General features: G+C 73.7%; 51 protein-coding genes, 1 tRNA gene and 3 pseudogenes (1 of these 55 running past the window's edge). 29 read left to right on the top strand and 26 right to left on the bottom strand.

Going from position 1 to position 55,438, the window contains the following annotated elements; translation table 11 throughout:
• Positions 1-111: 111 nt before the first annotated feature.
• The 3 genes from LIX60_RS30110 to LIX60_RS30120 form a co-directional block, all read right to left on the bottom strand.
• Positions 112-1,041, bottom strand: a complete 930-nt coding sequence (locus tag LIX60_RS30110) for a carbohydrate ABC transporter permease (RefSeq protein WP_227962473.1) — start codon at positions 1,039-1,041, stop codon at positions 112-114.
• Positions 1,042-1,060: 19 nt separating this feature from the next.
• The gene (locus tag LIX60_RS30115; RefSeq protein ID WP_227962474.1) at positions 1,061-2,149 is read right to left on the bottom strand and encodes a carbohydrate ABC transporter permease; all 1,089 of its coding nucleotides are present in this window, start codon (positions 2,147-2,149) and stop codon (positions 1,061-1,063) included.
• A 95-nt stretch (positions 2,150-2,244) separates the two neighbouring features.
• Positions 2,245-3,549, bottom strand: a complete 1,305-nt coding sequence (locus LIX60_RS30120; RefSeq protein ID WP_227962475.1) for an ABC transporter substrate-binding protein — start codon at positions 3,547-3,549, stop codon at positions 2,245-2,247.
• A 288-nt stretch (positions 3,550-3,837) separates the two neighbouring features.
• Between LIX60_RS30120 and LIX60_RS30125 the strand changes: the two genes are divergently transcribed.
• From LIX60_RS30125 to LIX60_RS30155, 7 genes are all read left to right on the top strand, one after another.
• The gene (locus LIX60_RS30125; RefSeq protein ID WP_227962476.1) at positions 3,838-4,854 is read left to right on the top strand and encodes a LacI family DNA-binding transcriptional regulator; all 1,017 of its coding nucleotides are present in this window, start codon (positions 3,838-3,840) and stop codon (positions 4,852-4,854) included.
• 164 nt (positions 4,855-5,018) lie between these two features.
• A complete protein-coding gene (locus tag LIX60_RS30130; protein WP_227962477.1) occupies positions 5,019-5,441 on the top strand; it encodes an SSI family serine proteinase inhibitor in 423 nt (140 codons plus the stop codon).
• Between the two features lie 156 nt (positions 5,442-5,597).
• Positions 5,598-5,819 (top strand): hypothetical protein, encoded by a 222-nt coding sequence (locus LIX60_RS30135; RefSeq protein ID WP_227962478.1) that lies wholly within the window; start codon positions 5,598-5,600, stop codon positions 5,817-5,819.
• A 506-nt stretch (positions 5,820-6,325) separates the two neighbouring features.
• Positions 6,326-7,129: a VOC family protein gene (locus LIX60_RS30140; RefSeq protein WP_227962479.1), complete on the top strand. Its 804-nt coding sequence runs from the start codon at positions 6,326-6,328 to the stop codon at positions 7,127-7,129.
• A 139-nt stretch (positions 7,130-7,268) separates the two neighbouring features.
• Positions 7,269-8,696, top strand: coding sequence for a nodulation protein NfeD (locus LIX60_RS30145; RefSeq protein ID WP_227962480.1), 1,428 nt, complete (start codon positions 7,269-7,271; stop codon positions 8,694-8,696).
• Between the two features lie 2 nt (positions 8,697-8,698).
• Positions 8,699-9,490, top strand: coding sequence for a slipin family protein (locus LIX60_RS30150; RefSeq protein ID WP_227962481.1), 792 nt, complete (start codon positions 8,699-8,701; stop codon positions 9,488-9,490).
• A gap of 285 nt (positions 9,491-9,775) precedes the next feature.
• The gene (locus LIX60_RS30155) at positions 9,776-11,125 is read left to right on the top strand and encodes a serine/threonine-protein kinase (RefSeq protein WP_308101960.1); all 1,350 of its coding nucleotides are present in this window, start codon (positions 9,776-9,778) and stop codon (positions 11,123-11,125) included.
• Between the two features lie 54 nt (positions 11,126-11,179).
• On the opposite strand, the gene LIX60_RS30160 is transcribed toward LIX60_RS30155, so the two are convergent.
• The 5 genes from LIX60_RS30160 to LIX60_RS30180 all read right to left on the bottom strand — a co-directional run bounded on the left by LIX60_RS30160 (position 11,180) and on the right by LIX60_RS30180 (position 15,186).
• Positions 11,180-11,818: a hypothetical protein gene (locus LIX60_RS30160; protein ID WP_227962483.1), complete on the bottom strand. Its 639-nt coding sequence runs from the start codon at positions 11,816-11,818 to the stop codon at positions 11,180-11,182.
• The gene (locus tag LIX60_RS30165; RefSeq protein WP_227962977.1) at positions 11,815-13,017 is read right to left on the bottom strand and encodes an MAB_1171c family putative transporter; all 1,203 of its coding nucleotides are present in this window, start codon (positions 13,015-13,017) and stop codon (positions 11,815-11,817) included. Before LIX60_RS30165 ends, LIX60_RS30160 begins: the two co-directional genes overlap by 4 nt.
• 61 nt (positions 13,018-13,078) lie before the next feature.
• Positions 13,079-13,615 (bottom strand): toxin, encoded by a 537-nt coding sequence (locus tag LIX60_RS30170; protein WP_227962484.1) that lies wholly within the window; start codon positions 13,613-13,615, stop codon positions 13,079-13,081.
• A 69-nt stretch (positions 13,616-13,684) separates the two neighbouring features.
• On the bottom strand, positions 13,685-14,242 hold the full coding sequence (locus tag LIX60_RS30175) for a hypothetical protein (protein ID WP_227962486.1): 558 nt from the start codon (positions 14,240-14,242) through the stop codon (positions 13,685-13,687).
• Between the two features lie 317 nt (positions 14,243-14,559).
• The gene (locus tag LIX60_RS30180; RefSeq protein ID WP_227962487.1) at positions 14,560-15,186 is read right to left on the bottom strand and encodes an acetoacetate decarboxylase family protein; all 627 of its coding nucleotides are present in this window, start codon (positions 15,184-15,186) and stop codon (positions 14,560-14,562) included.
• A 262-nt stretch (positions 15,187-15,448) separates the two neighbouring features.
• Here LIX60_RS30180 and LIX60_RS30185 point away from each other — a divergent pair, with 262 nt between their 5' ends.
• A complete protein-coding gene (locus LIX60_RS30185; RefSeq protein ID WP_265584962.1) occupies positions 15,449-15,703 on the top strand; it encodes a DUF5133 domain-containing protein in 255 nt (84 codons plus the stop codon).
• A 93-nt stretch (positions 15,704-15,796) separates the two neighbouring features.
• On the top strand, positions 15,797-16,363 hold the full coding sequence (locus LIX60_RS30190; RefSeq protein ID WP_227962489.1) for a DUF1360 domain-containing protein: 567 nt from the start codon (positions 15,797-15,799) through the stop codon (positions 16,361-16,363).
• Between the two features lie 261 nt (positions 16,364-16,624).
• Here LIX60_RS30190 and LIX60_RS32000 read toward each other — a convergent pair.
• Positions 16,625-18,214 (bottom strand): annotated as a pseudogene (locus LIX60_RS32000) (PP2C family protein-serine/threonine phosphatase); the annotation flags it as partial.
• Complete coding sequence (locus LIX60_RS30200) at positions 18,211-18,780, bottom strand: methanogen output domain 1-containing protein (RefSeq protein ID WP_227962490.1); 570 nt, start codon at positions 18,778-18,780, stop codon at positions 18,211-18,213. The pseudogene LIX60_RS32000 and the gene LIX60_RS30200, both read right to left, overlap by 4 nt.
• Before the next feature lie 474 nt (positions 18,781-19,254).
• Between LIX60_RS30200 and LIX60_RS30205 the strand changes: the two genes are divergently transcribed.
• The 3 genes from LIX60_RS30205 to LIX60_RS30215 all read left to right on the top strand — a co-directional run bounded on the left by LIX60_RS30205 (position 19,255) and on the right by LIX60_RS30215 (position 21,025).
• Complete coding sequence (locus LIX60_RS30205; RefSeq protein ID WP_227962491.1) at positions 19,255-20,145, top strand: putative protein N(5)-glutamine methyltransferase; 891 nt, start codon at positions 19,255-19,257, stop codon at positions 20,143-20,145.
• Between the two features lie 124 nt (positions 20,146-20,269).
• Positions 20,270-20,713, top strand: coding sequence for an SRPBCC family protein (locus tag LIX60_RS30210; protein ID WP_227962492.1), 444 nt, complete (start codon positions 20,270-20,272; stop codon positions 20,711-20,713).
• A gap of 114 nt (positions 20,714-20,827) precedes the next feature.
• On the top strand, positions 20,828-21,025 hold the full coding sequence (locus LIX60_RS30215) for a DUF4236 domain-containing protein (RefSeq protein ID WP_227962493.1): 198 nt from the start codon (positions 20,828-20,830) through the stop codon (positions 21,023-21,025).
• Positions 21,026-21,181: 156 nt separating this feature from the next.
• On the opposite strand, the gene LIX60_RS30220 is transcribed toward LIX60_RS30215, so the two are convergent.
• Positions 21,182-21,877 (bottom strand): DUF4230 domain-containing protein, encoded by a 696-nt coding sequence (locus LIX60_RS30220; protein WP_374117948.1) that lies wholly within the window; start codon positions 21,875-21,877, stop codon positions 21,182-21,184.
• A 237-nt stretch (positions 21,878-22,114) separates the two neighbouring features.
• Here LIX60_RS30220 and LIX60_RS30225 point away from each other — a divergent pair, with 237 nt between their 5' ends.
• From LIX60_RS30225 to ppk2, 3 genes are all read left to right on the top strand, one after another.
• Complete coding sequence (locus LIX60_RS30225) at positions 22,115-22,366, top strand: hypothetical protein (protein ID WP_227962494.1); 252 nt, start codon at positions 22,115-22,117, stop codon at positions 22,364-22,366.
• Positions 22,363-23,070, top strand: coding sequence for a hypothetical protein (locus LIX60_RS30230; protein WP_227962495.1), 708 nt, complete (start codon positions 22,363-22,365; stop codon positions 23,068-23,070). Before LIX60_RS30225 ends, LIX60_RS30230 begins: the two co-directional genes overlap by 4 nt.
• Positions 23,071-23,408: 338 nt before the next feature.
• Positions 23,409-24,293: a polyphosphate kinase 2 gene (ppk2, locus tag LIX60_RS30235; RefSeq protein ID WP_227962496.1), complete on the top strand. Its 885-nt coding sequence runs from the start codon at positions 23,409-23,411 to the stop codon at positions 24,291-24,293.
• Positions 24,294-24,296: 3 nt separating this feature from the next.
• Here ppk2 and LIX60_RS30240 read toward each other — a convergent pair whose 3' ends face one another.
• From LIX60_RS30240 to LIX60_RS30250, 3 genes are all read right to left on the bottom strand, one after another.
• Positions 24,297-24,512 (bottom strand): DUF397 domain-containing protein, encoded by a 216-nt coding sequence (locus tag LIX60_RS30240; RefSeq protein WP_227962497.1) that lies wholly within the window; start codon positions 24,510-24,512, stop codon positions 24,297-24,299.
• A gap of 493 nt (positions 24,513-25,005) precedes the next feature.
• Positions 25,006-25,380, bottom strand: coding sequence for a hypothetical protein (locus LIX60_RS30245; protein WP_227962498.1), 375 nt, complete (start codon positions 25,378-25,380; stop codon positions 25,006-25,008).
• A gap of 249 nt (positions 25,381-25,629) precedes the next feature.
• Complete coding sequence (locus tag LIX60_RS30250) at positions 25,630-26,541, bottom strand: helix-turn-helix transcriptional regulator (protein WP_227962499.1); 912 nt, start codon at positions 26,539-26,541, stop codon at positions 25,630-25,632.
• A 555-nt stretch (positions 26,542-27,096) separates the two neighbouring features.
• Here LIX60_RS30250 and LIX60_RS30255 point away from each other — a divergent pair.
• From LIX60_RS30255 to LIX60_RS30270, 4 genes are all read left to right on the top strand, one after another.
• Positions 27,097-27,879, top strand: coding sequence for a hypothetical protein (locus LIX60_RS30255; protein WP_227962500.1), 783 nt, complete (start codon positions 27,097-27,099; stop codon positions 27,877-27,879).
• Positions 27,880-28,098: 219 nt separating this feature from the next.
• A complete protein-coding gene (locus tag LIX60_RS30260) occupies positions 28,099-29,196 on the top strand; it encodes a type III polyketide synthase (RefSeq protein ID WP_227962501.1) in 1,098 nt (365 codons plus the stop codon).
• Positions 29,193-30,434: a cytochrome P450 gene (locus tag LIX60_RS30265; protein WP_227962502.1), complete on the top strand. Its 1,242-nt coding sequence runs from the start codon at positions 29,193-29,195 to the stop codon at positions 30,432-30,434. Before LIX60_RS30260 ends, LIX60_RS30265 begins: the two co-directional genes overlap by 4 nt.
• Positions 30,435-30,848: 414 nt before the next feature.
• Positions 30,849-31,322: a VanZ family protein gene (locus LIX60_RS30270; RefSeq protein ID WP_374118002.1), complete on the top strand. Its 474-nt coding sequence runs from the start codon at positions 30,849-30,851 to the stop codon at positions 31,320-31,322.
• A 21-nt stretch (positions 31,323-31,343) separates the two neighbouring features.
• Here the strand turns inward: LIX60_RS30270 and LIX60_RS30275 are convergent, their stop codons facing one another.
• From LIX60_RS30275 to LIX60_RS30290, 4 genes are all read right to left on the bottom strand, one after another.
• Entirely contained in the window at positions 31,344-32,540 is a 1,197-nt protein-coding gene (locus LIX60_RS30275; protein ID WP_227962504.1) for an ROK family transcriptional regulator, read from the bottom strand.
• A gap of 13 nt (positions 32,541-32,553) precedes the next feature.
• On the bottom strand, positions 32,554-33,828 hold the full coding sequence (locus tag LIX60_RS30280; protein WP_227962505.1) for a sugar ABC transporter permease: 1,275 nt from the start codon (positions 33,826-33,828) through the stop codon (positions 32,554-32,556).
• Positions 33,825-34,601: an ATP-binding cassette domain-containing protein gene (locus LIX60_RS30285; RefSeq protein WP_019707916.1), complete on the bottom strand. Its 777-nt coding sequence runs from the start codon at positions 34,599-34,601 to the stop codon at positions 33,825-33,827. The genes LIX60_RS30280 and LIX60_RS30285 overlap by 4 nt, the downstream gene beginning before the upstream one ends.
• A gap of 94 nt (positions 34,602-34,695) precedes the next feature.
• Complete coding sequence (locus LIX60_RS30290) at positions 34,696-35,793, bottom strand: sugar ABC transporter substrate-binding protein (RefSeq protein ID WP_227962506.1); 1,098 nt, start codon at positions 35,791-35,793, stop codon at positions 34,696-34,698.
• Positions 35,794-36,105: 312 nt separating this feature from the next.
• On the opposite strand from LIX60_RS30290, the gene LIX60_RS30295 reads away from it, so the two are divergent.
• Entirely contained in the window at positions 36,106-36,900 is a 795-nt protein-coding gene (locus tag LIX60_RS30295; protein ID WP_227962507.1) for a class I SAM-dependent methyltransferase, read from the top strand.
• A 106-nt stretch (positions 36,901-37,006) separates the two neighbouring features.
• Positions 37,007-38,152: a glutathione-independent formaldehyde dehydrogenase gene (locus LIX60_RS30300; RefSeq protein WP_227962508.1), complete on the top strand. Its 1,146-nt coding sequence runs from the start codon at positions 37,007-37,009 to the stop codon at positions 38,150-38,152.
• 152 nt (positions 38,153-38,304) lie between these two features.
• Here LIX60_RS30300 and LIX60_RS30305 read toward each other — a convergent pair whose 3' ends face one another.
• Both LIX60_RS30305 and LIX60_RS30310 read right to left on the bottom strand, forming a co-directional pair.
• The gene (locus LIX60_RS30305) at positions 38,305-40,464 is read right to left on the bottom strand and encodes an MMPL family transporter (protein WP_227962509.1); all 2,160 of its coding nucleotides are present in this window, start codon (positions 40,462-40,464) and stop codon (positions 38,305-38,307) included.
• A 237-nt stretch (positions 40,465-40,701) separates the two neighbouring features.
• Positions 40,702-41,115 (bottom strand): OsmC family protein, encoded by a 414-nt coding sequence (locus tag LIX60_RS30310; protein WP_227962510.1) that lies wholly within the window; start codon positions 41,113-41,115, stop codon positions 40,702-40,704.
• Positions 41,116-41,540: 425 nt separating this feature from the next.
• Here LIX60_RS30310 and LIX60_RS30315 point away from each other — a divergent pair, with 425 nt between their 5' ends.
• The 4 genes from LIX60_RS30315 to LIX60_RS30330 all read left to right on the top strand — a co-directional run bounded on the left by LIX60_RS30315 (position 41,541) and on the right by LIX60_RS30330 (position 46,712).
• Complete coding sequence (locus tag LIX60_RS30315) at positions 41,541-42,398, top strand: universal stress protein (protein ID WP_227962511.1); 858 nt, start codon at positions 41,541-41,543, stop codon at positions 42,396-42,398.
• 632 nt (positions 42,399-43,030) lie between these two features.
• Positions 43,031-44,143, top strand: a complete 1,113-nt coding sequence (locus LIX60_RS30320; RefSeq protein ID WP_227962512.1) for a CapA family protein — start codon at positions 43,031-43,033, stop codon at positions 44,141-44,143.
• 193 nt (positions 44,144-44,336) lie between these two features.
• Positions 44,337-44,408 (top strand) — tRNA-Arg (locus LIX60_RS30325).
• Between the two features lie 3 nt (positions 44,409-44,411).
• Positions 44,412-46,712, top strand: coding sequence for a hypothetical protein (locus tag LIX60_RS30330; RefSeq protein WP_227962513.1), 2,301 nt, complete (start codon positions 44,412-44,414; stop codon positions 46,710-46,712).
• Between the two features lie 114 nt (positions 46,713-46,826).
• Here LIX60_RS30330 and LIX60_RS30335 read toward each other — a convergent pair whose 3' ends face one another.
• Complete coding sequence (locus tag LIX60_RS30335; protein ID WP_227962979.1) at positions 46,827-48,161, bottom strand: BTAD domain-containing putative transcriptional regulator; 1,335 nt, start codon at positions 48,159-48,161, stop codon at positions 46,827-46,829.
• 205 nt (positions 48,162-48,366) lie between these two features.
• Between LIX60_RS30335 and LIX60_RS30340 the strand changes: the two genes are divergently transcribed.
• A complete protein-coding gene (locus LIX60_RS30340) occupies positions 48,367-48,924 on the top strand; it encodes a hypothetical protein (protein ID WP_227962514.1) in 558 nt (185 codons plus the stop codon).
• A 215-nt stretch (positions 48,925-49,139) separates the two neighbouring features.
• Here the strand turns inward: LIX60_RS30340 and LIX60_RS30345 are convergent, their stop codons facing one another.
• The 3 genes from LIX60_RS30345 to LIX60_RS30355 all read right to left on the bottom strand — a co-directional run bounded on the left by LIX60_RS30345 (position 49,140) and on the right by LIX60_RS30355 (position 51,889).
• On the bottom strand, positions 49,140-49,808 hold the full coding sequence (locus LIX60_RS30345; protein WP_227962515.1) for a potassium channel family protein: 669 nt from the start codon (positions 49,806-49,808) through the stop codon (positions 49,140-49,142).
• A gap of 209 nt (positions 49,809-50,017) precedes the next feature.
• On the bottom strand, positions 50,018-50,290 hold the full coding sequence (locus tag LIX60_RS30350) for a hypothetical protein (protein WP_227962516.1): 273 nt from the start codon (positions 50,288-50,290) through the stop codon (positions 50,018-50,020).
• 57 nt (positions 50,291-50,347) lie between these two features.
• Positions 50,348-51,889, bottom strand: coding sequence for an alpha/beta hydrolase (locus LIX60_RS30355; protein WP_227962517.1), 1,542 nt, complete (start codon positions 51,887-51,889; stop codon positions 50,348-50,350).
• 324 nt (positions 51,890-52,213) lie between these two features.
• On the opposite strand from LIX60_RS30355, the gene LIX60_RS30360 reads away from it, so the two are divergent.
• Both LIX60_RS30360 and LIX60_RS30365 read left to right on the top strand, forming a co-directional pair.
• On the top strand, positions 52,214-53,407 hold the full coding sequence (locus LIX60_RS30360) for a sensor histidine kinase (protein WP_227962518.1): 1,194 nt from the start codon (positions 52,214-52,216) through the stop codon (positions 53,405-53,407).
• Positions 53,404-54,094: pseudogene (locus LIX60_RS30365) on the top strand (response regulator). The gene LIX60_RS30360 and the pseudogene LIX60_RS30365 overlap by 4 nt, the downstream one beginning before the upstream one ends.
• A 1-nt stretch (position 54,095) precedes the next feature.
• Here the strand turns inward: LIX60_RS30365 and LIX60_RS32005 are convergent.
• Positions 54,096-54,559, bottom strand: a pseudogene (locus LIX60_RS32005) (Tn3 family transposase); the annotation flags it as partial.
• 306 nt (positions 54,560-54,865) lie between these two features.
• Here LIX60_RS32005 and LIX60_RS30375 point away from each other — a divergent pair.
• Positions 54,866-55,042, top strand: a complete 177-nt coding sequence (locus LIX60_RS30375) for a hypothetical protein (protein ID WP_185831325.1) — start codon at positions 54,866-54,868, stop codon at positions 55,040-55,042.
• 191 nt (positions 55,043-55,233) lie between these two features.
• On the opposite strand, the gene LIX60_RS30380 is transcribed toward LIX60_RS30375, so the two are convergent.
• Positions 55,234-55,438, bottom strand: partial view of a hypothetical protein gene (locus tag LIX60_RS30380; protein WP_227962993.1) — the 3' portion only. It continues 26 nt past the right edge of the window; only the last 205 of its 231 coding nucleotides appear in the window; its start codon lies off the right edge, out of view; its stop codon occupies positions 55,234-55,236.

Consider the following 55,438-nt stretch of genomic DNA (forward strand, 5'->3'; position numbering starts at 1 on the left):
CGGTGCGGTGGTACGGAGGGGGAGGGGAGGAGAGGGCAGCCGGGGGAGACCGGACGGCTGCCCGGTGGGGAGGAGGGGAAGGGAGGCGAAGCGAGGGGAGGGGACGGGCCGTCAGCCCTTGACCGCGCCCTGCATGATCCCGCCGACGATCTGGCGGCCGAAGACGACGAACATCAGCAGCAGCGGCAGCGTGCCGAGCAGGGCGCCGGCCATGATGACCGACTGGTCCCGCACATAACCCGCGCTGAGCTGGGTCAGGGCGACCGGGATCGTGGGGTTGCTCATGTCCAGCGCGATGAACGGCCAGAAGAAGTCGTTCCAGGCGTGCACGAACGTGATCATGAAGATGACGGCCATCGCCGGGCGCGCGACGGGCAGCACGATGCTCCAGAAGATCCGCAGCGAGTGCGCGCCGTCGACCCGGCCGGCCTCGATGAGCTCGTCCGGCAGCGCCTCGCTGAGGTACTGCCGCATGAAGAACACACCGACCGCGCTGACCAGGGTCGGGAAGATGACGGCGGGCAGCTTCTGCCCCCAGCCCAGCTCGCTCATCATCATGAACAGCGGCACGACGCCGAGCTGGGGCGGCACCATCATCGTGCCGATGACCAGCGTCATCAGGACGTTGCGGCCCTTGAAGCGCAGCTTGGCGAAGGCGAAGCCGGCCAGGGTGGCGAAGAGCACCGTGGACAGGGCGATCGTCCCGGCCACGATGGTGCTGTTGATCAGGGCCTGCCCCATCGCGGCGTCCTGCCAGGCCGCCGCCAGGTTCTTGAAGAGGTTCGGGCCCGGCAGGAAGGGCGGAGGGGTCTGGCTGACCCGGGTGTTGTCGGTCGAGGCCGCCACCATCGTCCAGTACAGCGGGAAGACCGAGAGGAGGGCGGCCAGGATCAGCAGGGCGTAGGAGAGCGGGCCGGCGTGGTGCTGGCGGCCGGCCCGGGGGCGCAGCCGCAGCCGCAGCCGGTTGCGGGCCGGGAACGGCGCGGGACTCGGGGGGGACTTGCGGGGGTTGGCCCGGCCGGGGACGGTTTCGGTGGTCATGGTGGTTACCGCTCCCTGGTCAGGACGAGGACGAGGACAAGGACGACGAGGAGGGGGAGGCGGGTGGCGGCGCGGCCGGCGCGGGCCGGGCCGCGGCCTGCCGGGACGCCATCAGGCGCTTGATGAGGCGCTGCGCCACGAAGACCAGGATGAGCAGCAGGAACATCGTCCACGCGACCGTGGCCGCCCGCCCCATCTGGTAGTTCTTCCAGCCCTCCTCGTACAGCAGCAGCCCGAGGGTCTGGTACTGGTTGTTCACGCCGCCCGTGATGCCGTTCGGGCCCTGGCCGAAGATCAGGGGTTCGCCGAAGAGCTGGGTGGAACCGATGGTGGAGAGCACGATGGTGAAGACGATCGTGGGCCGGATGCCGGGGATGGTCACCGTGCGGAACTGCTGCCAGCGCGTGGCGCCGTCGATGGCCGCGGCCTCGTACCGGTCCTTGGGGATGGCCTGCATCGCCGCCAGGTACAGCAGGGCGTTGTAGCCGGTCCACCGCCAGATCACGATGGAGGAGATGGCGAACTGGGCGGGCCACTTCTGGCTCTCCCAGTCGACGTTGTCGAAACCGAAGAGGCTCAGAAACCAGTTGATCATGCCGAAGTCGCGCTCGAACAGCATGGTGAAGACGAGCGCGGCGGCGCCTACGGAGGTCGCGTACGGGGTGAGGGCCGCGACCCGGAAGAAGGCCGAGCCCCGCATCCGGTAGTTCAGCAGATGGGCCAGGCCCAGGGCCATCAGCAGCTGGGGGACGGCGGAGATCACGCCGATGGTGACGGTGTTGGCGACTGCGTTCCAGAACCGCTCGTCCTGCAGGAGTTCGGTGTAGTTCTGCAGCCCCTGCCACACCATCACGTCCATGGTGGCGAGTTCCACGTCGTGGAGGGAGATCCAGGACGTGTAGAGCAGCGGATAGAAGCTGAACGCCGCGAAGATCACGAAGAACGGGGCGATGAACGTGTAGGGCGCGGCTCCCACGTCCAGCCGGTGGAAGAGGTTGCGCCGGCGCTGCCGGGTGTCCTTGGAGCCGCCGGAGCCGGGCCCTCCGGGGGCGTCGGCCGGGGCGTCCTGTGGCCCGTCGGCCGGGGGTACCGAGGTGGAGGTGGCCACGGAGGGCTTCCTTCCGTCAAGTCGTGGGCGGGGCGGGCGGAGCCCGGTGGCCGCCGCCGCGGGCGGGCGGCGGCCACCGGGCGTCACGGGGTGGGTCAGCCGACGGCCTTCTCGATGCGCTCGTTGGTGGTCTTCCGCGCCTCGGAGGGGCTCTTGCCCTGCTCGATCAGCTGGAGGCCCTGGGAGAAGATGTCCTTGATGGTGCCGTCCTTGCGGCCCAGCACCTGCTCCTCGGGGATGTCCTTGGCGGCGGCGCCGAAGATCTCACCGATCGGCGCGTCGTTGAAGTACTCCGACTTCGCCCCGGAGACCGCCGGGTCCTTCAGCGCCTCCTCGGAGGACGGGAAGTTGCCCAGCTCCTGGAAGAGGTACGCCTGCTGCTCCGGCGCGGTCAGCCAGGCGACCAGCTTCTTGGCCTCCTCCTTCACCGGGCTGCTGTCCATGACACCGAGGAAGGAGCCGCCCCAGTTGGCGCCCTTCGGAGCCTCGGCCACGTCCCACTTGCCCTTGTTCTCCGGGCCGGCCTTCTCGCTGATGTGGGCGAGCATCCAGGCCGGGCAGACGGTGGTGGCGAAGGTGCTGTTCGCCAGTCCCGGGTCCCAGCCGGGCTGGAACTGCCGCAGCTTGGCGGTCAGTCCGGCGGTCGCGGTCTCCGAGGCCAGGTCCCAGGCCTCCTGGACGGCGGGGTTCGTCTTGTGGATCAGTTCGCCGTTCTTGTCATAGAACTGCTCGGAGTTGCCGTAGATCATCGCGTTGAAAAGACCCGAGGCGCTGTCCAGATAGGCGGCCTTGTCGTCCTTGAGGCCCTTCTTGAACTTCTTGCCGGTCTCGACGTACTCGGACCAGTCGTTCTCCCAGAGCTTGGCCACCTCCTCGCGGTCGCCGGGCAGGCCGGCCTTCTCGAAGAGGTCCTTGCGGTAGCAGACGGCCATCGGGCCGATGTCCGTGCCCAGGCCGATGATCTTGTCCTTGGGCGTGGTCACCTGGCTCAGCTTCCAGGGCAGGAAGTGGTCGATGCCGTCCACGTCCGACAGGTCGGCGAACTTGTCGGCCTGGGTGTCGACGAGCTCCTTGGCCCGGCCGATCTCGATGCCCTGGATGTCCTTCAGCCCGCTCCCGGCCGCCAGCCGCGTCTGCAGGGCCGTGTAGTACGTCTGCTCGTCGCCGGCCACGTCGGCCTCGACGACGACGTCCGGGTTCTCCTTCATGTAGCGCTTCAGGAGTTCGGTCTCCTTGAAGCCCATCACTCCGAAGAGCCCCATGGTGATCTTGGTCTTGCCGTCGTCCGTCTTCCCGCTCTCGCCGTCCCCGCCCCCGCAGCCCGCGACGAGCGCGAGGGAGAGAGCGGCCGAGACGGCGGCTACGACTCTTGTACCAACTGCCTTGCGGACACTGCCCATGACGTCCTCCTAGTGGCGGCGCCGGAGCGCCGGAGCCTTGGCTCTTCGAGGCTGTCCCCCCGAGCTGGGCTAGGGTGGGACCGTTCCCATCGCCGGGTGGGAACGATCCCACCGGGGTTGCTGATGACTGTGTGACCGAAAACGGATGGCGTCAAGAAGAGAAGTCGTCTCCGTTACGAGAACGTGTCCCAGTCCCCGACGGCCGGGAGGCGGGCGGGCCGCCGTCTGGCACAATGCGCTGCTAGGCGCCGTCCGCGGCGCCGTGCAGGAGAGGAGAGACGGCAGCCCATGGGCGCCAGTCAACGGCCAACTATTAAAACCGTGGCCGCGCGAGCCGGGGTCGGCCGCACCACGGTCTCCCGCGTCCTCAACGGTTCCCCCCTGGTCAGCGACGCGGCCAAGGCCGCCGTCGAGGCGGCCATCAGCGAGCTCAACTACGTCCCCAACTCGGTGGCCCGCAGCCTCGTCACGAGCCGGGCCGACTCCATCGCGCTGGTGATCCCCGAGTCCGAGAGCCGGCTCGGCTCCGAACCGTACTTCTCCGCCGTGATCCGCGGAGTGAGCACCGGACTCGCCGAGAGCCAGATCCAGTTGCTCCTCGTCCTCGTCCGGGACCAGCGGGAACTGGACCAGTTCACCCGGTTCCTCGCCGCCCGCCGCGTCGACGGCGTGCTGCTGGTCTCCGTCCACCGGGACGACCCGCTGCCCGGACTGCTGGAGGAGATGGGCCTGCCGACCGTCCTCGCCGGCCGCCGGTCGCCGGACGAGGTCCTGCCCCACGTCCACTCCGACAACCTGGGCGGCGCCGCCGAGGCGGTGCGCCACCTGCTGGAGCGCGGACGCACCAGGATCGCGACCATCAGCGGCCCCCTCGACATGGACGTCGGCCACAGCCGGCTCCAGGGCTGGCGCGACGAACTGCGGCGCGGCGGCCTGGAGCCCGACGAGAGCATGGCCGAGCCGGCCGACTTCACCGAGGAGGGCGGCCGCGCCGCGATCCGCGCCCTGCTGGAGCGGCACCCCGGCCTGGACGCCGTGTTCGCCGCCTCGGACGTGATGGCGGCGGGCGCCGTGGCCGAACTGCGCAAGCTCGGGCGGCGGATCCCGGAGGACGTGGCGGTGGTCGGCTTCGACGACTCGATCATCGCCCGCCACACCGATCCGCCGCTGACCACGGTCCGCCAGCCCGTCGAGGAACTGGGCCGCACCATAACGGAGTTGCTGCTGAAGGAGATCGACGAGCCGGGGAGCGCGGAGCACTCCCTGGTGCTGCCCACCTCGCTCGTCGTCCGCGACTCCAGCTGATCCTCCGCGCCACCCGGCCACCCGGCCACCTCCGGACCCGGGCCCGCCGTCCCGCCGTCCGTGGCGTCCGCGGCGTCCGCCCCGCCGGAGCCATGTCCTCCTCCCGTCCGCGTTGTTAGCCTCGCCGCGTCACCTCCCGAGCACCTCTCGTGAAGGAGAAACACATGCGGAGAAAGCGTGTTCCCGGCTTAGCCGCGGCCCTCACCACGGGCCTCGCCCTCGCCCTGCCGGCCCTCCCGGCCGCACCGGCTGCGGCCGCCTCCCCGGCCACCGCGCCCGGATCCTCGCTGACCCTCACCATCACCCCGGACCAGCCGTCCGGATCCGGCCCGCGCACCACCGTCACCCTGGAGTGCGACCCGCCGGGCGGCACCCATCCCCGTCCCAAGGAGGCCTGTGCGACGCTGGCCGCGGCGGACGGGTACTTCGAGCGGATCGCCCCCGGCTCCGCGGGCTGCACGGGGCTCTGGGCGCCGGTGACCGTCACCGCCGACGGCAACTGGGGCGCCCGCGAGGTCTCCTTCACGGAGCGGTACTCCAACCGCGGCTGCGCGGCCGCCGCGACCGGGGGTGTCTTCCGCTTCTGAGCCGCTGACCGGCCCCGCCGGGCATCCCGGCCCGCGGCGGCGCGGCCCCCGGAACGGGCGGTGCCGGGGCCGCCCCGGGCCCCGGCCGAACCGTGATCGCACGGTAATGGGCCCCACACCTCCCACCCGGGGGCTGGCTGGCGCATACTGGACCCAATGACAAAGTCAGCCGGATACCGGCGCCACCTGCCTTCCAGCCCCTTCAACGTCCCGGTCGTGCCGCCGCCCGAGCAGTTCGCGGTGGGAAACCGGGTCACTCACGACGAGCACGGCCTCGGCCGGGTCATCGGTGTGGAGGACGAGACCGCGGTCCTGGTGGACTTCGGCGGCCTTCGCGCGCGCGTCAAGAGTCCCTACAGCAAGATGACCAAGCTCTGAGGCGCCGGCCGCCCGCTGCCCGGTCCGCAGAGGGCCGGCTCCGGGGGCGCGCCGGCCACCTCGCGAGGCTTCCGGTACGGCCCGGCCACCCCGTGGTCCCCGTGCCGGCGGCCCCGGACGGCGGCGCCCGAGACCGGGCGGCCGCCCCCACCGGCGCCCGAGACGGCGCCGTCCGGCCGTACCGGCCGTCCTTCCCCTGAACCGGAGACCTCCCATCCACCAGACGACCTCGCTCTTCTCCGCCGTCGAAGCGGAGCGGACCACCACGGCGGCGGCCTCCGGGCCCCCCGCCACGAACCCCTTCCTGACTCCCGTCTTCGACGAGACGATCAGCGGAGCGGAGGACGACTTCGGGGACGCCCCGGAGCGGTAGGCGCGCGGTGCCCCGCCCGGACGCGCCCGTCCCCCCGCCGGAGCCGGCCGGGGGACGGCCGCCGGGCGGCTGTCGGTGGCCGGTGGCAGGCTGATCCCACGGCAACGACGGACGGCCCGCGAAAGGAACCCCCGTGATCACCACTGACTTCGTCACCGGCTCCCCCTGCTGGATCGATCTCGGCGTGCCCGACGTCGGCGCCGCGACCGGTTTCTACGGCGCCGTCTTCGACTGGGAGTTCCGGTCCGCCGGCCCGGAGGCCGGGGGATACGGCGTGTTCCGCCGGGACGGCCGGGTGGTCGCCGCGGCCGGTCCGCTCACCGAGGAGGGCGCCCGCCCCGCCTGGACGGTCTACTTCCTCACCCCCGACGCGGACGCCGCGGCCCAGGCCGTGGAGCGGGACGGCGGCGCGGTGCGGGTGCCCCCGTCCGACATGGGCGGTGAGGGCCGGATGGCCCAGCTCACCGACCCCCTCGGGGGAGAGTTCGCCCTCTGGCAGCCCGGGGCGCGGGAGCCGGGCCTGGAGTCCGTGGACGCGCCGGGAGCCCTGTGCTGGGTCGAGCTGTACACCACCGACGGCGCCGCCGCGCGGGAGTTCTACCGCGGCCTCCTCGGCTGGGAGACGCAGGACATGGAGATGCCCGGCGGAGGCGGCACCTACATCCTCATCGGCCCCGCCGGCAAGGGCGAGGAGCGGATGCACGGCGGCATCATGGAACTCCCGGCGGAGCATCTGCAGCAGACCGGCGGGCGCCCCTACTGGCACCCGGTCTTCGCGGTCGAGGACTGCGACGCCACGGTCGCGAAGGTCACGGAGAACGGCGGCACGGTGCAGATGGGGCCGGAGACCGCCGAGGGCGTCGGCCGGATGGCCGTCTGCGCCGACCCCTTCGGGGCGGACTTCGTCGTGCTCACCCCCTCTCCTTCCGGCAACTGACGGCCGAACCGGGCACGTTGGCGGATTGGCATCCGGAGAACGGGGAACCCGGCCCCGGCGTCCGCGCCCGGCCCGGTCCCTGAGGGGTGGAGTCCCGGGTGCGGACACCGCGGTGCGAGGCCCCTCTCAGGAGACATCCATGGCGCGGGCAGCAGAAGCAGAGCCCCCCGGCCGGACCGGTCCGGCCCGCCGGCGGCGGCGCCGGGACCGTCCGCCCGGTCCCGGCGGCGCGCCGTCGTTCCCCGTCCGGCTGTGCGCCTCGGTCTTCCTCGCCGTCCTGGCCGGGCTCCTGGCCCTGCCGGCGGCGGGTGCCGCGCCGGCGGAGGAGCGGACGGTGCTGGCGACCCGGGTCGACGGCACCATCACCCCGGTCGTGGAGGGCCACCTCGAAGACGGGCTGCGCCGGGCGGAGGCCGGGGACCACGCCGCGCTGCTGGTCGAACTGGACACCCCGGGCGGGCTGCTGGAGTCCACCCGGGGCATCGTGCGGGCCTTCCTCAACGCCCGGGTCCCCGTCATCGTCCACGTCTCGCCCTCCGGGGCGCGTGCCGCCTCGGCGGGCGCCTACATCACCATGGCCGCCCATGTCGCGGCCATGGCCCCGGGCACCCACATCGGCGCGGGCACCCCGGTCGGCGGCCAGGGGGAGGAGGCGAGCGAGAAGGTCGTCAACGACTCCGCCGCGTTCGCCGTCTCGATCGCCGAGCAGCGCGGGCGCAACACCGGCTTCGCCGAGGACATGGTCCGCGAGGGGACCTCCATCTCGGACCGCGCGGCGCTGCGGCAGAACGTGGTCGACCTGGTGGAGCCCTCCCGCCGGGCCGTGCTCGACGCGGCCGACGGCCGGCGGGTCGAGGTGGGCTCGGAGGACCGGAGACGTGAGGTGGTGCTGCGGACGGCCGGCGCCCGCGTCGTGGAGTACGACCTCGGCTTCTTCGGCGAGCTGCGGCAGATGCTGGCCAGCCCCGAACTGGCGTACCTCTTCCTGTCCATCGGCACCCTGGCCGTCATCTACGAACTCGCCAGCCCCGGCATGGGCTTCGGCGGGGTCATCGGCGCCATCGCCCTGCTCCTCGGCTTCACCGCGCTGAGCGTCCTGCCCTTCCACGTGGCCGGGCTGTTCCTGATCCTCCTCGCCGCCGCGCTCTTCGCGGGCGAGGTGCTCACCCCCGGTATCGGGGCGTTCGCCGGAGGCGGCACCGTCGCCCTGGTGTTCGCCGGGATCTTCCTCTTCCGCGGGGAGACCGAGGTCGATCCGGCCGTGCTGTGGCCCACCGCCCTCGTGGTGGGAGCCGGCTCGCTGATCGCCGGCCGCCTGGCCTGGCGGGCCCGGCGCGGTCCGCCGGCCACCGGGGAGGAAGCCCTCCTCGGACGCGAGGTGGTCGTGCGCCGGGCCGAGGGCGACCGCGGCCAGGTGCTGCTCGACGGCGCGTGGTGGGACGTCCTCGGCCGGGACACCCCCCTGGCGGAGGGGCAGCTCGTCCGGATCGTGGACCGGCAGGACCTCGTACTCGTCGTCGAACACGCCGGCCCCGGTGGGGACCGGCCGCCTTCCGAGAAGGAGTGACCATGAACGGAGCACTGGTCGGCATCCTCGCCGCCGTGGGAGTCCTGCTCCTGCTGGCGATGGCCGCCATCAAGATCGTCCCGGAGTACGAGCGCGGAGTGGTCTTCCGGCTCGGGCGCATCATCGGGGCCAAGGGCCCCGGGCTGTTCGTCATCATCCCCGTGGTGGACCGGATGATCCGGGTCTCCCTGCGCACGGTGACCATGGACATCCCGCCGCAGGACATCATCACCAAGGACAACGTCACCGTCCGGGTCAACGCCGTGACGTACTTCAACGTCGTCGACCCCAACCGGTCCGTGGTGGCCATCGAGGACCACATCAAGGGCACCTCGCAGATCGCCCAGACCACCCTGCGGAGCATCCTCGGCCAGGTGGACCTGGACGAGCTGCTGATCAACCGGGACGAGATCAACCAGCGGCTCCAGCGCATCATCGACGACGTGACCAACCCCTGGGGCGTCAAGGTCACCCTCGTCGAGGTCAAGGACGTCGAACTGCCCCAGCCCATGCGGCGCGCCATGGCGCGGCAGGCGGAGGCCGAACGGGACCGGCGCGCCAAGGTCATCCACGCCAAGGGCGAGTTCGAGGCCGCGCAGACGCTGGCGGACGCCGCGGAACGGCTGGAGGAGCACCCCGCGGCCATGCAGCTGCGGATCCTCTCCACGATGGCCGAGGTCACCGACGAGCGGAGCTCCACCCTCATCTTCCCGCTGCCGATGGAGATCCTCCGGCTCGTGGACACCCTCGGGGCGGGTGGCCGGCAGTCCGGCCCCCACGTCGAGCGGGCATGACTCGCGGCCGGCACAGCACGGCACGGCACGACGCGGCCCGGGGCCATACCCGCTCCCGGCGGACGAGTGATCCGATTCCGGACGGATGGGGCGGGGCCGGCCGGGTAGACGCGGCCACAGCGTGTGATGTCCGTGTTGTCGTCAAGTGCCGCCCCGCCGATTCCAGGGGTGTGGGGAGTACGCATGTGGGACTGTCCGTCACCGCCGCGATCACTGACTTCCGCCGGCCCGGTCTCCGGGCGGTACCGTCTGGACCGGCATCTCGGTTCGGGAGGTGTCGCGGATGTGTACGCGGGGGTGGACCTCCGCCTCGGGCGGCCGGTGGCCGTCAAGGTCTTCCGGCCCGGTACGGAACCGGAGATGGAGGAACGGTTCACCCAGGAGGCCCTCCTCCTGGCCCGGCTGCGGCACCCGGGACTGGTCACCGTCTACGACATGGGCCGGCACGACGGCAGCGCCTACCTCGTCATGCAACTGGTGCCGGGACGGACCCTGCGCGACCGCGCGACCGCGCCCCTGCCGCTGCGGGAGGTCACCCGGCTCGGCGCCGCCCTTGCGGACGCCCTGGCCCATGTGCACGACGCGGGGATCGTGCACCGCGACGTGAAGCCCGCCAACATCCTGCTGGACACCGGGGGCAGCCCGTATCTGACCGATTTCGGCATCTCGCAGCTGGTCGGCACGACCGCGCACACCTCCACCGGCACCCTGGTCGGCACCGCCGCCTACATGGCGCCCGAGCAGGTCACGGGTGAGGGGGCGGGACCGCCCGCGGACGTCTACGCTCTCGGCCTGGTCCTGCTGGAGTGCCTCAAGGGCGGTCTGGAGTACCACGGCGCCCCGCTGGAGGCGGCCATCGCCCGCCTGCACCGCCCGCCGGTGCTCCCCGGCTCCCTGCCGGAGGACGTGGCCGCCCTCCTCCGGGCGATGACGGCCCTCGACCCCGGAGCCCGGCCCGCTTCCCACGACTGCCGCACCGCACTGGCTGCCCTGTGCGGCGACGGGGCCGCCGCTGCCTCCGCCCACGGGCCCGCCGTCCAGCAGGCCGGCGGCTTCCCGTCCGGCACCGTGCCCGCTGCCCCGGCCGCGGCGCCCGCCGGGCCGGTGCCCGCCGGAGGGCGGTCCGGCGGTGACACCCTGCCGGGCGTTCCCCGGCAGCCGGCGCGGAGCCGCCGCCTGCTGGCGGCCACGGGCACGGCGGTGCTCGCCGCGCTGCTCGGCACCGCGCTGGCGGCTCCCGCCGACGCCCCCGGCAGCGGCGAGCAGTCCGCGTCCCCGCCCGCCGGCACCGGCCCCGAGCAGCCCGCGCCCGAGGCCCCGGCCGCGGAGGACGGGGGAAGCCAGGAGAAGCCGGAGGCGGCGGAGCAGGAGGAGACGGTCTCCGCCCGGCAGGCGGAGAAGCGGTCCGGTTCCTCCGCCGCGTCCGGCCCCGCGCCGCAGCGGCCTGCCCGGGACCCGCAGGGCGGGCCCGGCACACCCGGCCCGGCGGCGGCCTCCGCCCGTTCCGCACCGGAGGGGTCCCAGGGGCTCCGCACCGCCGGCGCGACCGCCGCGTCGTCCGGGAAGGGCGGGTACGGGAAGGCGCGGAGCAAGCAGGTGAAGATCCTGGGCGGCGGCGGAGCGCACCGGCGCTGACGGGCCCGTACCGCGCTCCGCCCGCCCCGGGCGCCGGGCTCGCGCGGCGCGGTCTCACCCGATCAGAAAGGCGCCCGCGGTCGCTCCGCCGAGCGCGGAGCCCGCGAGGGTCTGCGCGACCGTGTGGTACCCCAGGGCGACCCGGGACCAGCAGACGGCGACCACCAGCGGGACGGCCGCGAGCCACCACGGGGAGTGGACGGCGCCGAGCATGGCGACCACCGAGGCGGCCACCGCGCAGTCCACGCTGATCTTCCAGACCGTGTTGACCGCGAGCAGGCCCACGGTCATGGCCCAGAGCGCCAGCATCGCGGTGAGGACTCCCGCGGGCGCGCCGCCGAGCAGCATCACGGCGGTCCCCAGCCCGATCGAGCCCAGGATGACGAAGAAGATCGGCGCGCGCTGCGTGCGGTCCACCACGTGCCGGCAGCCCCAGGTGCCCCGCCGGCGTTCCCACTCCACGTACCAGGCGGGGATGATCCCCGAGCAGAGGGCGCCCAGCAGTCCCCAGGGCACCCCCCACCAGCCGCCCGCCGCGGCCGACCCGATCCCCGTCATGCCCGCGAGCAGCACGTTCCGGGGCTGGAAGAGATCGGTGACGGCACGGGCGGCGGCCGCACGCCCGTACCGGGAGCCGCGTCCGGAGCCGGGGCGGGGGGCGGAGCCGGGGCCGGTGGTCTCGGTCGTCGTCATGCGCTCTGTCCCACGGTGCGGAGAACGGCGGTCGTCCGCTCGGCGGTGACCCGGGCGTAGGCGGCGTGGACGCGCAGCAGCCAGGAGACCTCCTCCTCCATGTCGGCGCCCGGCGTGGTCGCGAAGGCGGCGGCGGGGCCGGGCGGCGCCCCGTCGGACTTCATCCGCAGCGCGCTCCTGATCCAGTAGGCCTCGGCGGTGGGCCGCTCCTCACCGGCGGGCGCACCGGCCTCGGCGGCCGCGCGGGCGGCGGGCAGCAGCTCGTCGGGGACGTGGTGCCGCAGCTTGTCGACGGCGTCGCCGATGTCGTGCACCCACCGGTCGAGCCGGACGCCGACGGGCATGTCGGTGCGGGTCAGCTCGCGCAGGCGGCCCGCCGGGGGGTCGAACGGGATGGCCGGAAAGGCCTCCATCAGATCGCGCCACAGCGGGTACAGCGCGGCCAGCGCCCGCCAGTGGCGCCACCGGCGGACGGCCGCCGCGGCGCTCGGCACGCTGGCGCCGAGGGCGAAGAGCACGAAGACCAGCAGCTGCACCGCCTCGGTGACGGCTTCGAAGCGGTCGGCCACCGCCCGCCCCGGCGGTTCGGCGACACTGACCCAGATGAAGGCGACGCGGCTGGTCACATAGGCGACGCCGAGGAACATGGCGACGGCCATCATGCCCAGGCCGATCCGGAGCAGCGGGCGTTCGGCGCGCAGGGTCTGGCTCGTCCACTGATAGGCGCAGACCACGGTGGCGGCGGTGAGGAAGGCGTAGAAGACCGTCATATAGGCGGTGGCGCCGGGCTGTCCGGCGTGCTCGGCGAGGAAGTGGTTGCTGGGCCTGCTGCGGTCCACGACGGTGAAGAACAGCACGGTCATCAGGGCCAGCGCGCCGAGGGCCGCCTTGGTGGCGACGCGGGCCACCCACCGGGAGACGGCGACGTGCCGGGGTATCGCGCCGTCGCCGTCGTCGCCGGGCGAGGTGCCGTACATGGCGACGATGTAGCTGAGGATGGCGAGGATCGCCGCGGTGGAGACGTAGTGCTTGAGCAGGATGTCGAGGTCCGTGACGGGGGAGCGGTCCAGGCCCAGCCGCACCGCCCTGGTCTTCAGCCAGAGGGCGGCGGCGAAGCCCGCGTAACAGCCCCACAGGGCCCGGCGCTGGGCGTCGCCCCAGAGCGCGGAGGGGAGGCGCCACAGGGCGACGGCCGTCATGATGCCGGCCACGGCGTAGCCGAATAAGTCGAGCACGGGTCGTTTCCTCCGGGGCAAGGGGTCAGGGGCGCCGTCGGCGCCGGCTCGCGATGGGCCGGGAGAGGGAGCTGTCCAGACGGCCGAGCACGTCGTCGCGGACGGGCTGGTCCCGGGCCATGAGCGGAATGAGGGAGGCGGAGACCTCGGCCTCGCGTTCCTCGACGGTGTCGTAGTGCGCACGGGCCTGGATGGCGACCCCGCCGGTGAAACGGGCGATCAGGCGCGGCCCCAGGGTGGGGATCTGACGGTGCAGGTCCTCCGGGGTGAGGGTGCCGCCGTGGTCGAACCACTCGTGGCCGAGCTCGTGGAGGATCGTGTGGTTGGTCTGGTTCTCGGTGGCCCGCCGCTTGAAGAGGACCAGGCTCCAGCGCGGGGTCTTCACCCGCAGACCGCAGGCGGTGTCGGGGTGCTGCATATGGTCCGGCAGCGGCATGAGGATGATGCGGCGGCCGCTGACCGCCTCCATGTTCCGCACGAGGGCGGGCACGGAGAAGGGGCTGGGGACGGGCAGGTCGGCGAGGCGTTCTTCGCAGTTTCTCCGGAGTCGGCGCAGGGACATCGGCGGCCTCTGTGGGGGCTCTGGCGGGGATACGCAGTGCGGGCGCGGCCGTGCGGTGGGCGGACGATTCTAGTGCGGACGCTCCCGCCCGGGGCCCGGGTTCCCGGTTCCCGTGCCCGCCGTCCCTCCGGTTCCCGTGCCCGGTGCCGCTTCGGCTCCCGCGCCGTCCCGGAAGTCGGCGAGCACTTCGTTCATGAAGGCCAGCAACTCCCGGGAGAGGCCCTCGTCGCCGATGCCGCGGCCGGCGATGCCGGTGATGTCGCCGTTGTGCACCGAGCGGAGGAAACGCAGCGACTCCACGACCTGCCCGACCACCTCGCTGCGGGTCTTGAAGAACCGCGGGTCCACGTCGAAGAACTCCGCGATGCCCTGGAGGATGTCGTCCGAGGCGGTGTAGGGCCTGCCGGTCTCGGGGTTGGTCTTCCCGGTGCGGAGCTTCCAGAAGGTGGTGTGCCCGATGACATGGCGGCCCGCGCGCTCGTTGATGGCCTGGACGACCTGGCGGTCCGAGGGGACGCTGCTCCCGCCGGGGCCGCCGCCCGCCGGGAAGGCGTTCTCCAGCAGCCAGGTGATCTTCTCCGCGAGGGTGCGGGGCTCGTCCCCGGGAGGTACGGCTGAGCCACTCATGGGTCGGCCCCCACTTCACGTCTCCGGCGGCTCCCCGGCCGGCTCACGGCCGGGGCGGCGCAACGCGACGCGCGAACCCGGAACGGTCCGCGCCGGTGTCCAGTCGGTCACTGTATCCCACCCCGGGTCGAGGCCAACGCGTCTGGTTCCGGCCGGAGTTGGACCGCCGGAGGGCTGTCCCTTGCGCACGCGTTCGGCGTCACTGTTTACTCGGAAAAACAGTCCGGGGGTCTGACACGGGGGTGCAGACCCCCGGACTCGTCACGCCCCGCCGTCCGCCGCCCGCGCGGTCACCCGGCCGCCGCGCCGCGCCGCGCTCAGCAGCGCACCGGCCCGGGCACGGTCATCCGGAACGGCCGGACGGCCAGGGAGGGCCGGGCGCGGCCGTGCCGCAGCGGCGGCAGCCGGTCCGACCACTCGGTGACGGTCATGGCCTCCCGGCGCGGCCTGCCGACGAGCCGTCCGGCGATGAACAGGCGCCGCCCCGGCGTCCCCCCGAACCCGGGGAGCACCGCCGGCAGCGGCGGCAGCGCGGACAGCGGCCCGCGCCCGGGGCGGAAGGTGAACCGGGCCAGCGTCCCCCCGTCGTCGCCGACCCGGAGGGAGTCCCCGGCCCAGGTGAACCCGGCCGGTTCCTTGGGGAGGCCCCAGATGGCGCGGCCGCCCCGCACGGACGCGTCGTCGTCGACCCAGATCCGCTGGATCAGCAGCCCCGCGCGGCGGCCCCGGCGGACCAGCGGGCCGAGGGCCAGCTCGTCGTAGCGCAGGGTCCCCTCGCGGTACCGCACCACGCCCACGGCGATCCGGTTCCGGGGCCCGAGCGGGCGGACATCGGGCGGCAGGTCCGGCGGGCGCCGGACGGGCAGCAGGCCGAACCACATCTCGCCCCGGGACACCCAGGGCGCGGGCGGGTGGGACGGCTGTCCTCCGGTGGGATCGGGCATCGCTCGCTCTCCTCCTTCTTCCGGCGCCTCCCCGAGGGGTCGCCGGGGCCGTGCCCCCTGTACCGAGCCGCCACCGCCCGGGCGGCCGGCCCGGCGGTGGCGGTGCGTCAGGTCCGGCACCCGTTCCGTGCGCCCTCTCATCCTGTCCCCCGGAGCCGCGGCGGAACCGGCGGACCGGCCGCCGCTTTGTCGGCATATGCAGTGATGGGCGGGGCAGCCGAAGCAAGGACCACCCCCTCACCGTTGGAGGACCACCGTGCTGATGGCCCACCCCGATGTCCTGCGCGACCTCGTCGACCGCTACACCACCCTGCAGGCGCCGGCGGGAAGCGGCGAACCGGGCCCGGAACTGCGCCGGCGCCTGGAGGACACCGCGTACACGCTCTGCGTGTCCACCGGCACCCGCACGGTCGACAGAGCCCTGGCCGAGGCGCGGCGGCGCCTGGCGTCGGCCCCCGGCCCGGCCGCACCCGCCGTGCCGGACGCTCTCTCCGGCCCGGCGGCCGCCGCCGGCTGACCCCCGCGGGCGGTGCGCCCGGACGCCACGGTGCGCCGTCCGCGCCACGGCGTGGACGGCGCGCGACCCACTCGGACAACGTACGGAGAACCGATGCCTCCCCCTCCCCGGCCACCCGGCCCCACCCCGCCCGAGCACCCGCGGCACCCGGACGGACGGCCGCGGACGGCCGGCCGGCACGACGGCGCGTACGCCCCGGACCGCGAGGTCCCGCTCGGCGGATACGCCGCCCTGACCGCCGGCTTCGCCGGCGGGGTGGGTCTCTTCGCCCTCGGCCTGCGGAAGTCCGGGCGCCGGTTGCCCGAGCGGGTGCCGCCCTGGGACGTGCTGGTCCTGGGCACGGCCGTCTACAAGGCGTCCCGGCTGGTCAGCAAGAGCAAGGTCGCGGGCTTCGTCCGTGCGCCGTTCACCCGGCGCACGGCGGATCTGAGCGCCGGGGAGGTCATGGACGAACCTCAGGGGAACGGTCCGCGGCGGGCCGTGGGCGACCTGCTGGCCTGCCCGTTCTGCCTCTCCGTCTGGATCTCCGGCGCGCTGGTCTGCTCGTACGCCGTCGCGCCGCGCCCGACCCGGCTGGTGGCCTCCGGGCTGACGGCCGTGGCCCTCTCCGACTGGCTGCAGTACGCCTGGACTTTCACCCAGGACCGGGTCGAGGGCTGAGACGGCTTCCGTGCCGCCGGCGTTCCGCTCGCGGCACCGCGACGAATACCGCACCGCGACGAGACCGCACCGCGACGAGACCGCACCGCGAGACCGGCACCGCGGCCGAGGCCGGGGCAGCGGGGGATCACTCCCCGGCGGCCCGCCCTCTCGGCGCCCCGCGCTTCTCCGCCGCCCGTCGTCCCGCGCCTCCGGGCGGGTCGTGCGCAGCGCCAGCAGCGCGCAGTCGTCGGGCTTGTCGGCGCTGGGCTGGTGGTGGAGGAAGACCTCGCACAGTTCGTCGGCGGACAGCCCGGCCGTGCGGCGGGCGAGTCCGGTCAGCCGGTCGAGCCCGGCGTCGAGGATCTCGCCGCGGCGCTCGACGAGGCCGTCGGTGAAGAGCAGCAGTGTCTCCCCGGCGGTGATCCGCGCCTCGCTCTCCGTGTAGGCCACGTCGTTGACCATGCCCAGCGGCGGCGCCAGCGCCCGGTCCAGGAAGCTGCTGCTGCCGTCGGCGTGGATGAGCAGCGGCGGCAGATGGCCCGCGCGGGCGTAGTGCAGTGTCCCCGACGGCCGGTGCAGCACGAGATAGCAGGCGGTGGCCATCCGGCCGGGGTGGTAGGCGCGCAGGAAGTGGTCCAGCTCGGCCAGGACGGCGCCGGGCCGCCGCCCGTGGCGCAGCACGATGCCGCGGAGCGCGGCGCTGATCTGCCCCATGGCGGTCGCCTCGGACAGGCCGTGGCCGGCGACGTCCCCGATGGTGAGCCCGATGTGGTCGCCGTCGAGCACATGGACGTCGTACCAGTCGCCGCCCACGTCGACGAGATCGCTGCCGGGGGCGTAGCGGCCGGCCACGTCGAGGCCGTCGATGACCGGCAGGACGGGCAGCAGGCTGCGCTGCAGCCGCTCCGCGAGGCGGTGCTCGTGCTCGTACAGGCCGGCCCGTCGCAGGGCCTGCGCGATCTGCTGGGCGATGGCCGTGACGTGGGCCTCGTCCGGCGGGGGGCCGCCGTCGTGGTCGATGCTGAGTTCGCCCAGCGACAGCCCGTCCGCCTCCAGGGGCAGCCGGAGTACGCGGGCGGGGGAGCCGGGGGCGGCCTCCCGCCCGCCCGTGTCCGCCCCGGCCGCCTCGGCCACCCCGTCCGTCCGGCTCGTGGTGGCGTCCGGTCCGGGGCCCTGCTCCGGCAGGGCGGGGGCATGGCCGTGGTCGAGGTCGGTCCAGCTGTCGCCGGCCGCCGCGCGGAGGCTGTCCGCGGGACCGAGGGACGGCACGAGCCGCTCGGAGTGCAGGGCCAGGCCGACCGACCGGGCGCCGAGCGCGGCGGGCGCGGTGTCGTGCACGGCCTCGACGACGGCGGCCGGGGTCGCCGCGGCCGCCAGAGCCGCGGTGAGCCGGTACAGGCGGTTCAGCCGGATGCGCCCCGTCTGCTCGGCGACGAGCAGATGCTCCCGCTCGGCCTCGGCGGCCCGCCGGAAGGCCATCTCCTTGTTGAGCGCCCGCACCTGCTGGCTCAGCGCCACGAACTGGTCGGTGTGGTCGAGACGCGTCAGATGGAGCTGGATCGCGGGTTCCGGGCCGGTCCACCACGTCGCGCGGGCGCCGTGGCAGCGGAACGGGATGAGGTCCCCGCGGGAGTCCTTGATCTTCAGGGAGCCCGGCAGGGGGTCCCCGCTGCGCAGCCAGTGCCCGAGGTGGCCCCGCAGACCGTCGGTGTTCTCGTCGGCCAGGGCGAACAGGTCGGCACCCGCCCGGAGTTCCGGGACCAAGCGTGTCGCGGCCGTGTTGACCGCCAGGATCCGCCCGCCGGCCGTGGCCAGCAGAACGGGGTGCGGCAGCAGCTTGGTGATGGCCCGGAAGAGATCCAGGCTCATCCAGTCACCGGACCCGGCGAGGGGACACGGCCGACCAGACCGGAGTCGTCGAAGTACTCCCGGCCCAGGGACGAGTTCTCCCCGGAGTCGTCCGGCTGCGGCACGAGATGCACGACGACGCGGCAGCCGGTGGCGCCCCGGGCGATCGTCTCCTCCAGGTCCACCCGGGCATAGCCGAGGTTGCGGGCCGCCACCGTGCCGAACATGTTGCTGGTGAGCATGCACATCGACTCCCGGCCCTTCACCTGCTCCCCGAAGGGGCAGCTGCGGCTCCCCAGGACGATCTTCTCCTCGTCCTGCTCGATGAGGTGGAAGTCGCCACCGATGCGCTGCTTGAAGTCGACCATCACCTCGGCCACCTGCTCGCGGCTGAGCTTGTCCAGCGACAGGGCACGTGTGTAGGTGTCGTTGAGCTGCAGACCGACCGACTGCCCGACCAGGCTGATGTAGCCGGACGCCTCCTGCAGCCCGACCACGGACTCCAGGGACGTGGCCAGTTCCCGCAGCAGCGTCCGCATGAACACATCGCGTTCCACGCCGACCCCGGCGCCGCCAACCTGGTTCATGGGGTCCTCCCAGCTGTTCGCACTGTCGCCGGATCCTCACGCGGCTGCGAAGAGAAGCCGGTCATACGAGACGATACGGCACCGCTCGCCCCGACCGGCCGCAGCTGTGCTCCGGCCACTGCCCTACCTTCCCCCGATGCGTCCCGCCATGCTGGCCCGGGAGCGGCCCGCGCCGCGCGGACGGCGCGCACCGCGCGCCCGGGAGCGTTCCGGCCGGCCCGCCCCCGCACCCTCGTGCAACCGGGGCACACCGGGCCGGAAGCCGGGCGGTCCGGCCGGGAGCGCGGCCGAACTGCTCTGGAATCCACGGACGTTGCGGCCGTGCTGCGGTAGTGTGGCGGACCCGAGCAGTGCACGACCGAGGAGGTGGGACCCATTACCGCTGTCGCAGGCCGGGTGCTCTCCTCTCGTGGACGTACGGTCCGTCCGGGATAGGTGACCGGGAGGGCGCCCTTCGGTTTCCGGAAGGTTCCCATGCCGGTTTTTCCCTCGTCGTCCGCTTCTGTCCCTTCTTCTCCTTCTCTCCCGCCTGTCCCGCCCTCCGGCGCCCCGTGGCGCTCCGCGGCCACCGCCGCCGTCGTGGCCAGGCTGCGCGCCGCCGGCTGTGTCTTCGCCGAGGACGAGGCGCGCCTGCTCATCTCCGCGGCGCCCACCCCGGACCGGCTCACGGCCCTGGTGGACCGGCGCGCCGGCGGCCTCCCCCTGGAACACGTCCTCGGCTGGGCCGAGTTCTGCGGTCTGCGCGTCACCGTGGACCGCGGGGTCTTCGTCCCGCGCCCCCGGACCGCGTTCCTCGTCCACCGCGCCGCGGCCTGCGGCCCGCCGGCCGGCCCCGGGCGCCCGGCGCCCGTCGTCGTCGATCTGTGCTGCGGCTCGGGCGCCGTCGGCGCGGCCCTGGCGGAGGCGCTGGGGCGGGTGGAGCTCCACGCCGTCGACATCGACCCGGCCGCGGTGCGGTGTGCCCGCCGCAACCTCGCTCCCGCCGGCGGCCGGGTCCACGAGGGCGACCTCTACGAGCCGCTGCCCGCCCGGCTCCGCGGCCGGGTGGACATCCTCGTCGCCAACGCGCCCTACGTGCCCACCGGGGCCATCACGCTGCTGCCGCCGGAGGCCCGCGACCACGAACCGCTCACCGCGCTCGACGGAGGCGCCGACGGGCTGGAGATCCAGCGGCGCGTGGCCGCCGGGGCCCTCCGCTGGCTGGCCCCCGGCGGACACCTGCTGATCGAGACCGGCGGGCACCAGGCGCCGGACACCGCCGGGGTCTTCGCCGCCGCCGGGCTGATCCCCCGCGTCGGCCACTCCGAGGACCTGGACGCCACCGTCGTCACCGGCACCCGGCCGCACTGCGGCCCGGTCCCCTGACCGCACCGCCCCGAGAACTCCCGCTCCCGCCCTTCCGCGGGCACCCCTCCGGCGGAAGGGCGGAACGTGCGGGAGGCCGGGTCGGAGCGGCGGGCCGGGCGTCACCGGTGCCTATAGTCGTCCGGTGGCCCTCTTCCGCATCACCCGCCGTACGCCGCTGCCCGCCGGCGAGGCCTGGCGGCGCGTCACCGACTGGGAACGGCACGCGGACCACGTACCGCTGACGCGCATCACGGTCGCCCCGCCCCCGCCCGCGCCGACCCGCCCCGGCACCGTCTTCACCGCCCGTACCGGTGTCGGGCGGGCCGTGTTCGCGGACCCCATGGAGGTCGTCGTCTGGGAGCCCCCCGGGGCCGGCCGGCCGGGCCGCTGCCGGATGGAGAAGCGCGGCCGGGTCGTGACCGGCTGGGCCGGGATCGAGGTCCGCGAGAACGGCACCGGGGCCGAGGTGGTCTGGAGCGAGGATCTGCGCGTCACCGGACTGCCGCGGCTCCTCGACCGCCCGACGGCCCTGGCCGGCCGCCTCCTCTTCGGCCGCGTCATCGCCCGGCTGCTGGCCGCCGGCTGAACTCCGCCGGCCCGGCGGCGATGACGGGCAGGCACCTTCCGGCGTTCCGGGGGCAGAAGAGGAAGGGAACCGGACCGCCGAGCCCTCGCCGGAGGGCAGTGAGGAGAGGGAACCGTGCCTGTCACCTTCCGCAAGAGCTTCCGCATCCTGCCCGGAGTGCGGCTGAACCTCAACCGCCGTTCCATGTCGGTCACGTTCGGCTCGGGGAAGGGCCCGAAGCGGACGTACAGCACGAGCGGGCGCACCACCACCAGCCATGATCTGCCGGGCCCCTTCGGCTACCGCAAGAGCACCCGGCGGGGCGGTCACTGACCGCGTGTCGCGCGGGCGGGGGGCGGAGGACGGAACGGCGGAGGGCCGGCGACCCGGGTCGCCGGCCCTCCGCACGTCACATCCCGGGGCCGGCGGGCGCGCGGTGGGCCGGGCCGGGGGAGCGGGGCCGGGGAACGGAGCTCTCCCGGCCCGGAGTCAGCGTTCCCCGCCGTACCGGATGGTGACCTTCTCGAAGCCGAGCGAGGTCAGCAGGCCGCGGAGCATCGCGCTGGTGTTCTTCTCGGCCCGCTCGGCCAGTTCGCTCTCCTCGGCGGCCTCGGCGATGTGCCGGACGGCGAGCCGGTTCACGGCGCGCTCGTCGTTGGGGTTGTCGGAGAAGAGGTCGCCGAGCCGGTTCAGCAGCCCGCGCTGCTTCGACACCGCGTACGAACGGTCGGCGTCCAGGGCCGGCTTCCCCAGCCGCGCGTGGGGCAGCCGGAGGGTGGCCGCCGTACGGTCCTCGTTGACGACGACGCTGCGCTCGTCCAGTTCTCCGAGGTCCACGTACGAACTCACGCTGCCGGTACCGACGTAGAGCGTCCTGGTCCCCCGGATGGAGTCCGGCAGATACTTGGTGTCCTTCTCCAGGTCGACGACGACCTGGAAGTTCCCGGAGGCGCCCTCGTAGCGGCTCATGTCCTGGATGGACTCCAGCAGGGCCGGACCGGAACGGTCGTGCGTCTCCTCCCCGAAGAGGTCGTCCAGGCCCGGAACGATGTCCGCCCGGGTGACGAGGGTGAACAGCAGCGCGAGCGCGGCGAGGCCGGCGGCGGCCTTGGCCCACCACGGGATACGGCGGTGACGGCCGGGCGGGGCCGGGGGAGCGGGCTGGGTCTCGCTGGGTGCGACCACGGTGAGCCTCCCGGGGGCGGCGGAGTTGTTCCGGACCTGACGCCCGTATGCCCCGGCGGGGGAACAGGCAGTCGCCGGAACGGGTACCGGGCGGATGCACCGGAAGCACGGGGCGCGCCTCCGTGCCCCGCGACCGCGCGGACCGGGGGCCCGGCCGCCGCGCACCGGCGGCTCACCCGGCCCGGCCGCGCCCGCCGCCACCCCGGGGGCGGCGCGGACCCACCTAGGATCTGACGCGTGACCAGAGCCTTCGATCCCGACGAGCCAGTCTTCAAGAAGAGCCGGTGGGGGACGAACCGGTATGTCTACAACGCCGACAACCCCGTGGGGCTCACGCTCATCGTGGTCAGCGTCGTCTTCGCCGTGGTGATGCTGCTTCTCATGAGCTACCGCGCGGGTCCCTTCGCCCCCGACGAGCCGGTCTCGCGGTGGACGCCTCCGGAGACGGGCGGGACGCACCGGTCCCCGCCCGTTCCGGCCACACCGTGAGGATCCGGAGAGGGCCGCGCGGCGGCCGCGCGCCGTCCGGCCGCCGGCTGTGGCGGCAGTGGCTGCTCTGGGCCACGGCGGGGGAGATGGCCGGCTTCGCGGCACCGGCCGTGGTGGGAGCGGCGACAGCGGACGGACCCACGGCGCTGACCGTGACGGGCCTGGTGGCCGCCGGCGCGGTCGAGGGGGCGGTCCTCGGGCTGGCCCAGGCACGCGTCCTGCGGCGGGTGTGGCCCCGGCTCGACGGTGGCCGGTGGACGGCGGCCACCGCCGCGGCGGCCGCCTTCGCCTGGCTGCTCGGCCTGCTGCCCTCGGCCCTGCACGACGCGGTCGCCGACTGGCCCGTGCCGGTCCTCGCGGCCCTGGCCGCGGTCGCCGGCCCGTTGCTTCTGGTCAGCGTGGGCACCGCCCAGTGGTGGGTCCTGCGCCGGCATGTGCCGCGGGCCCGCCGGTGGATCGCGGGGAGCGCGGCCGGATGGCTGCTCGGTCTCCTGGTGTTCACCGCTCTGACCTCGCCGCTGTGGCGGCCCGGGCAGCCGGCGCCGCTGGTCGGGCTGATCGGCCTGCTGGGCGGCACGGCCATGGCGTTCACCGCCGCGGCGGTCACCGGGTGGGTGCTCGTCCGGCTGGCCGCGGAGCAGGCACCGGCCGCAGGCGGCAGCCGTGACACCACCGGCCCGGGCCGGGCACCCCGGCGGCCGTGACTCCGCCGCCACCGCGGCGTCGCCGGCGGACATCGGCGAGCCGGCAACGTCCGTTCGCAACAGGGCCCATTGGTCCCGGTGCGCCTTCCCCGTTCGGCACTGTGCCGGGCCGCCGCGAGTCGGCAGCATGGTCCCACGGCCTTGGGGGGCCGGTACCAGAGGGGTATGAGGGGGGTAGAAAAGGGGGGTGTGAGGGCGGCCCGGCAGAGTGTCCCCGGGCCGCTCTCACCGTGTCCGGACCGCCGGGGGCCGCCCCGGGCGGTCCGGACCGACGGCCGCTCACGGCGACCGACCCGCACCACACCGCCTCGCCCCGCCCCGCCCCCGGAGGAACACACATGCCCGACACGTCCCGTGACCCGCGCCCGGCCGAGACCGCGCCCGGGACCGCGCCCGGCAGTCGGCCCGCCCGGCTGCCCCGCCCGGTCTATGAGCGCGAACTACTGCGCCTGCAGGAGCAGTTGGTCGTCATGCAGGAGTGGGTGCGCGCACGCGGCGTACGGCTCGTCGTGGTCTTCGAGGGGCGTGACGCGGCCGGCAAGGGCGGCGCCATCAAGCGCGTCACCGAGTATCTGAACCCCCGCGTGGCCCGGGTCGTCGCGCTGCCCGCGCCCACCGAACGCGAGCGCGGCCAGTGGTACTTCCAGCGTTACGCCGAGCAACTGCCCACCGCCGGAGAGATCGCCCTCTTCGACCGGAGCTGGTACAACCGGGCGGGCGTGGAGCGCGTGATGGGCTTCTGCACGCAGGAGGAGCACGCGCGCTTCCTCGGGCAGTGCCCGGTCTTCGAGCGGCTGCTCATCGAGGACGGCATCCTGCTGCGCAAGTACTGGTTCTCGGTCGGCGACGAGGAGCAGGAGCGGCGCTTCCGGTCCAGGATGTCGGACCCGACGCGGCGCTGGAAGCTCTCGCCGGTGGACCTGGAGTCCCGTATCCGCTGGGAGGCCTACTCACGGGCCAAGGACGAGATGTTCGCCCACACCGACCTACCCGATTCCCCCTGGTACGTCGTCGACGCGGACGACAAGCGCCGGGCCCGCATCAACATGATCGCCCATCTCCTCTCGACCGTTCCGTACGAGGAGGTGCCGCGGCCCGAGCTGACCCTGCCGCCCCGCCCGCCGGCCACCGGTTACGAGCGCCCGCCCCGGGACACCCAGACCTGGGTCCCGGACCACGCGGCCTCGCTGCCGGGCGCGGAGGGAAAGACGCGCCGGCCGTAAGGGTTACCCCCGGCCGGGCGTGCTCCCGGCCGGGGCCGGGGCTGCCGCTATGTGTCCGATGAACGCCTGCCATCCGGCGGGCCGGAACCGCAGCACGGGGCCCTGCGGGTACTGGGAGTCCCGCACCAGGACCAGGCTGTCGGTCCAGGCCACTTCGACGCACGTGTCGGGTTTCACGTCGCTGAGGCTGCTCTTGCGCCACGTCCACGGCTCGACCACTCACGCCTCCTCTGCCCAGTGCGCGGACGGCCCGGCCGGGCGTCTCGCGGCAGCACGTGATCCAGCGGCGAGGGGGCCCAACTCCCGTGGAGTACCGCGCGGAAGAAATCGATCACATGCGGAGAAAAGCCGACCCGTTCAAGAATATCAATGGCACATGGTGGGGCGGATATGGCCTTTTACGCCATGGTCATAAGAAAGGCCGCCGAGGAGCGCAGGGGCGCGGCATCGTGGCCGCCATTCCCCGTCCTCGCAGGTGGCGGAATCCGGTCTCCCGCGACAAGGGCCGGTGGGAGGACGATGGAGACCGGGCTCAAGGGGGGACGGCCGATGACTCGCTCGACGCTTCCGCGTTCGCCTCGCTCCATGGGCCCCATGGCCGGAATGTGGTGGTACGCCTACGTCCTCCTGGCCGGGACCCTCGCCTTCGGCGCGGGCTGGGCCGTGGCCCGGCCCGCGGGTTCGGCGGTCGGCACGGTGGTCGCCGTAGCCTTCACGGCGGCGGCAGGCTGGTGGGCGCCTCCTCCTCTCCCGGCACGTCGCCGGACGCCGCCGCCTCGCCGGGACCGGACGCCGCGCTCCTTCCGGTAGCGGTCCAGCCGCCCCGGAGCGGCGGTCTGAGCCAGGCCCGCAGCCGGGCCGTCAGCAGGACGCCGGCCCCGCATCCGGCGACACCGAACCAGCCATAGGGGTTCGGGATCAGCACCAGGACGACGACGGCGAGGAACCCGCCCAGCACCATCGGCGGAATGGTGACCACCCACAGGAGGTGCACCGTGCGCGCCCGGAACGGCAGTACGTGATGAATGATCTCGTTGCAGATGTGGACCCAGGTGTCGACACCGGAACGCTTGTCACGTGCTCCCATGCCCGCGCACCTGCCCCCGTACCCGGTACCGGCGGCTCCCGCCGCCGGTGAAGATCCCCGGCCTGTCCATGAGTCACCTCAGTGATCAATCGTCAGGAACCGCGGCCGCCTCGTGGCCGCGGGCAGCGCCTTGCCTCGTCGAGGTCGACTCGGTACGGCCGGTGACCCGTCTCCGGGCCCGGGGGTTCGGCCGTCACACCTGTCGTATTGCGTCTCGTATTGCGTCTCTCGGTCGTCCGTCGATGCCGTTCATCCCGCCGCCTGCTGCTCCCCGTCCGCGGTCCGGACCACGAGGTCCTCGCTCACCGCGCCGGAGTGCGCCGCCACCTGCCGCAGGACGGTGCTCATGTCTTCCTTGAGTGCCTGGTCCTCCAGCGCCCAGAAGCCCTCCAGGTACTTTCCGGTGATCTCCGGGTCGTTGCTCGCGTAGGAGTCGCCACGCGCGTTCTCCAGATAGACGGAGTCGGGCATGCCGTCCTCGGAGAACTCGAACAGCGTGTACGGGCCCAGGAGACCCTGGTGGGCGCCGACGCTGAACGGGAGGATCTGGATGGTGATCCGGGGGCGGGAGGCGAGGTCGGCCAGGCGCTCCAGCTGGTTGCGCATCACCCCCGGCCCGCCGACCTGACGGCGGATCACCGATTCGTCGAGGACCATGAAGAACTGCGGGCCCTCGTCCCCCTCCAGGAGTTCCTGGCGTGCGAGGCGGGCCTCGACGAGCCGGTCGAGCCGCTCCTGGGAGATGCCCCGGGAGGTCTCCTTGGACAGGGCCCGGATGTACTCCTCCGTCTGGAAGAGGCCGGGGATGACGAAGAAGTGAAATCCCCGGATGATCGAGGCGGAGGACTCCAGGGCCAGGAACGACAGGAACTCCTTGCCGAAGACGTCGCGGTACTCGCTGAAGGGCATCTTCCGGCTGCCGCGGGCCAGTTGCAGCAGTTCCTCGGTCTTGCGGCGGTCGGTGATGGCGTACTCGGCCAGCAGCGCCTTGAGGTCGTTGACCGTGATGGCGACTTCGCCGGCCTCGATCCTGATCAGCTTGGAGGGGCTCCACTCCATCGTGGCGGCCACCTGGCGCTGGGTCAGACCGGCCCGGGACCGGGCCTTGCGGAGTTCCGTTCGCAATCTCAGACGCTGAACGGCGGCGCTTGGTGTGCTCACGATGGCCACCTCCGCATATTGATAGTCCTATGTGCAATATAGCAGATTGCAGCAGTCCGCAAAGAAGCCTCCCCTTCAGTGGAGCGCACTCACATATCCGCAGGTCACGATGAGTTGACGGGGATGACCGGCGTCAGTTGGCCAGGTCGGATGTGCGAGCTCGCAGCATGGAGTGTCGCCGATGGACCGGCGCTGTGATGCGGGACACCGTACCGGATCCGACGCCATGAGAGGTCACGCTCGCGTGCATGCTCCTCCGTGTGGTGCCCTGGAGGGATGCCGTTGACGGGCCGCCGGCCGATATCGCCCCGGAACGTCCGTCGGAGCGGCCAACGACCCCGTGGCCGGTGGGCGTTGGGACGGCCTCACCGCCGGCCGGCTTCTCCGCTCCCCGGGGCGGCGCGGTGTGCCGCGGTGCGGTCCCGGTGCGGTCATGAACGTGTACCAAGCCCCTCCCGCCTCTGCCCCGCCGCTCCATGGCGTCCCTAAGGTGTGCCGCACCGGCGCCGCCCCGGGAACCGGGACTCCGGGCGCCGGCCAGTGAGGGGGATTGTCATGCGAAGACGGATCGCCGCCGCCGTGACCGGCGCCATGGCCCTGTCGGTGCTGGGCGCGCCGGCCGCCCGGGCCGACCTGTCGAGCCCCGCCGTGATCACGGGCGGCAGCGTCAACTCCGGCCGCGACCTCGTTCTGGGCCCGGACTCCCGCACGACCTTCGCGGTGTCCTTCACCGCGCGGGACGACTCCGGGATCAGCGCGGACCACGCCGAGGTGAACCTCCTCGGCCCCAACGGGCACCGGCTGCAGGCGGACCCGGTCTCCCGGCCCGTCTGCGCGCCGGTGAGCTCCACCACGTCGACCTGCCGCTTCACCGTCACCGTGGACACCGGCAGCGCGCGTATCGACAACAGCTGGGCCGGCACCTGGCGGCTGTGGGCGCTGGCGGTCCCCAACGACTGGAATCCCGCCACCGGAGAGGGGCTCGTCACCCGGAGCGGCTTCGCGAGTGTGCGGATCAAACGGAAGTCCCGGCTCACGATGGACGCCGCCCCCGAGCCGGTCGCCGCGGGCCGCCCGCTCGCCATCCTCGGCGCGCTGCGTTTCGCCGACTGGGGGAACGGCGGCTACACCGGCTCCGCCGGGCATCCGGTCCGGGTCGTCTTCGCCTCCCCCTCCAGTCCTCTCTACCGGTACGTCAAGGACCTGGAGACCGGCGCCAACGGATGGGTGCTCACCACGGTCCTCCCGGACGCGGACGGCTCGTGGTGGCTCGCCTACAACGGTACGGAGAGCACCTCCTGGGTCTACTCCGCCGACGACTATGTCGATGTGAGGTGACCGGCGTCCCGGCGCGTGCGGTGACTGCCCGCGCCGGCGACGGCCCCCGGCCGGAGCGCCGTGCTCCGGCCGGGGGCCTTGCGCCGTACGGCGTCATCGGGGACGGCCGGAACCGATCCCATGCCACCCTTCCGGCATATTTGTGTTGAAAAAGGACCGGGGAGAGGAAGGACAGTCGGCACAGGTGTTGAACACGAGCCGGAGAGAAGAGCCCCCACCATGGCTACGCTGTGCAGACCCGCGGTGTCCGTGCCCGAGCACGTGATCACGCTGGAACAGACCCTGGATCTGGCGCGGTCGCGACACGCGGACCACCCCGGACTCGGACTCGCTCTCCGTCTGATCGAGAACACCGGGGTGCGCCGGCGGCATCTGGTGCGGCCGATCGAGGAGACCCTGCGGCACCCCGGCTTCGAGGCCCGCAACGCGGTCTACGAGGCCGAGGCCAAGGCACGGGTGCCGGACGTCATCCGGGAGGCGCTGCGCTCCGGGGAGGTGCGCGTCACCGACATCGACGCGATCGTCTTCGTCTCCTGCACCGGCTTCACCATGCCGTCGCTGACGGCCTGGCTGATCAACAGCATGGGCTTCCGCGAGGACACCCGCCAGTTCCCCATCGCCCAGCTCGGCTGCGCGGCCGGCGGCGCGGCGGTCAACCTGGCCCACGACTTCTGCGCCGCACACCCCCGGGCCAACGCCCTCATCGTCGCCTGTGAGTTCTGCTCGCTCTGCTACCAGCCGGACGATCTCGGAATCGGCAATCTGCTCTCCAACGGACTGTTCGGGGACGGCGTCGCCGCCGCCGTCGTCCGCGGCCGCGGCGGCACCGGCATCAGCCTGGAACGCAACGGCTCGTACCTCATCCCCGGCACCGAGGACTGGATCGCCTACGACGTCCGCGCGACCGGCTTCCACTTCAAGCTCGACAAGCGGGTGCCCGGCACCATGGAGCCCCTCGCCCCCGCACTCCGCGACCTGGCCGCGGACCACGGATGGGACGCCTCGGGCCTCGACTTCTACATCGTCCACGCCGGCGGCCCGCGCATCCTGGACGACCTGGGCAAGTTCCTCGACGTGCCCGCCGACGCCTTCCGCTTCAGCCGGGCCACGCTCACCGAGTACGGCAACATCGCCAGTGCCGTCGTTCTGGACGCCCTGCGGCGGCTCTTCGACGAGGGCGGCCTCCCCGACTCCGCGCGCGGCCTGCTCGCCGGATTCGGGCCGGGCATCACCGCCGAGATGTCCCTCGGCCGCTGGACCTCCGACGACGCCGGCCCGGAACACGGCCGCCTTCTCGTGAGCGGGGCCGCCCGGTGACCGCCGAGACGGCTGCCGGGGCGGCCACCGGGACAGCCGCACCCGACGAGCCCCTGCCGCCCGTCCGGTTCTGGCCCGCGGATGACCACTTCGGCGTCGACTTCGATCCCGTCATGGCCGAATTGATGCGCGCGGGCCCCGTCACCCGGATCCGGCTGCCGTACGGCGAGGGCTGGGCCTGGCTGGTCACCCGCCACGAGGACGTCCGGATGGTGACGAACGACCCCCGCTTCAGCCGGAAGGCGGTCGTGGGACGGGACATCACCCGGCTGGCTCCGCACTTCATCCCCCGGAAGGACGCCGTGGCCTTCCAGGACCCGCCCGACCACACCCGGGTCCGCCGTGCCGTCGCCCCCGCCTTCACCGCCCGGGGCGTGGAGCGGCTGCGGGACCGGGCGCGGGAGACGCTCGACGGGCTCGTCGCGGACGTGCTGCGGGACGGCCCGCCCGCCGACTTCACGGAGCGGCTGCTGGCTCCGTTCCCGCTCGCCGTCATCTGCGAGCTGATGGGCGTGCCCGCCGCCGACCGCGCCGACGTGCACCGGTGGACGGCGCTCATCCTCGCCTGCGAGGACAGGGAGAGCAGCGAACGGGCCAAGCGGGAGATGCACGGCTACTTCACCGGGCTGATGCGGGAGCGGACCGCCGGGGACGGCGAGGACGTGACCGGACTGCTGGGCGGAGCGGTGGCGGCGGGCGAGGTCTCGGAGTCGGCGGCCGCCGGTTTCGCGGTGCTCCTCCAGATCGGCGGCGAGGCGGTCACCAAGAACTGCGGCAACATGCTCTACATCCTCCTCACCCACCCCGGCCACCTGGCCCGTCTGCGGAGCGAACCCGCCCTGCGCCCCTCGGCCATCGACGAACTGCTGCGCTACATCCCGCACCGCAACGCGGTGGGACTCTCCCGGGTCGCGCTGGAGGACGTGACCGTCGGCGGGGTCCGGATCCGCGCCGGGGAGCCCGTCCACGTCTCCTACGTGGCCGCCAACCGCGACCCGGACGTCTTCCCGGAACCCGACCGGATCGACCTCACCCGCAGGCCGAATCCGCATGTGGCCTTCGGCCACGGACCGCACTACTGCGTAGGGGCCCTGCTCGCCCGGATGGAGACCGAACTCCTCGTCTCGGCCTTCCTGGACCGCTTCCCGCGGCTGCGCTTCGCCGTCCCGGTGACGGAGCTCCGCTGGCAGCGCGGCGTGCTCATCCGCGGGCCCGAGGCCCTGCCCGTGACGTGGTGAGGAGCGGACGGGCCGTCAGAACGAATGAAGCCGCCCTCCGCTGACGTGCCGGAACTCGCCCGAGCGACGCCGGGCCACCGCATCCCGCCCCAACAGCCCCTGTCCGGCGCCCTGTCGGCGCCTGCCGGGGGAACGGTCCGCGGAATGCGGGCCACAGGCCGGAGAACGGTCACCGCACCCGGTTACCGTTCCACCGGAGACCGGCGCGTCCCGCATGTGCTCCCCAACCCCGGGTAACCGATGCCAACGGATGGCGACGACCCTGGGGGTGGCGCGGTGGCCCGCGTGATGTTCCGCAAGGCTGCGAGGGACCGGAAGGACGACGGGGCCGGCGCGGCCCCGCCGCCGGCCGAGCGGCACGCCGGGCCCTCGGGCCTCGTCCGGGCGGTGGCGGTCCTGGTGGCCCTCGGCGCCATGGTCGCGTTCGCCGTCGTCCTGGCACGGCTGACCCTGGAGCCCTCCGCGGCCTCCGAGGACCTGATCCACAGCAACCTGCGGCCCGGCGACTCCATCCGCAACTACCTGGAACAGCCCGCCTTCCGGGACACCGTCAAGCAGATCGGCGGGAACATCCTGCTCGGCGTCCCCTTCGGCATCCTGCTGCCGGTGCTGCTGCCCAAGGCGCGGGGGCTGCTCCGCGTCGCGGTGGTCACGGCGCTGGTGATGGTGCTGGTGGAGCTGGTGCAGGGCTCGCTGGTCCGGGGCCGGGCCTTCGACATCGACGACGTCATCCTCAACACGGCCGGGGCGCTGCTCGGTTACCTGGTCATCGGGCGCCGGCTGGGCCGTGCCGTGCACCCGCGCCGCCACCACTGGTGGCACCGCTGGGCCGGCGGCCCCGCCCGCACGCCCCGCACCTCCCGCACCTCCCGCACCTCCCGCACCTGAACCGGCCGGGCGCTCCGTCCGCTACGGCGCCCGGTGGTTGAGCGGGTCGTCGAAGAGCTGGCTGAAGGCCAGTTCCGCGGCGCCCACCAGGACGGTGTCGTTGCCGAGCCGGCAGACGCGGAAGCGGACGTTCTCCCGGGCGGCGGCGAGGGTGTGGGTGTTGATGCTGCTGCGGATGTGGGCCGCGGCGCCGAGGTAGATGTCGGGCAGGGTGCCGCCGAAGATGACCGCGGCCGGGTTGTAGAGGTTGACGAGATTGGCGATGCCGATGGCGAGCCAGTCGCCGACGGCGTGGAGGGCGGACCGGGCGGTGACGTCGCCGCGGTCGGCGGCCTCGATGATGGTGCGCACCGCCTGGCGGCCGGTGGTGGCGGGGACGTGTCCGGCCGCGTCGAGAAGGGCGTTCTGCCCGGCCTCGGCCTCCAGGCAGCCCCGGGCGCCGCAGCCGCAGCGCCTGCCGCCCCGGGGGTTGACGATCATGTGGCCGACCTCGCCGCCGTAGCCGCTGCTCCCGCGCAGCAGCCGGCCGCCGGTGATCACGCCGCCGCCGATGCCGATGTCGCCGTGGAGGTAGATGAGATCGTCGAGGCCCGTCCCGGCGCCGCGGAGGTGTTCGGCCAGCGCGCCGAGGTTGGACTCGTTGTCGAGGAGCACCGGCAGGCCCAGGCCGAGCCGGCCGGTGAGATCCCCGCCGAAGTCCTCGTCCGTCCACCCGATGTTGGGGGCGGAACGGACGAGGCCGTCGGGGTGGCGGACCATGCCGCGCACGGCCGCGCCCGCGCCCACGCACACGGCGTCCGGGGGCGCGGCGGCCATCATCTGCTTCGCGTGGCCGGCGAGGAGGCCGGCCGCTTCCCCCGGGTGCATGCCGATCCTCGGGTAGGTGGTCTCCCGGCGGTCGAGGAAGGAACCGCCCAGCCCGATGCGGGCGGCCGCGAGGTAGTCGACGCCCACATCGAAGGCCAGCACGTACACCCGGGCGGTCTCGGGCCGGACGACCAGGGAGGGCCGGCCCGCCCGGCCGGTGTCGCGGGGGAGTTCCTCACGGACCAGACCGGCCGCGGTCAGTTCGCTGACCAGGGCCAGAATGGTGCTGCGGTTGAGCCCCATGCGCTCGGCCAGAGCCGCCCGGGAGGCCGGCCCCCCGAGGTGGATGTGGCGGAGCAGACTGCTGAGGTTCTGCCGGCGGACCTCCTCCTGCGAGGGACCGGCTTTCATGCGTGCTCCGACTTCATCGTTGAACGGCTCGTCGGCGGGACACCGCGTCCACACCGGCGGCGATGAGCAGGACGGAGCCGGTCACAGCGTACTTGACGCCCGAGCTGTACCCCATCAGACCCATGCCGTTCTGGATGACGGCGACCACCATGCCGCCGAGCACCGCGTCCACCACCCGGCCGCGGCCGCCGAACAGGCTCGTGCCGCCGATGACGGCCGCGCCGACCGCCAGCAGCAGGACGTTGCTGCCGCCGGTGTTGGGGTCCACCGAGTTGCCGCGGGAGGCGGCGATGATGCCGCCGACCGCCGCCAGGGTCGAGCAGATGACGAAGGCGGAGATCCGGATCGCGGAGACGTTGATCCCGGCCCGGCGCGCGGCCTCGGCGTTGCCGCCCACCGCGTAGATGTGCAGGCCGTAGGAGGTCCGCCGGAGTACGAACGTGCCGATGACGACGAGCACCGCGATGAGCGGCACCACGATCGGCACGCCCTTGAGCGAGTCGACCAGGACGTTGCGGCTGCGCTCCTGGTTGAGCAGGTGGACGGCGATCCCGCCGAGGACGGCGAGGGAACCGATCCGGACCGCGAGCAGCGAGGGCGGGGCGAAGGTGAGCCCGCGCCGCCGGCGGTTGGCCGCCTGCCGCAGCTGGATGACGGCGAACGCCCCCACACCGGCGGCCAGCAGGGCCCAGCCCAGCGCGGGGGAGAGATTGTCGTTGGCGATGGCGAGGATCGTCTTGTCGTGGATCGAGACGTTGGTGCCCTCCTTCAGCAGCATCAGCACGATGCCCTGGAAGGCGAGGAAGGCGGCCAGCGTGACCACGAAGGAGGGTATGCCGATTCTCGCCACCAGCAGCCCCAGCACCAGGCCGATCAGGACCCCGGTGAGCACGGCCGCGAGGACGGCCCCGTACCAGGGCCAGCCCATGTCGGTGAGGAGGATGGCGAGCACGGCGGCGCAGACACCGCTGGCGAACCCGGCCGACAGGTCGATCTCGCCGAGGAGGAGGACGAAGACCAGGCCCATGGCGATGGCGATGCTGCCGGCGCCCTGGGTCAGGAGGTTGGCGAAGTTGAGGTTGGAGAGGAAGACCGGCCGCAGGATCGCGAAGACGAGGCAGAGCACGACCAGGCCGAGTACGGCGGGGAAAGAGCCCAGTTCGCCGCCGCGCAGCCGGTTGACGTAGTCGCGGACGGTGGTGCGAAGACCGGGCGCGGCGGGAGCCGGCGGCTTCTCGGCGGGCTGCGGCCGGCGCTGCGGCGGTTCCTGGTGGACGGCGGTGGTCATGCGGTGGCTCCGTTGGTGGTGGCGAGGCCCAGATCCCCGCTGCGTCCGGCGGTGATCAGTTCCACGACCTGCGCGTGGGTGACGTCGGTGGTCCTGACCTGGGCGGCCATCCGGCCCAGGTAGAGGGCCGCGATCCGGTCGGAGACCGCGAAGACGTCGTTCAGGTTGTGCGAGATGAGGACGACGGTGAGGCCGTTGTCGGCCAGCCGCCGGACCAGCTCCAGGACCTGCGCGGTCTGGGCGACGCCCAGCGCGGCGGTCGGCTCGTCGAGGATGACGACCTTGCTGTTCCACAGCACGGCCTTGGCGATGGCCACGGTCTGCCGCTGGCCGCCGGAGAGGCTGGCGACGCGCTGGCGCACCGACTTGACGGTCCGTACGGAGAGCCCGGCGAGGGTCTCGGCGGCCATCTCCTCCATCGTGGCCTCGTCCAGGATGAGCCCGCTGCGCTTCTCGCGGCCCAGGAACATGTTCTGGACGATGTCGAGGTTGTCGCAGAGCGCCAGGTCCTGGTAGACGATTTCGACGCCCAGGGCGGCGGCGTCCCGCGGGCTGTGCATCTGCACCGGCCGGCCCTCGAAGAGGTACTCACCGGAGTCGAACGAGTGGATGCCGCCGATGCACTTGACCAGGGTGGACTTGCCGGCTCCGTTGTCGCCGACGAGCGCGGTCACCTCCCCCGGATGGGCGGTGAAGTTCACGTCGTGCAGGACCTGCACCGGTCCGAAGCTCTTGTCGATCCCGCGCAGTTCCAGGATCGGGGTGGCGGTCATGGGGGGATGGCTCCTTGGGGTCGGGCGCCGCGGGCCCCGGCACGCGGCGCGCGGTGCGCCGGGCCGGGACCCGCGGCGGGACGGACGGACCGGGTTACTTGATGCCGGCCTCGGCGCAGAGGTCGGCGTACTTCTGGGTGCAGAGCTCCGCCTTGGTCACGTAGCCGTCGTCCACGACGTCCTTGACGTTGTCCTTGAAGATGGCCACCGGGGTCTCCAGCACCGCCGGCACGTCCCGCTTGCCCTCGGGGTCGCGGACGGTCGCGTTGGTCTCGGCCTTCTCGCCCTTGGCCAGGGAGATCGCGAGCTCGGCGGTGGCGTCCGCCTCCTTCTTGATGGCCTTGTAGACCGTCATGCACTGGTCACCGGCGAGGATGTTCTGCAGGCCCTGGACGGTGGCGTCCTGGCCGGTCACCGGGACCTTGCCGTTGCGGTTCTGCTTGCGGAGGATGGCGATGGCCGCGTTGCCCAGGCCGTCGTTGGCGGCCAGGACCCCGTCGATCCCCGGCTCCTTGGTGAGCATCTGCTCGAAGATGGTGCCGGCCTGCGCGTTGTCCCAGTCCGGGACGGACTGGTTGGGGCCCTTGACGTACTCGCCCGACGCGTACTTCGGGTCGAGGACGCCGTCGTAGCCCTCGGCGAACAGCTTGGCGTTGTTGTCGGTGGGGGAGCCGTTGAGCTCCGCGACCATCGGCTTCTCGGCCTTCTTCTCGGCCAGGCACTTCCCGAGGCCCTCACCCTGCAGCCGGCCGACTTCCACGTTGTCGAAGCTGACGTAGTACTGGGCCGAGCCACCGAGGGTGAGCCGGTCGTAGTCGATGGTGGCGACACCCTGCGACTTGGCCTTGTCGAGGACGGCCTTGCCGGTGCCGCTGTCCAGGTTGACGATGACCAGGACGCCGACCCCGCTGGTGATCATCTGGTCGGCGATGGTCTGGAAGGTCTGCTTGTCGCCCTGCGCGTTCTGGATGTCATAGTCCACCCCCGCCTTCTTGAAGGCCGCGGCCAGGTACTTCCGGTCCGCGGTCTCCCAGCGGTCGGAGGACTTGCTGTCCGGGAGGATCACGCCGATCTTCGGCTTCTTGCCGTCCGAACCGGCGGCCCCGTCCGACGAGGATTCGTCGCCGCAGGCGGTGAGAGTGGACGCGAGCAGGGTCGCCGAGGCGACGGTGAGGAGGAGTCCCTTGCGCATGAGCAGGGTCCTTTCTGGGGGTGCGACGGGACGACCGTCCGCACGTTCTACGGGAGGCTTACGGGATGAGAAGCGCGCTCTCGACCGGTTCGCGGGTGTTGGTGGGGAACCACCCGACTGAATGTTGTGAGCGGGAACTTATGGGCCCCGCCGGGGGTGGCGCCACCCCTGGGACAGGAGAATTTGTTGGGCGCTATAACAATCAGGTGACGCAGCCGTCACCGGGGCGTGCCGCACGGCGGTGACGGGGAGCGGGCCCGGTCCCGCCCGAACGGCCGGGGCCGTGACGGACCCTTCGTTACGGTGGCCGTCATGTTCTCCGACCAGGGCCCGACCCTCCGCGAACTCGCCGTCCAGGCCCTCTCCTCCGTCGAGCACGGCTACGACCTGCTCGCCCCCAAGTTCGACCGGACTCCGTACCGCACCCCCGACCGCGTGCTCGACGCCGTCACCACCGCGCTCCGGCCGCTGGGGCCCTTCGGGACCGGACTGGACCTCTGCTGCGGCACCGGGGCCGGCCTGGGCGTGCTGCGCCGGGTGTGCCGGGAGCGGGTGGTCGGCGTCGACTTCAGCGCGGGCATGCTCGCCGTGGCCGGCTCCGCCGTTCCCGCCGCGCCCGGCGGTCCGGCCGCGCCCGGCGGTCCGGCCGTGGACCGGGTGCGGGCCGACGTCCGGCGGCTGCCCTTCGCCGGGGCCTTCGACCTCGCCGTCAGCTTCGGCGCCCTGGGGCACTTCCTTCCGCAGGAGCGGCCCGCCCTCTTCGCCCGGGTGCACGCGGCGCTGCGGCCGGGCGGGGTGTTCGCCTTCCCGCTGCCGGCCCCGCCCCCGGTCGGTTCGCGGCCCTACTGGGCGCTGTGGGGCTTCGACGCCGCGATGCGCGTCCGCAACGCGCTCTGGCGGCCCCGCTTCGTCATGTACTACCGGACCCTCGGCCTCGCCGACGCGCGCGGGGAGCTGACCGCGGCCGGGTTCGCGGTGGGCACGGTGCCCCTGGAGGAGCTCGGCCGGCGGCCGGACGGCAGCCCCCGCTGCCGCCTCGTCGTCGCCCGCCAGGACCGGTCCCCGGAGGGTCCGCGGGAACGGGACAACCCGGTACGCGGGGTGTGAACGGGCCGCAACGGGGAACTCCGGCGGAATTGCGGCGAGGGGAGCGGCGATCCCGCGCCGACGGGGCGTGGGAGTGCCCCGGCGCCGCCCGAGGAGGAGGAACCCTGTGAGAGCCGTCGTGTACCAGGAGCCGTACAACGTGGCGGTGGAGGACGTCGAGGACGCCCGGATCGAGGACCCCACCGACGTGGTCATCAAGGTGACCACCTCGGCGATCTGCGGCTCCGACCTCCACATGTACGAGGGCCGCACCGGAGCCGAGCCCGGCATCGTCTTCGGCCACGAGAACATGGGCGTCGTGCAAGAGACCGGGCCGGGAGTCGCCGGGATCCGCGAGGGCGACCGGGTCGTCCTGCCCTTCAACGTGGCCTGCGGCTTCTGCAGGAACTGCCTGGCCGGCAACACCGGCTTCTGCCTCACCGTCAACGAGGGCTTCGCGGGCGGCGCGTACGGCTATGTGTCGATGGGCCCCTACCGCGGCGGGCAGGCCGAATACCTGCGAGTCCCCTTCGCCGACTTCAACTGCCTCAAACTGCCGCCCGGCGACGAGCACGAGGACGACTTCGCGCTGCTCGCCGACATCTTCCCCACCGGCTACCACGCCACCGAGCTGGCCCGGGTCTCGCCGGGCGAGACCGTCTGCGTCTTCGGCGCCGGACCGGTGGGCCTGATGGCGGCGTACTCCGCACAACTCCGCGGCGCCTCCCGCGTCTTCGTCGTCGACCGGCAGCCGGACCGGCTCCGCCTCGCCGAGCGGATCGGCGCGGTCCCCGTCGACTTCGGCCAAGGCGACGCGGCCGAGCAGATCAAGGAGCAGACCGGGGGAGAGGGCACCGACAAGGGCATCGACGCCGTGGGCTACCAGGCGACCGCGCGCGAGGGGGAGGAACAGCCCGCCATCGTCCTCAACGCCCTGGTCGAGGCGGTCCGGCCGACCGGGATGGTGGGGGTCGTGGGCCTGTACGTCCCGGAGGACCCGGGCGGCCCGAGCGAGCACGCCCAGAAGGGCGAACTCCTCTTCCGCATCGGCAAGTTCTTCGAAAAGGGCCTGCGGATGGCCACCGGCCAGGCCAACGTCAAGGCGTACAACCGGCAGCTGCGCGACCTCATCATCGCCGGACGGGCCGAGCCCGGCTTCGTCGTCTCCCACCGCCTGCCGCTGGAGGACGCCCCGGACGCCTACCGGCGCTTCGACCGGCGGGAGGACGGCTGGACCAAGGTGCTGCTCAAACCGGGACAGGCCGCCGCCTGAGGGCGCCCGGAACGGCCGGCTCCCCTAACGGCCCGGCCCCGAGCCGCACCTGAGCCGGACCGGAGGGCACCGCCGGAGCCGGCGGTGCCCACCGGTGGTGCCGCGCAACCGTGCCCGCCCCGGGACGGACGCCGGGGCGGGCACGGGCCGGATCAGTCGTGGGCGAAGCGGACGTCGGGCAGGATCCGCCGCAGCCAGGCGGGGGACCACCAGGCGGCCCGGCCGGTCAGCCGCAGCAGCACCGGCAGCAGCACCAGCCGTACCAGCAGGGCGTCCAGCAGGACGGCGACGCCGAGCACGATGCCCATCTCCTTGGGCGGCAGCGGCTTCGCGAGGGCGAAGGTGAAGAAGACGGCGACCATCACCCCGGCCGCCGCGAAGATCACCCGGCCCGAGTGCGCCAGTGAGCCGACCATCGCGTCGCGCGGGTCGCCGCTCCGCTCGAAGTGCTCCTTGGCGGAGGACAGCAGGAAGACGGTGTAGTCCATGGCGATCGCGAAGATCATGGCGAAGAAGAACACCGGGGCCCAGGCGTCCAGGAAACCCTGCGAGGTGAAACCGAGCGGACCGGCGCCCCAGCCCTCCTGGAAGATCAGCCGGGCGGCGCCGAACGCGGCACCGGTCGACAGCAGGCTGGCCAGGGTGCCCAGTGCCGAGATCAGCGGTGCCTGCAGGGCCAGCAGGAGCAGGGCGAAACCGAGGACCAGGACGACGCCGATGACCAGCGGTGCCTTGTCGCTCAGCAGCTTCTGCAGGTCGAGGTTCTCCGCCGCGGCACCGCCCACCAGCGCCTCCTCGGGCAGGGTGGCGCGCAGGTCACCGAGCGTCCCGCCCAGGGCCGGATCCGAGGGGCCCACCTCCGGCACGGCCTGGATCATCGACAGTCCGGAGCCGTCCGGGGCGGGCTGCGCGGGCAGGACGGCCGCGAGGCCGGGAGCCCGCTCCAGCGCGGCGGCGGTGTCCCCCGCCCGGACACTCGGAGTGATCACCTGGAGGGTGCCCGGCGCACCGGGACCGAACGCTTCGCTCACGGCCGCGTAACCGGCCCGCGCCGAGGCGTCCTCGTCCACCACGGTGATCGACGGCATCGCCGTGCGCAGCCCGAACACCGGGACGGCCAGCGCCACCAGGACGGCCAGCGACGCCGCGCCGTAGAGCAGCGGACGGCGCCACAGGCGCTCGCCCCAGGCGGCGAACACGGGCGAACGGTGCTCGCCCGCCTTCACCCAGGGCAGTGCCACGGCGTTCACCCGGTGGCCGAGTCCGCCCAGCACGGCCGGGAGCAGCGTCAGGGTGGCGGCGAGCACGAAGAGCACCGCGAGCATGATCCCCCCGGCCATGGACCGGAAGGCCGGGGCGGGCACCAGCATCACGGCGGACAGGCTGATCACGACGGTGATCCCGGAGAGCAGCACGGCCTTGCCCGCGGTGTCCATGGTCTCGGTGACCGCCCGGACGGGCGTGTCCGCCCGGCTGAGGGCGCCGCGGAAGCGCATCACCAGGAACAGGGCGTAGTCGATGCCGAGCGCGAGGGCGAACATCATCGCGAAGTTCATCGCCCAGACGGAGATCGGCGTCAGCTCGTTGAGCAGGACCAGGCAGCCGGCCGAGGCGACCAGCCCGGCCAGGGTCAGCAGCAGCGGCAGCCCGGCGGCGACGAGTGAGCCGAAGGCCAGCACCATGACGGCGAGCGTCACCGGCCAGGACAGCACCTCCGCGCGGATCATCGCGTCGTGATTGGCCTCGTTGAAGTCGCTCCACAGGACCGAGGCACCGGTGGCGTGCACGGTGATGCCGTTCCGCGACAGGTCCTCCAGGGGCTCCTTGAGGTCGTCGGCGGCCCGCACCATGTCGTTGGTGTCCGCGGCGGCGCCGCCGAGCACGATGGCGGTGCGCCCGTCGGGGCTGACGGTGGCCCCGGGGCGCGGACGGATCACCTCGGAGACGCGGTCGTCGGCCTCCAGTCTGCGGACGACCTCGGCGATGACCCGCCGCACCGGGGGAGCCGTGACCTGCCGGTCGGCGGAAACCACCACCTGCAGGGCGGACGAGGCGTTGCCCCCGAAGTGCTCCCGGGCGAGCTCGCGGACCCGGACCGACTCCGAGCCGTTCGCCTGCCAGCCCGCGCCCGACAGGGCCGAATTGACCTGGGGCGCGAAGACGCCCAGGGCGGCCACGATCACCAGCCAGGCGAGGAGGACGAGCCTGGTGTGGGCGGCGGCCCAGGCGCCCAGGCGGCCCAGCGGCCCCGGCCCGTGGGCCACGCCGGCACCCGGCGGCACGGGTCCGGCATTCGGTGGCAGGGAGCTCATGTTCGTCCTCCGCACCCGGCGGGCGGTGCTCCCGCGAGATGGCGTCCGGTCCTGCAGCGATGAAGGGATCACCTCTGCCTACCAGCAGGCGGACGCGGGCTCCTCCGCACGAACCCCGGAGGACCACACCGGACAGCCGAACAGCCGAACACGGACGCACGGACGGCCCGCCCGGAGACGGGAACGGCCGGTGGCCCCGCGGGCCGGCCGGTGGCCTCCCGGACCGGCCGGTGCCGCTCAGTCGCCGCTGACGCGGACGTTCGCCGCCAGCGGGCAGAAGCGGATCGCCTCGTCGATCAGGGTCGACCGGGCGTCCCCCTCCAGCCCGGGCATCTCGATGGTGACATCCGCGGCCAGGGAGTAGCGCAGAGCGCCGTCGTGCTCCAGGGACACCTCGGCGGTGACGCTGCTGCCGGACGCGTCCGAGCCGCGGACCCCGGCCGCCAGTTCGAGCGCCTGGTGCATGCACGTCGCCACGGCCGCCGCGTACAGCTGTTCGGGGCCCCAGCCGGACCGTTCGTCGAGCCCGCCGGGCGCCGTGGGGTTCACCACGGGCAGCGTCCGGCCCCCGTCCCCGCTCACACGGACCTCCGTCACCCCCGGCCGGGACTCGACCGCCGTGGTGTAGAGCGCGCGCTGCTGGGTCGTCATGTCTGCTCCTTCCGCCGGATGCCTCCCTCCAGTCTCGGCCGGTCCGGCCCCACCGGCGACCGCAGCCGTGGCCACCCCGCTGACCAGGGACGACAGCGGGCGGACGAGCCCGGGGCCACGGAGCGTACGGCCACGCGCACGGCCGTACACCGCGCCGGGCCGCGCCGGGCCGCGCCGGGACACACCGGCGGTGACGGCGGTGACGGCGGGAGCGCGGCGGGTGGGCCACGGGCATCCGGCCGTACGCCGGATTGCCGCCCCCGCGCACCGGACACACAGTGGAGACCGGGAGCCACCGGCGGCGGCACGGCGCCGTGGCGCGGCGGCCGCGCCCGGTCCGGCGCGGCGGCACCGCCCGCGCGCCGGACCGCACCCGCGGCCACCGGTTCCTCCCCGTGCCGGCCCGCCCGCGGAGGAGAGAGACATTGCTGCATTCGGTTGTCGCGGGGGTCGACGGGTCCCCGCAGAGCCTGACCGCCGCGGACTGGGCGGCGCGCGAAGCGGTGCTCCGCGGCCGGCCGCTGCGCATCGTCTGCGCCCGGGAGGCGCTGCCGAGCGACGCGGAGAAAGCCCTGGGCCCGCAGAACGGGTACGCCTGGGCGGAGGAGCGGCTGGAACAGCTCGACCGGCGCCTCCGCGAGCGCCATCCGGATCTGCCGGTGGAGATCCTGCGGGTGTCCGGGTCTCCCGTGCAGAGCATCCTCGGCCAGGACGCCGAGCTGCTGGTGCTCGGATCCCGCGGACTGACCGGCGTGGCCGGGCATCTCATGGGCTCGGTGAGTCTGGCCGTCGTCGGCCGCTCCGAACGGCCGGTGGTCCTCGTACGGGCCGGGTACGACCCCGGCGCGCCCGAGCACGGGGCCGTCGCCGTCGGCTTCGACCTCCACCACGAGGCGGACGAGCCCGTCGCGTTCGCCTTCGAGGCCGCCGCCGCCCGGGGCGCCGTGATCAAGGCCGTCCACGTCTGGGACGCCCAGCGCGCCTACGGCTGGGCCACGATCCCGCAGGACATGGAGGTGCTCGACGAGTACGAGGGACCGGCGAGACGGTATCTCGCCGATGCGGTCGCCCCGTGGCGGGAGAGGTACCCGGCGGTCGGGATCACCGAGGAGGTGGTCCGCGGCAGTGCCGGACCCGGTCTCATCACCGCCGGTACCGGCACCGATCTGCTGGTCGTCGGCCACCGGGTCCGCGGGAAGGGCCGCGCCTCACCGCTCGGCCACGTCACCCACGCGGTGCTGCACCACGCGCCCTGCCCGGTCGCGGTGGTCCCGCACGGCTGAGCCCCGCGGCCGGTCCACGCGCTGCCGGGATGGGCGCCGCCGCCCGGACCTTGGTCCGGCCCCGGTACAGGCGGGCCGGTGACCTCCCCAGGTGACCGGCCCGCCTGCCGTGCCCGGCCCGGACTGCGGGGGTCCGGGCCCGTCCGGTGACCGTCCCGTCGGGCCGGGCACCGGAAGCCTTCGCCTGCCGGGGCCGTCTGCTCCGGCGGCCGGCCGCGCCTCCGGACGAGACCGGCGGGCGGGCCGCGCCGGGGCAGATGTGGACGATACCGAAGCGCTGCGAACGGCCGTGCGGCCCCCCGGGGTTGCCCCCGGCCGCGGGGCAGCGGCCGCGCCCGGGCGGCGGCCCGTTCCGCGTCCCGGACCCATCCCGTGTCACCCCCGTCCCGCGCCTCGCACCGCGGCGGAAGGCGCGGTCCGGGTGACACGGCGCCGTTCCCCGGTGACACGGCCGGCCGGGTGCCCGGCCACCCGGCGGGAGGAAGCCGGTGCCCAAGAGCTGACGGGCGCGGCCACCCCGGCCGGCGCCGGTTCCCCCGCCGCCTTCCCGCTTCCCCGCGCTCCCGCACGCGCGTTCCCCCGACGCGTTCTCCGGACAGGCCGGCCCGGCGGCGCGGGGCTAGCCTGGAGGCATGACCAGGGCACCGGTCACCCTCCTCCTCACCGGCGACGTGATGCTCGGCCGCGGAGTCGACCAGATCCTCCCCGGCGCCGGAGACCCCGCGCTCCGGGAGACGTACACCCCGGACGCCCGCGCCTATGTCGGACTGGCGGAGGCCGCGAACGGGCCCGTCCCGCGCCCCGCCCCGTTCTCCTGGCCCTGGGGCGATGCGCTCCGGGTGGCCGAGGAGGCCGCCCCCGACGCCCGCGTGATCAACCTGGAGACGAGCGTCACCCGGAGCGGTGAGTTCGCCCCCGGCAAGGAGGTCCACTACCGGATGAGCCCGGAGAACCTCCCCGCGCTGGCGGTGGCCCGCCCGGACGTCTGCGTCCTCGCCAACAACCACGTCCTGGACTTCGGCCGCCTCGGCCTGGAGGAGACCCTCGGCACCCTGTCCGCCGCCGGGCTCCGCACGGCCGGGGCCGGACAGGAGGCCGGGTCCGCCTGGCGTCCCGCCGCGGTGCCGCTCGGGGGAGGCGGCCGCCTCCTGGTGCTCGCCCTCGCCATGCCGTCCAGCGGAGTGCCGACCGACTGGGCCGCGACAGAGGACCGGGCTGGAGTCGCCGTGGTGAGCGAACCCTCTGAGGCCGCCGCGCACGCGATCACCGGCCGGATCCGGCGGGCGCGGCGCCCGGGCGACCTCGTCGTCGTCTCCGTCCACTGGGGCTCCAACTGGGGATACGGCATCGCCCGGCAGCAGATCCGCTTCGCGCACGCGCTCGTCGACGGCGGGGCGGACGTCGTCCACGGCCACTCCTCGCACCACCCCCGCCCCCTGGAGACGTACCGGGGCAAGCTCGTCCTGTACGGCTGCGGAGACCTCGTCGACGACTACGAGGGCATCACCGGCTACGAGCGCTACCGCGACGATCTGCGGCTGCTCCACCTCGCCCGCCTGGACCCGGACACCGGCCGGCTGACCGGACTGCGCATGGTGCCCCTGCAGGCCCGGCGCATGACGCTGCGGCACGCCTCCCGGGAGGACGCCGCCTGGCTGCGGACCGTCCTGGACCGGGCGAGCCGCGGCCTCGGCACCCGACTGGACCTGGATCCGCACGGGGCACTCACGCTGCGGAGCGCCTGACGTCCCACCTGAGGGACCGTCTCACATCGGCCCCCGCGAACTCCGGGCGCGGGTTTCGGCCGGCCGGGAGCGAGCGGGGACTGCCGCGGGAGTCCCCGGCCGCTGCCGGCCGCTCCGCCGTTCGATCGAGGGCTTCGACCGGCGAAAACCCGGTTGTCCGGGGACCGTCCCGACGCCTAACGTCGGCCGTCATCGGCGTGTAGCTCAGCAGCAGAGCACCGGGCTCCGGACCCGGAGGGCGCAGGGGCGGAACCTGCCACGCCGGCTTATGAACGACAACGCTGAGCAGCAGCCCCTCACCGCGGCCCCGTCCTATCCGGAGGCCCAGCTGGCCAAGGCCTTCACGACCGCGCTGACCCACGAGGACCCCGGCACCCGGCGCCGCGCCGAGGTGCGCGGGCAGCGCTGGCGGGAGGTCCTCGCGGGAATGGCCGCGGGCCGGCTGACGATCGGTTCGCGTACGCCCGTGGACGGGCTTCCGCCCTGGGTGACTCCCGAGGTGGTGCGGGGCGGCTTCGCCACCGGGACCGCGAGCGCGGGCGGGCCGCTCCGGGACGACGAGACCGCGGCCGCGCGGAGTTTCGGGGTGCCCGCCGAACGGCGCGCGCTCTTCGCCCACTGCCTCACCGAGCCCGGACTCGCCCGGCTGTGGCGCCTGTTGGACAGCGGCCACTACGAGATCGGCGTGCCCGAGGAGGCCGCGCTGCTCACCATGGCCTGGCTCGTCCGGCACGGGGAGACGGACGCGGCGCTCGACCTCGTGGCGGAACTCGAGCCGTTCGCCGACCGGCTGCGGTTCCTGCCCCGCCCGGCGGACGGGCCCGCGCCGGACGCCGCCACTGCCGTCCACCGGCACACCGTCTCCGACGCCGTCGGCACCCTGATCCGGCGGCGGCCCAACGCGGCCGTCGAAACCCAGCGCGAGGCGCTCGCCGTATGGCAGCCGTTCGGCGACGAACTGCTCCTCCACTGGCTGCGGACGGCGCGGAACGGACGGGTCCTCGAACACGTCCCGGACGCCGGCTGGACGGCGCACGGCGAGGTCCTGCTCCGCCGCTACCGGCTGCTCGCCGCGGAACACACCCGCAGCACCAAGCACCGCAACCCCAAGGAGAACCTGGGCATCCTGCTCGGCGCGCTGGAGGAGACCGTCGCCGGACGGCCGCTGGACGCGCGCCGGCTCGGTCTGCTGCGGCACGCGGTGGAGTCCATGGTGCGGCGGCGCGGTCTGCCCGGCTCCGCCGCGCACACCACCCTGCGCCGGCGCCAGGCCGAGCAGGCGGCGCTCCCCTCCCACCACGCCCTGGCCCAGCTGATGCTGCGCCGGCTCGCCGTACTCCCGCAGGAGACGGGCATCGCCGATGCCGCCCCGCTCCTGGGCGCGGTGACCGAGGAGGAGAGCCGGGAGACCGGCCTGCCCGCCGGAGCCGCCGTGCCGCCCGTGATCCGCCGGGTGGTCGAGTCCGCGCTGAGCGCACCGCTCGGCACGCTCGTGGAGCGGGGGGTCGTCCCGTCCGCCGAGGTCCTGGCCGGGCTGGTGCCGCAGCTGGTCGCCGCCGCCACCACGCAGGCGTACCGCGACGAGACCCTGCGAGCGCTGATGGCCGCGAACTACCGGGCGTTCCGCAGCCGCCGTTCCCTGCTCCTGCTCAACCTGGAACGGCAGGTGCGCGTCGAGGAACTGCCCTGGGTGCGGGCGGTCTCGGGGCAGCGGTCCGCGGTGCTGGGCAAGCCGGACGCCGGCGGCGTGCTCGCCGTACTGCGGCAGCTGGGCGAGCTGGCCGTGCAGGCCTTCCCGGGCACGATCCTGCCCAACCCGCTCGTCCGCGAGGCCGCCGTCCTGGAACGCGAGTGCGGCCTGGGCGTCCCCTTCGTGGAGGAGCTGGCCGCCGACATCTTCACGGGCACGTTCAGCCCGAAGTTCCTCACGGCGGCGCGGATCGCGGGCGACCTGCTCGGCGGCACACTGTACGAGCGGTACTACGGCATCGACTACGCGGCGATCCGCGACCTCGCGACCGCCGGGACCGGCACGGCCCCGGCCCGTTCCCACGGTGCCCGCACGTCTCCCGGTTTCGCGCGGCTGTGCGCCGAGCGGGCCGGGACGGCGTCGCGGCCCCGGTCGGTCGCGGCGAACGGCATGGTGATCGAGCAGGCGCAGATCCTCACCACGCACAATCTGGCCACGCTGGTCCACCGCGTGGGCATCGCCCCGCGGCCCGGATGGGCCGGCCTGGCGCACCGCTGCTTCGTGACCGTGTGCCGGCTGACCGCCCGCGTGCACCGCAACCCGCGGCCCCTGGCCACCATCAAGGACGCCGCGTACGCGTGGCGCCAGATGGTGTTCCACCTGTCCCTGTGCCCGCCGGAGGAGCGGAGCCGGGTCATCGCGGCCCTGGGCGAGGAGACCGCCCGCCACCCCGCCCATGTCGCGCCCCGGCTGGCCCCGGCCCTGGCAGGCCTGGCCCTGGTCGCCGAGGGCGGCACCTTCGGCGGTGACGGTACGGCGGACGGCGGGCGCGCCCGGCGCTTCCTGGGCTGGAGCACGGACGGTCACTGGATGCGGTGACGGCGGAGGCGCGGGTACGAGCGCGCGCCCGCGCGCAGCCACCGGCTCGGCGTGCGCGGCGGGGCGCCCCGAACGCGTCCGCGCGAGGGGACGCGGAAGGACGACCGCGCCGTGTCACTGCGGCCGGTGGCTGCCGCAGGTGCCGAGGCTGCACCAGCGGCGCTGTCCGCTCCGGTCGGGGAACAGCCAGCCGCAGTCCGGGCCGGGGCAGGCGCGTACGGTGAACCGCCGTGCGTCGGACAGGAGTTCGGCCGCGCTCCGGGCGACCGCGAGGAGGGGCAGCCGCAGCCCCGCGGCGGGGGAGAGACGCCAGAGTCCGAGCCCGTCCTCGCCGCGCACGAACTCCGCGAGCCCGGCGGCCTCCTCGGCCACGGCCGCCACCGCCTTGAAGGCCCGCGCATCGCCCGGGTCCGTCAGACAGGCGTAGAGGTCCGCACGGAACTCCCGGGCCTCCGCCAGCGCGGCCGCCGCCTCGTCCGGCCGCTGCCGGGCCCGTCCGGTCAGCCGGCTGACGAGGTGATCCTCCGTCAGGTCCAGATGGCCGGCCCAGACGGCGAGCGTGCGGTAGCCGCGCAGCCACTCCGAGCCGGGCCGCCGCGGACCGCCCCAGCCGGCGTAGGTGTTGCAGAACTCCAGGGCCGGATGGCCGCCGGTGCTCCACGGCAGCCACTCCCCGCGGACCCGTACGGCGTGGACGGGCGCGGGCGGCCGGTCCAGTCCGGGGTCACCGCGCAGGACGCGTTCGTGCAGGCCGCGCAGCCCTTCACCCGGCTCGACGCCGAACCTCTCCGCCAGGGCGCCGCGGGTCTCCCGGTACAGCTCCAGCGCCTCGGACTGCCGGCCGCTCCGGTACAGCGCCGTCATCCGCCGCGCGACCAGCCCCTCGCGCTCCGGATGCTCCCGGGCCGGGGCGGCCAGACCGGCCGCCACGCGGTCGTGGAGACCCATGTCGAGCTGCGTCCCGGCCCGCTGCTCCAGCGTGGAGAGCCGCAGCTCCTCCAGTTCGCCGCCGAGCCGGTCGCGCAGCCGGTCGCCGGCGGTGCCCGCGAGCAGCGGCCCCCGCCACAGCGCGAGGGCCCGGTCCTGGAGCCGGACGCGTTCGGCGGGGTCCGTCGCGGCGGCCGCCTCCCGCACGAGGCGGATGAACTCCCCGGCGTCGGTCACCGCCCCGGCGGGGTCGAGGGCGTAGCCGTCGTGCCGGGTGCCGATCCGCGGCCCGTACGGCCGGAGGGCGGCCCGCAGCCGGCCGACGTAGGTGTGGACGGTGCCGCGCGCCGAGGCCGGGGCGGCGCCGTCCCAGAGGAGGTCGATGAGGCGCTCGGTGGTGACGGCACGCCCCGGGCAGAGCAGCAGGACCGCCAGCAGGCAGCGCTCCTGGCGGCGGACGCTCCCGAGGACCGGCCGCCCCTGATGGCGGGCTTCGAAGGCGCCGAGCAGTTGGAACTCCATGACGAACTTCATGACGCGGCCGACCCTAGCCGGGAGGCGGGGCCTCGCGTCACGGGGTGCGGGGAGCCCGGCGCGGTCCGGGGGAGAGGTGGTGCGGTGCCTGCGCCGGACCGCCGGCATTCGGTGGTGAGAGTGTGGTGAGCGGCCGGGGAGAGGCTGACGGCCGAGACCTTCCGACCCGTCCCCTTCCCCAGGAGAAGCGGCCATGCGACGCACCACTCTCGTCCTGCCCGTCCTCGTCACGGCACTGCTCGGCACCGCACCGCCCGCCACGGCCGCGTCCGGTCCGGGGCCCGCCGCGGGCGCGTCCGCGGCGGCGTCCGCGGGGCAGGGCACGCGCTGGGAGCCGGCGCCGTCCGCGCCGTGGGACGTTCCCGCCGGGGCCCGCTGCGACTTCCCCGTCCACGGGGAGCCGGTGGTGGACGAGGTGGTGCGGCGGGTCCTGGAGACGCGGCCCGACGGCTCCGCGAAGCGGGTGGCGTACAAGGGAGACCTGGTCATCCGGGTCACCAACCAGGAGACCGGCGCCTCGTACGACGCCGACGCGAGCGGCACGGCCGTCGTCGAGTACCGCACCGACGGCTCGCAGTTCTGGACGGTGCTCGGCCCGGTGCTGGTGGGCGTCGGCGAGAACGGCGGCAATCTGGCGCGCGGCCTCTACATCGTCGACGGCGCCTACACCCTGGAGATCGGCCCGACCGGCTACAAGACCGTCACCATGGCGGCCGGTACGACGGACGACCTCTGCGCGCGCATCGGCTGAGGCGCAGGACACCGCCGTAGTCCGGCGCCCCGGTACCCCGGAACGCCCGGGTGCCGGAGCGCCGGGCCGGACCCGCCCATCGGCGGCCGCCGGGAACGGGGGTTCCGGCGGCCGCCGAGGCCGTCCGCCCCGGCCGGCCCTCCGCCGCCGGCGCACCGCCGGGCGCGGGGAGCTCCGCCGCGGCGCCCGCCCCGCCTCCCGTCCCGGAAGAAGGCTCACGGACCGCCGGCACCCCTGCCCGCGTCCTCCTCCTCGCGCCGCCGGAAGCTCTGCACCAGCCAGGACGAGAACACGCCGACCACCGCGCCGATCAGCCCGACGCCCACGCTCATCAGGAGCACGCCGACGAGCCGGCCGTGAAAGGTCACCGGCGCCACGTCCCCGTAACCGGTGGTGGACAGCGTGACGCACACCCACCACAGGGCGTCACCGAAGTTCTCGATGGTCGCCTCCCGCGCACCGCGCTCGGCGCGGTAGACGGACAGGGCGCCGACGAAGCCCAGGAGCAGCGCGGTCAGGCCGCTGTACGCCATGACCTGTCCCTCCAGGGACAGCAGCGGGCTCCGGCGCCGGCGTCGGCGCCGGTACAGATACCGGACCAGGGCCAGCGGCCGGAGCGCGGGCAGAACCAGGACGATCACATCCAGCCAGTGCCCCCGTACGAACGTCCAGCGGCGCCGGCTGAGCGCCAGCCGCACCAGGTAGTCGGCGGCGAACAGGGCCCAGGTGACGAACATGGTCCAGGACCAGGCGAGCCGCCAGGCCGGTGAGGCGTCCTGGTCCAGCACCGTGAGGGTGTAGGCCGCCAGGTAGAGCAGGGAGGCCGTGATCAGCGGCAGCTGACCCCGGTGTTCCCACCGCCGTACCGCATCGTCGTCGTCCACCGTCCCAGCATCACGGGGCCGGCCGGAAGGCCCGGAGGGTGACACGGGGCGAACGGGCGAAGCGACGCCGGAGGGACGGGACGGCCCGGACCGGCGGGCGGACGCACCCGCGGGCCCCGCTGATTGTCGTGGTCGCGGAGCATCCGCGTGACGGTGGCGGGCGAGGCGTGCCGGCCCTTCTTCGTGCCGGTGGTGGCGATGGTGGCGGGTCAGCCCGCGCCGCCGTCGAGGAGGCGGCTGTTGCGGAGGCGCAGGGCGCGTTCGGTGCCGGCCGCCAGGGTGACGAGCAGGACGGCGATGTTCATCCGCACCGACAGGTGCACGGGTGCGGTGAACGCCCCGACGTGCTGGGCGATCCCGGGGGGCTCGGTCAGCTTCTCTGCGAGCTGCGAGACGAGCAGCACCAGCGCGGTGGCGAGTGCCACCGCCGAGAAGCACCCGATGACGCGGCTCAGCGTCGGGTGCCGCCGCGCGAGGCTCATGTCCGTGCTCCCGCTTCCGTTCCCGGCTCCTGCCGCTTCCACTGCGGTCCCCCCCGGCTACGCGCCCGGCTGTCCGCTCGGCTGCTCCGCGGAGCAGGCCACGTCGTGGGCCGGGCGCTTCCCGGTGGTCAGGTACGTGGTCACCGCGTCGTTCGCGCAGGTGTTGGCGGCGTTCGGGTAGAGGCCGTGGCCGCCCTGGTCGGCGGTGACCATCGTGGCCCGCTTGCCGAACGCCTCCCGCAGCTTCTTCGCGCCGGCCAGTGGCGTGCCCGGGTCGCGCTCGTTCTGCACCATGAGGACGTTCGACGGACCGCGGTCACCGATCCGCACCTGCGGCTCGGTGCGCTCGTCCGGCCAGAAGGCGCACGGTCCGATGTTGGCGGTGGACCCGCCCATCATCGGGTACTTCTCGCGGTCCACCGCGGTGTTGCGCTGGTAGACCCCGATCGCGCTCGGCCAGCGGCTGTCGTTGCAGATCACGTAATAACGGGAGGACGTGGCGTTCTCCGTGTCCGGCGCCGGCGGGCTCGGCGGCAGCGGCCGGCCCGTGTCGAGGGCCTGCCAGGTCTTCGCCACCAGGGGCATGTTGGAGTCGAGGTACAGCTTGCTGAACGTGTCCGTGCGGAAGCGCGCCCCGTCGTATCCCTGAGCCGGCTTCTTCTCCAGCCGCTCCGCCAACGCGAAGAACGTGCGCTTCACTTGCTGCTGCGTGCCGCCCAGGCCGTACTCCGGGTGCGCGGCGGCGTACTTCGCGAAGTCCGGGAACCGGTCCTCCATGCCTCGGCCGAACAGCCGCGCGGCGCTGATGTCGTACCCCTTCGGGCCGAGGTTGCTGTCCAGCACGATCCGGTCGCTCTTCCCGGGGAAGAGCGTCGTGAAGACCGCACCGAGGAAGGTGCCGTAGGAGCCGCCGAAGTACGAGATCTTCGATTCGCCGAGGGCGGCCCTGATCCGTTCCATGTCGCGGGCGGTGTTCGCTGTGCTGACGTGCGGCAGCATCCACGAGGTCTTCGAGTCGGCGCACTGCCGGGCGATGTCCCTCGCGTGGTCCGCCTCCTGCGTGACATCGGCCGCGGTCCGCGCGTACACCGGCCGGTGCTCCAGCTGCTCGGGCGTGAGGTCGCAGGTCACCGGCGTACTGCGGCCGACACCGCGCGGGTCAAAACCGATCAGGTCGTACGAGTCCTGCACCTCCTGCGGCAGCCCCGAGACGGCGAGCGCGGCCGGGTAGCCGAGGCCCGCCAGTCCCGGGCCGCCCGGGTTCACCAGCAGCGCGCCGCGGCGCTTCGAGGGGTTCTCGCTCGTCAGCCGGGAGACGGCGATGTCGATCTTGCGGCCGTCCGGGTCCCGGTAGTCCAGGGGGACTTCGAGCGTCGCGCACTCCAGCCGGGTCATGGGGTTCTTGCCGGAGTTCTTCGGCGTCCTCGGCTCCCCGCTGTCCCCGGACTTCTGCTCCGTGTCCCTGCACGAGCCCCACCGCAGGGTCTCGGCCGTCGCCTCGGCGGTGTCCGAGACCGTCGCCAACGACACCCCCGCGAGGGCGGTCGCCACCACAGAAGAGGTGGCGATGCCGAGGGGCAGGGCCTTCGTCCGGCGCATGTGATGATCTCCTCAGTTGTCAGTTGTCAGTTGTCAGATGTCTGCCGGATGCCAGCCGGCTGTCGGATGCCACGCGCCAGGCGCGTGGTGCGGCCACGGGATCAGGCGCTCGGTGCGCCCCGCCCGGTGCCGGGCGGGAGCCGGAGTTCCGCGTCCGGTCGACTCGGTACGTGAACGAGTCTGTTCAGCGGGCTTCGCGGACACATCGGACCGGCGTCTCGAACCGTCCTCGACCGGGGTCCAGGGGGTGGTACGACCGAGGTCGGGGGTGAGATGGACCCCGGTCCGCTGCGCGTGCCCATGCGCCTCGCGACAATGACGGCCATGGACACGGACGAGATGCCCCGGCCCGGCGGGTGGCAGCAGGCCTGGCGGCTGGGGGCGGCCGCGGCGGCGGGCGTCCCGGTGTGGCTCTCCGCCGGTGTGCTGCTGGCGGACGGGCAGGCGGCGGAGACGGGCTCCTGGTTCGCCACCGGTGATCCGTTGGTGGCGCTCGGCTGCCTGACGCTGCTGCTGTGGCGGCGCCGGTTCCCGCTCGCCGTCGCCATGACGGTCGCGATCGCCTCGACCGCGTCGATGCTGGCCACCGGCGCGGCGCTCCTGGCGCTGACCTCGATCTCCACGCGCCGCCGCCCGGTAGAGGCCGGGGCGGTCGTCCTGGCGTACGTGGTCGCGTCCTCGCTCGCCGTCGGGCTCTATCCCGTCGAGGACGGTGACGGTGCGACCTGGCTGGAGCGGGCGGTGATCCCCGCGCTGACCGCGGGCATCGCGGTCGCCCTCGGTACGGCGGTCGGGGCGCGGCGCGTGGAGATACGGTCGCTGCGCGAGCGCGCGGAGAGCGCAGAGCGGGAACAGGCGGCGCGGGCGGCGCAGGCGCGTGCCCTGGAACGGAACCGGATCGCGCGGGAGATGCACGACGTGCTGGCGCACCGTATCTCCCTGGTCGCCATGCAGGCCGGCGTCCTCGGCCACCGCTCCGACCTCGGGCCCGAGGAGAGCAGCACGCTGCTGCGCGGCATCGCCGACGGCTCCCAGCAGGCACTGGAAGAACTGCGCGACGTCCTCGGGGTGCTCCGGGCCGGCCCGGACCGCCCGGAACCGCCGCAGCCCTCCCTCGACCGCGTCCCCGAACTGGTGGACGACGCCCGTACGTCGGGGCTGGACGCGACGCTCGCCGGCACGGTGTCGGGAACGCCGTCCGACACCCTTGGGCGGACCTGCTACCGAGTCGTCCAGGAGGGCCTGACCAACGCGGCCAAGCACGCCCCGGGCGCGTGCGTGAGCGTCACCCTGGAGGGAGCGGCCGGCGGCGAACTGCGTGTCACCGTCCGCAACTCCCGTGCCAACGCCCGTGCCAACGCCCGTACGGAGCGGCCGCCATCCTCCGGTTTCGGCCTGTCCGGCCTCGGCGAACGCGTCACCCTCGCCGACGGGACGCTCGACCACGGCCCCGCACCCGACGGCGGATACATCCTCATCGCGCGGCTACCCTGGCCGCACCAGCCCCAGGAGAGATGAGGGACGTGGACAGCGAGCGAGAGCCGGTGCGGGTCGTCATCGTCGACGACGACCAGCTGGTACGGATGGCGCTGCGCCTGATCATCGACGGCGAACCGGATCTGGCGGTCGTCGCGGAGGCGACGGACGGGAACGCCGCGATCGGCGCCGTGGACGAACACCGGCCGGACGTCGTCCTGATGGACGTGCGGATGCCCCGCCGCGACGGTCTCAGCGCGACCCGGGAGCTGCTCGGCCGGCCCGCTCCGCCGCGCGTGCTCATGCTCACCACCTTCGACTCCGACGACCTGGTGCTCGACGCGCTGCGCTCCGGGGCTCTCGGCTTCGTGCTCAAGGACACCCCGCCCACGCGGATCGTCGACGCCGTACGGACGGTCGCCGGCGGCGACCCCGTACTCTCCCCCGCAGCCACCGCGCGTGATCGCCGCGGCCACCGGGCCGCAGTCCTCCGGATCCGACACCCGCACCGCGACCCGCGAAGCGGCGCGGAAGCGCCTGGCCGCACTGACCGAACGCGAACTCGACACCGCCCACGCCATCGCGGACGGTCTCGGCAACCCGGAGATCGCCGAGCGCCTGCACATCAGCGTCGCCACCGTGAAGGCGCACACCAGCAGCCTGTTCGCCAAGCTGGCGGTCGAGAACAGGGTGCAGATCGCCCTGGTGGTGCGCGACGCGGCGGAATGACCTCCGCGCCGTCCAGGAGCCGGGCGCGGGGGTCGGACCAGCGGTGCGAGGGAGAGGCGAACACGTCGCGGCGCTGAAGGGCGCGGTGCAGCTGCTCCAGCACGCACACACGTACGCGTCCCGGTCCACCGGCCCCTGCGGCAGGTCGGCGTTCGCGCACACCGCCTTGCGCCACGCGGCCGGCAAGCTTGTCGACGACCTCGCGCGGCAGCAGCGGCTTGTCCTTCACCCGCCGCCGGGCCGGCGCGGGCAGCCGCCGGACCCCGGCCAGTACCCGCGTGCCGGGAGGCGCCGCCTGGGGGCCTTCGGCTCTCCCGGCAGCGCCAGGAACGGCCGCACCGCGTTGTAGCGAGTGGTCAGGGCCGCCCGCATCACGACATCGGCGGAGTCCTCGTCCTCGGGCACCAGCGCAGCCACCGGCGCCGCCGCACTCATCACCGCCCGCGGGGCGGCCTCCTCGACCGAGAAGAACCGGTCCAGCTCCGGCCGGGTCGGCTCCTCATTGAACTTCCGGTACGAAGCCGCCTGCTCGTCGGACAAGAACTCCCCTGGCATGGGCCTCACGCCATGGGCGTCCACCGGCACCCCGGGATCTTCCGCCGAACCCCGTCACCGGGCCCGGCCGTGGTGCCGGACGCTCAGGATCACAGCCTTGGCGTTCACCGCCGTAACGATGTTCACCGAGGCCGGGATACCCCATTGGGGTTTTGTTCTTGATACCCCAGGGGGTATAGTCGACCGCAGGGAAGAGACCAACGAAGGGAAAGTGCCATGTGTCAGCGTGTTACCTGCCGTACCTGCGGAAAGTTCACCTACTCGGGATGCGGTGGACATGTCGACCAGGTGCTGGCGGGCGTCCCGGCCTCCAAGCGCTGCGACTGCGACTCGGCGGCGGGCAAGGCCAAGGCCGGCGGCTCCGGCTGGAAGTCGCTCTTCGGCCGGGGCTGACGCGCGGCGCCCCACCGCGCACGCCCGGTGCGCGGTGGGGCGCTCGCATGCCGTGGGCCGGCGCACGGGGTCCGGCCGCAGCCGGCTCCGCGGCGGAAGACCGGGACCGGCGCCGGGCCGCTCCGGCCCCCGGGCCGGTGACGTGGCTCACGGGGAACCCCTGACGGCCCTCCCCGCCCGCGGGAGGCGTCCTACCGGCGTACGAGGATCGAGTCCACGGCGCTGGTGACATTCTCCCCGAAGGCGTCCGTGTAGCGCGTGTCCAGGGCGTACCGCCGCTCGGCCGACTCGAGGAAGGCCAGCAGATCGGCCCGCTTGACGATGCTGTCCTCGATGACGAGGTAGTCGCCCGGCCGCGCAACGGTGTCGAAGTGCGCGAGGACCCCCGGACATTGA

Source organism: Streptomyces sp. S07_1.15, from assembly GCF_020739505.1.
In the GTDB taxonomy this organism is placed as follows: domain Bacteria; phylum Actinomycetota; class Actinomycetes; order Streptomycetales; family Streptomycetaceae; genus Streptomyces; species Streptomyces xinghaiensis.

Excerpts from the sequence above, each read along its gene's own strand:
- LIX60_RS30110 (WP_227962473.1), bottom strand. The coding sequence starts at position 1,041 with ATGACCACCGAAACCGTCCCCGGCCGGGCCAACCCCCGCAAGTCCCCC.
- LIX60_RS30120 (WP_227962475.1), bottom strand. The coding sequence starts at position 3,549 with ATGGGCAGTGTCCGCAAGGCAGTTGGTACAAGAGTCGTAGCCGCCGTC.
- LIX60_RS30125 (WP_227962476.1), top strand. The coding sequence starts at position 3,838 with ATGGGCGCCAGTCAACGGCCAACTATTAAAACCGTGGCCGCGCGAGCC.
- LIX60_RS30130 (WP_227962477.1), top strand. The coding sequence starts at position 5,019 with ATGCGGAGAAAGCGTGTTCCCGGCTTAGCCGCGGCCCTCACCACGGGC.
- LIX60_RS30135 (WP_227962478.1), top strand. The coding sequence starts at position 5,598 with ATGACAAAGTCAGCCGGATACCGGCGCCACCTGCCTTCCAGCCCCTTC.
- LIX60_RS30145 (WP_227962480.1), top strand. The coding sequence starts at position 7,269 with ATGGCGCGGGCAGCAGAAGCAGAGCCCCCCGGCCGGACCGGTCCGGCC.
- LIX60_RS30150 (WP_227962481.1), top strand. The coding sequence starts at position 8,699 with ATGAACGGAGCACTGGTCGGCATCCTCGCCGCCGTGGGAGTCCTGCTC.
- LIX60_RS30160 (WP_227962483.1), bottom strand. The coding sequence starts at position 11,818 with ATGACGACGACCGAGACCACCGGCCCCGGCTCCGCCCCCCGCCCCGGC.
- LIX60_RS30165 (WP_227962977.1), bottom strand. The coding sequence starts at position 13,017 with ATGACGGCCGTCGCCCTGTGGCGCCTCCCCTCCGCGCTCTGGGGCGAC.
- LIX60_RS30170 (WP_227962484.1), bottom strand. The coding sequence starts at position 13,615 with ATGTCCCTGCGCCGACTCCGGAGAAACTGCGAAGAACGCCTCGCCGAC.
- LIX60_RS30175 (WP_227962486.1), bottom strand. The coding sequence starts at position 14,242 with ATGAGTGGCTCAGCCGTACCTCCCGGGGACGAGCCCCGCACCCTCGCG.
- LIX60_RS30180 (WP_227962487.1), bottom strand. The coding sequence starts at position 15,186 with ATGCCCGATCCCACCGGAGGACAGCCGTCCCACCCGCCCGCGCCCTGG.
- LIX60_RS30185 (WP_265584962.1), top strand. The coding sequence starts at position 15,449 with ATGGCCCACCCCGATGTCCTGCGCGACCTCGTCGACCGCTACACCACC.
- LIX60_RS30190 (WP_227962489.1), top strand. The coding sequence starts at position 15,797 with ATGCCTCCCCCTCCCCGGCCACCCGGCCCCACCCCGCCCGAGCACCCG.
- LIX60_RS30200 (WP_227962490.1), bottom strand. The coding sequence starts at position 18,780 with ATGAACCAGGTTGGCGGCGCCGGGGTCGGCGTGGAACGCGATGTGTTC.
- LIX60_RS30205 (WP_227962491.1), top strand. The coding sequence starts at position 19,255 with ATGCCGGTTTTTCCCTCGTCGTCCGCTTCTGTCCCTTCTTCTCCTTCT.
- ppk2 (WP_227962496.1), top strand. The coding sequence starts at position 23,409 with ATGCCCGACACGTCCCGTGACCCGCGCCCGGCCGAGACCGCGCCCGGG.
- LIX60_RS30245 (WP_227962498.1), bottom strand. The coding sequence starts at position 25,380 with ATGGGAGCACGTGACAAGCGTTCCGGTGTCGACACCTGGGTCCACATC.
- LIX60_RS30255 (WP_227962500.1), top strand. The coding sequence starts at position 27,097 with ATGCGAAGACGGATCGCCGCCGCCGTGACCGGCGCCATGGCCCTGTCG.
- LIX60_RS30260 (WP_227962501.1), top strand. The coding sequence starts at position 28,099 with ATGGCTACGCTGTGCAGACCCGCGGTGTCCGTGCCCGAGCACGTGATC.
- LIX60_RS30270 (WP_374118002.1), top strand. The coding sequence starts at position 30,849 with ATGGTCGCGTTCGCCGTCGTCCTGGCACGGCTGACCCTGGAGCCCTCC.
- LIX60_RS30275 (WP_227962504.1), bottom strand. The coding sequence starts at position 32,540 with ATGAAAGCCGGTCCCTCGCAGGAGGAGGTCCGCCGGCAGAACCTCAGC.
- LIX60_RS30280 (WP_227962505.1), bottom strand. The coding sequence starts at position 33,828 with ATGACCACCGCCGTCCACCAGGAACCGCCGCAGCGCCGGCCGCAGCCC.
- LIX60_RS30285 (WP_019707916.1), bottom strand. The coding sequence starts at position 34,601 with ATGACCGCCACCCCGATCCTGGAACTGCGCGGGATCGACAAGAGCTTC.
- LIX60_RS30290 (WP_227962506.1), bottom strand. The coding sequence starts at position 35,793 with ATGCGCAAGGGACTCCTCCTCACCGTCGCCTCGGCGACCCTGCTCGCG.
- LIX60_RS30295 (WP_227962507.1), top strand. The coding sequence starts at position 36,106 with ATGTTCTCCGACCAGGGCCCGACCCTCCGCGAACTCGCCGTCCAGGCC.
- LIX60_RS30305 (WP_227962509.1), bottom strand. The coding sequence starts at position 40,464 with ATGAGCTCCCTGCCACCGAATGCCGGACCCGTGCCGCCGGGTGCCGGC.
- LIX60_RS30310 (WP_227962510.1), bottom strand. The coding sequence starts at position 41,115 with ATGACGACCCAGCAGCGCGCGCTCTACACCACGGCGGTCGAGTCCCGG.
- LIX60_RS30320 (WP_227962512.1), top strand. The coding sequence starts at position 43,031 with ATGACCAGGGCACCGGTCACCCTCCTCCTCACCGGCGACGTGATGCTC.
- LIX60_RS30330 (WP_227962513.1), top strand. The coding sequence starts at position 44,412 with ATGAACGACAACGCTGAGCAGCAGCCCCTCACCGCGGCCCCGTCCTAT.
- LIX60_RS30335 (WP_227962979.1), bottom strand. The coding sequence starts at position 48,161 with ATGGAGTTCCAACTGCTCGGCGCCTTCGAAGCCCGCCATCAGGGGCGG.
- LIX60_RS30340 (WP_227962514.1), top strand. The coding sequence starts at position 48,367 with ATGCGACGCACCACTCTCGTCCTGCCCGTCCTCGTCACGGCACTGCTC.
- LIX60_RS30350 (WP_227962516.1), bottom strand. The coding sequence starts at position 50,290 with ATGAGCCTCGCGCGGCGGCACCCGACGCTGAGCCGCGTCATCGGGTGC.
- LIX60_RS30355 (WP_227962517.1), bottom strand. The coding sequence starts at position 51,889 with ATGCGCCGGACGAAGGCCCTGCCCCTCGGCATCGCCACCTCTTCTGTG.
- LIX60_RS30360 (WP_227962518.1), top strand. The coding sequence starts at position 52,214 with ATGGACACGGACGAGATGCCCCGGCCCGGCGGGTGGCAGCAGGCCTGG.
- LIX60_RS30375 (WP_185831325.1), top strand. The coding sequence starts at position 54,866 with ATGTGTCAGCGTGTTACCTGCCGTACCTGCGGAAAGTTCACCTACTCG.